This window comes from Bradyrhizobium sp. KZN70725, assembly GCF_055264925.1.
Window position 1 is genome coordinate 1 of the sequence record NZ_JBUYWT010000047.1, and the last position, 55,348, is coordinate 55,348.

59 protein-coding genes (1 of these 59 cut by a window edge) are annotated in these 55,348 nt (G+C 65.4%); 28 read left to right on the forward strand and 31 right to left on the reverse strand.

What is annotated here, in order from left to right; translation table 11 throughout:
- Positions 1-364 precede the first annotated feature (364 nt).
- Positions 365-1,024 carry a maleylacetoacetate isomerase gene (gene maiA / locus ACZBJS_RS31760; RefSeq protein ID WP_316398134.1) on the forward strand — a complete coding sequence of 220 codons (660 nt, stop codon included), beginning with the start codon at positions 365-367 and terminating at the stop codon, positions 1,022-1,024.
- A 355-nt stretch (positions 1,025-1,379) separates the two neighbouring features.
- Here the strand turns inward: maiA and ACZBJS_RS31765 are convergent, their stop codons facing one another.
- The 4 genes from ACZBJS_RS31765 to ACZBJS_RS31780 form a co-directional block, all read right to left on the reverse strand.
- Positions 1,380-2,468 carry a Cj0069 family protein gene (locus ACZBJS_RS31765; RefSeq protein WP_316398135.1) on the reverse strand — a complete coding sequence of 363 codons (1,089 nt, stop codon included), beginning with the start codon at positions 2,466-2,468 and terminating at the stop codon, positions 1,380-1,382.
- Between the two features lie 166 nt (positions 2,469-2,634).
- Positions 2,635-3,699, reverse strand: a complete 1,065-nt coding sequence (locus ACZBJS_RS31770) for a nickel/cobalt efflux transporter (protein WP_229191810.1) — start codon at positions 3,697-3,699, stop codon at positions 2,635-2,637.
- A gap of 5 nt (positions 3,700-3,704) precedes the next feature.
- Entirely contained in the window at positions 3,705-3,983 is a 279-nt protein-coding gene (locus ACZBJS_RS31775; RefSeq protein ID WP_016847064.1) for a metal/formaldehyde-sensitive transcriptional repressor, read from the reverse strand.
- A gap of 97 nt (positions 3,984-4,080) precedes the next feature.
- Positions 4,081-4,392, reverse strand: coding sequence for a hypothetical protein (locus tag ACZBJS_RS31780; RefSeq protein WP_028334652.1), 312 nt, complete (start codon positions 4,390-4,392; stop codon positions 4,081-4,083).
- A 385-nt stretch (positions 4,393-4,777) separates the two neighbouring features.
- Here ACZBJS_RS31780 and ACZBJS_RS31785 point away from each other — a divergent pair, with 385 nt between their 5' ends.
- From ACZBJS_RS31785 to ACZBJS_RS31815, 7 genes are all read left to right on the forward strand, one after another.
- Entirely contained in the window at positions 4,778-5,596 is an 819-nt protein-coding gene (locus ACZBJS_RS31785; RefSeq protein WP_168858821.1) for a chromate resistance protein ChrB domain-containing protein, read from the forward strand.
- Complete coding sequence (gene chrA / locus ACZBJS_RS31790) at positions 5,593-6,984, forward strand: chromate efflux transporter (RefSeq protein WP_463439726.1); 1,392 nt, start codon at positions 5,593-5,595, stop codon at positions 6,982-6,984. Before ACZBJS_RS31785 ends, chrA begins: the two co-directional genes overlap by 4 nt.
- A gap of 58 nt (positions 6,985-7,042) precedes the next feature.
- On the forward strand, positions 7,043-7,276 hold the full coding sequence (locus ACZBJS_RS31795; protein ID WP_316398137.1) for a hypothetical protein: 234 nt from the start codon (positions 7,043-7,045) through the stop codon (positions 7,274-7,276).
- 74 nt (positions 7,277-7,350) lie between these two features.
- Positions 7,351-7,656 carry a hypothetical protein gene (locus ACZBJS_RS31800; protein ID WP_057016094.1) on the forward strand — a complete coding sequence of 102 codons (306 nt, stop codon included), beginning with the start codon at positions 7,351-7,353 and terminating at the stop codon, positions 7,654-7,656.
- 44 nt (positions 7,657-7,700) lie between these two features.
- A complete protein-coding gene (locus tag ACZBJS_RS31805) occupies positions 7,701-8,645 on the forward strand; it encodes a DUF1259 domain-containing protein (protein WP_057016093.1) in 945 nt (314 codons plus the stop codon).
- Positions 8,646-8,725: 80 nt separating this feature from the next.
- Positions 8,726-10,114 carry an arsenate reductase/protein-tyrosine-phosphatase family protein gene (locus tag ACZBJS_RS31810; protein WP_463439733.1) on the forward strand — a complete coding sequence of 463 codons (1,389 nt, stop codon included), beginning with the start codon at positions 8,726-8,728 and terminating at the stop codon, positions 10,112-10,114.
- A 25-nt stretch (positions 10,115-10,139) separates the two neighbouring features.
- Positions 10,140-10,952, forward strand: a complete 813-nt coding sequence (locus ACZBJS_RS31815) for a hypothetical protein (protein ID WP_463439727.1) — start codon at positions 10,140-10,142, stop codon at positions 10,950-10,952.
- On the opposite strand, the gene ACZBJS_RS31820 is transcribed toward ACZBJS_RS31815, so the two are convergent.
- From ACZBJS_RS31820 to ACZBJS_RS31830, 3 genes are all read right to left on the reverse strand, one after another.
- Positions 10,953-11,201: a hypothetical protein gene (locus ACZBJS_RS31820; RefSeq protein WP_244558947.1), complete on the reverse strand. Its 249-nt coding sequence runs from the start codon at positions 11,199-11,201 to the stop codon at positions 10,953-10,955. It abuts the gene before it with no gap.
- Between the two features lie 163 nt (positions 11,202-11,364).
- Positions 11,365-12,054: a glutathione S-transferase family protein gene (locus tag ACZBJS_RS31825; protein ID WP_076832330.1), complete on the reverse strand. Its 690-nt coding sequence runs from the start codon at positions 12,052-12,054 to the stop codon at positions 11,365-11,367.
- 25 nt (positions 12,055-12,079) lie between these two features.
- On the reverse strand, positions 12,080-12,205 hold the full coding sequence (locus tag ACZBJS_RS31830; protein ID WP_256521239.1) for a DUF1127 domain-containing protein: 126 nt from the start codon (positions 12,203-12,205) through the stop codon (positions 12,080-12,082).
- Positions 12,206-12,448: 243 nt separating this feature from the next.
- Here ACZBJS_RS31830 and ACZBJS_RS31835 point away from each other — a divergent pair, with 243 nt between their 5' ends.
- From ACZBJS_RS31835 to ACZBJS_RS31845, 3 genes are all read left to right on the forward strand, one after another.
- Entirely contained in the window at positions 12,449-13,381 is a 933-nt protein-coding gene (locus ACZBJS_RS31835; RefSeq protein ID WP_057016090.1) for a transcriptional regulator GcvA, read from the forward strand.
- Between the two features lie 90 nt (positions 13,382-13,471).
- Complete coding sequence (locus ACZBJS_RS31840; RefSeq protein WP_316398140.1) at positions 13,472-14,446, forward strand: magnesium transporter CorA family protein; 975 nt, start codon at positions 13,472-13,474, stop codon at positions 14,444-14,446.
- Positions 14,447-14,568: 122 nt separating this feature from the next.
- The gene (locus ACZBJS_RS31845; protein WP_463439728.1) at positions 14,569-15,285 is read left to right on the forward strand and encodes a dihydrofolate reductase family protein; all 717 of its coding nucleotides are present in this window, start codon (positions 14,569-14,571) and stop codon (positions 15,283-15,285) included.
- A 6-nt stretch (positions 15,286-15,291) separates the two neighbouring features.
- Here ACZBJS_RS31845 and ACZBJS_RS31850 read toward each other — a convergent pair whose 3' ends face one another.
- On the reverse strand, positions 15,292-16,008 hold the full coding sequence (locus tag ACZBJS_RS31850) for a TetR/AcrR family transcriptional regulator (RefSeq protein WP_076832338.1): 717 nt from the start codon (positions 16,006-16,008) through the stop codon (positions 15,292-15,294).
- Between the two features lie 204 nt (positions 16,009-16,212).
- Between ACZBJS_RS31850 and ACZBJS_RS31855 the strand changes: the two genes are divergently transcribed.
- Both ACZBJS_RS31855 and ACZBJS_RS31860 read left to right on the forward strand, forming a co-directional pair.
- Entirely contained in the window at positions 16,213-17,484 is a 1,272-nt protein-coding gene (locus ACZBJS_RS31855; RefSeq protein ID WP_410469797.1) for an HlyD family secretion protein, read from the forward strand.
- Positions 17,484-19,082, forward strand: coding sequence for a DHA2 family efflux MFS transporter permease subunit (locus ACZBJS_RS31860; RefSeq protein ID WP_316398142.1), 1,599 nt, complete (start codon positions 17,484-17,486; stop codon positions 19,080-19,082). The genes ACZBJS_RS31855 and ACZBJS_RS31860 overlap by 1 nt, the downstream gene beginning before the upstream one ends.
- 54 nt (positions 19,083-19,136) lie before the next feature.
- Here the strand turns inward: ACZBJS_RS31860 and ACZBJS_RS31865 are convergent, their stop codons facing one another.
- From ACZBJS_RS31865 to coxB, 9 genes are all read right to left on the reverse strand, one after another.
- Positions 19,137-19,688, reverse strand: coding sequence for a GrpB family protein (locus ACZBJS_RS31865; RefSeq protein ID WP_316398143.1), 552 nt, complete (start codon positions 19,686-19,688; stop codon positions 19,137-19,139).
- 60 nt (positions 19,689-19,748) lie between these two features.
- Positions 19,749-20,519 carry an SURF1 family protein gene (locus ACZBJS_RS31870; protein ID WP_316398144.1) on the reverse strand — a complete coding sequence of 257 codons (771 nt, stop codon included), beginning with the start codon at positions 20,517-20,519 and terminating at the stop codon, positions 19,749-19,751.
- The gene (locus ACZBJS_RS31875; protein ID WP_026191934.1) at positions 20,516-20,902 is read right to left on the reverse strand and encodes a DUF983 domain-containing protein; all 387 of its coding nucleotides are present in this window, start codon (positions 20,900-20,902) and stop codon (positions 20,516-20,518) included. The genes ACZBJS_RS31870 and ACZBJS_RS31875 overlap by 4 nt, the downstream gene beginning before the upstream one ends.
- Positions 20,903-21,105: 203 nt before the next feature.
- Positions 21,106-22,002 (reverse strand): cytochrome c oxidase subunit 3, encoded by an 897-nt coding sequence (locus ACZBJS_RS31880; RefSeq protein ID WP_057016083.1) that lies wholly within the window; start codon positions 22,000-22,002, stop codon positions 21,106-21,108.
- Positions 22,003-22,057: 55 nt separating this feature from the next.
- The gene (locus ACZBJS_RS31885; protein ID WP_057016082.1) at positions 22,058-22,687 is read right to left on the reverse strand and encodes a cytochrome c oxidase assembly protein; all 630 of its coding nucleotides are present in this window, start codon (positions 22,685-22,687) and stop codon (positions 22,058-22,060) included.
- A gap of 5 nt (positions 22,688-22,692) precedes the next feature.
- The gene (locus ACZBJS_RS31890; protein ID WP_028334632.1) at positions 22,693-22,857 is read right to left on the reverse strand and encodes a hypothetical protein; all 165 of its coding nucleotides are present in this window, start codon (positions 22,855-22,857) and stop codon (positions 22,693-22,695) included.
- A 37-nt stretch (positions 22,858-22,894) separates the two neighbouring features.
- Positions 22,895-23,833: a heme o synthase gene (locus ACZBJS_RS31895; RefSeq protein ID WP_316398145.1), complete on the reverse strand. Its 939-nt coding sequence runs from the start codon at positions 23,831-23,833 to the stop codon at positions 22,895-22,897.
- Between the two features lie 64 nt (positions 23,834-23,897).
- Positions 23,898-25,514, reverse strand: a complete 1,617-nt coding sequence (gene ctaD, locus ACZBJS_RS31900; protein WP_057016079.1) for a cytochrome c oxidase subunit I — start codon at positions 25,512-25,514, stop codon at positions 23,898-23,900.
- An 81-nt stretch (positions 25,515-25,595) separates the two neighbouring features.
- Positions 25,596-26,435, reverse strand: coding sequence for a cytochrome c oxidase subunit II (gene coxB / locus ACZBJS_RS31905; RefSeq protein ID WP_026191935.1), 840 nt, complete (start codon positions 26,433-26,435; stop codon positions 25,596-25,598).
- A gap of 282 nt (positions 26,436-26,717) precedes the next feature.
- Between coxB and ACZBJS_RS31910 the strand changes: the two genes are divergently transcribed.
- Positions 26,718-27,056, forward strand: a complete 339-nt coding sequence (locus ACZBJS_RS31910; RefSeq protein ID WP_316398146.1) for a hypothetical protein — start codon at positions 26,718-26,720, stop codon at positions 27,054-27,056.
- Positions 27,032-27,580 (forward strand): invasion associated locus B family protein, encoded by a 549-nt coding sequence (locus ACZBJS_RS31915; RefSeq protein ID WP_076832351.1) that lies wholly within the window; start codon positions 27,032-27,034, stop codon positions 27,578-27,580. Before ACZBJS_RS31910 ends, ACZBJS_RS31915 begins: the two co-directional genes overlap by 25 nt.
- 118 nt (positions 27,581-27,698) lie before the next feature.
- Here the strand turns inward: ACZBJS_RS31915 and ACZBJS_RS31920 are convergent, their stop codons facing one another.
- Genes ACZBJS_RS31920 through ACZBJS_RS31930 form a run of 3 tightly spaced genes read right to left on the reverse strand, consistent with a single transcriptional unit; the run spans position 27,699 to position 29,240 of the window.
- Complete coding sequence (locus tag ACZBJS_RS31920; RefSeq protein ID WP_210262973.1) at positions 27,699-28,298, reverse strand: TlpA family protein disulfide reductase; 600 nt, start codon at positions 28,296-28,298, stop codon at positions 27,699-27,701.
- Between the two features lie 35 nt (positions 28,299-28,333).
- Positions 28,334-28,837, reverse strand: coding sequence for a DsrE family protein (locus tag ACZBJS_RS31925; protein WP_316398147.1), 504 nt, complete (start codon positions 28,835-28,837; stop codon positions 28,334-28,336).
- Between the two features lie 10 nt (positions 28,838-28,847).
- Positions 28,848-29,240, reverse strand: coding sequence for a DoxX family protein (locus ACZBJS_RS31930; RefSeq protein ID WP_057016074.1), 393 nt, complete (start codon positions 29,238-29,240; stop codon positions 28,848-28,850).
- Positions 29,241-29,372: 132 nt separating this feature from the next.
- Between ACZBJS_RS31930 and ACZBJS_RS31935 the strand changes: the two genes are divergently transcribed.
- The 5 genes from ACZBJS_RS31935 to ACZBJS_RS31955 all read left to right on the forward strand — a co-directional run bounded on the left by ACZBJS_RS31935 (position 29,373) and on the right by ACZBJS_RS31955 (position 33,315).
- A complete protein-coding gene (locus tag ACZBJS_RS31935) occupies positions 29,373-29,828 on the forward strand; it encodes a winged helix-turn-helix transcriptional regulator (protein WP_083715159.1) in 456 nt (151 codons plus the stop codon).
- A gap of 273 nt (positions 29,829-30,101) precedes the next feature.
- Positions 30,102-31,526, forward strand: a complete 1,425-nt coding sequence (tldD, locus tag ACZBJS_RS31940; RefSeq protein ID WP_028334625.1) for a metalloprotease TldD — start codon at positions 30,102-30,104, stop codon at positions 31,524-31,526.
- Entirely contained in the window at positions 31,526-32,296 is a 771-nt protein-coding gene (lepB, locus tag ACZBJS_RS31945; RefSeq protein WP_316398148.1) for a signal peptidase I, read from the forward strand. Before tldD ends, lepB begins: the two co-directional genes overlap by 1 nt.
- A 108-nt stretch (positions 32,297-32,404) precedes the next feature.
- On the forward strand, positions 32,405-32,752 hold the full coding sequence (locus tag ACZBJS_RS31950) for an MmcQ/YjbR family DNA-binding protein (RefSeq protein ID WP_316398149.1): 348 nt from the start codon (positions 32,405-32,407) through the stop codon (positions 32,750-32,752).
- Entirely contained in the window at positions 32,749-33,315 is a 567-nt protein-coding gene (locus ACZBJS_RS31955) for a nucleotidyltransferase family protein (protein ID WP_316398150.1), read from the forward strand. The genes ACZBJS_RS31950 and ACZBJS_RS31955 overlap by 4 nt, the downstream gene beginning before the upstream one ends.
- Before the next feature lie 103 nt (positions 33,316-33,418).
- Here ACZBJS_RS31955 and ACZBJS_RS31960 read toward each other — a convergent pair whose 3' ends face one another.
- From ACZBJS_RS31960 to ACZBJS_RS31970, 3 genes are all read right to left on the reverse strand, one after another.
- Positions 33,419-33,973 (reverse strand): PAN domain-containing protein, encoded by a 555-nt coding sequence (locus ACZBJS_RS31960; RefSeq protein ID WP_076832364.1) that lies wholly within the window; start codon positions 33,971-33,973, stop codon positions 33,419-33,421.
- 143 nt (positions 33,974-34,116) lie between these two features.
- On the reverse strand, positions 34,117-35,487 hold the full coding sequence (locus tag ACZBJS_RS31965; RefSeq protein WP_057016069.1) for a glutamate--cysteine ligase: 1,371 nt from the start codon (positions 35,485-35,487) through the stop codon (positions 34,117-34,119).
- Positions 35,488-35,580: 93 nt separating this feature from the next.
- The gene (locus ACZBJS_RS31970; protein ID WP_057016068.1) at positions 35,581-36,105 is read right to left on the reverse strand and encodes a MarR family winged helix-turn-helix transcriptional regulator; all 525 of its coding nucleotides are present in this window, start codon (positions 36,103-36,105) and stop codon (positions 35,581-35,583) included.
- A gap of 130 nt (positions 36,106-36,235) precedes the next feature.
- On the opposite strand from ACZBJS_RS31970, the gene gstA reads away from it, so the two are divergent.
- Together gstA and ACZBJS_RS31980 are read left to right on the forward strand one after the other, a co-directional pair.
- Positions 36,236-36,853 (forward strand): glutathione transferase GstA, encoded by a 618-nt coding sequence (gstA, locus tag ACZBJS_RS31975; protein WP_057016067.1) that lies wholly within the window; start codon positions 36,236-36,238, stop codon positions 36,851-36,853.
- Positions 36,854-37,011: 158 nt separating this feature from the next.
- The gene (locus ACZBJS_RS31980) at positions 37,012-37,398 is read left to right on the forward strand and encodes a hypothetical protein (RefSeq protein ID WP_245311319.1); all 387 of its coding nucleotides are present in this window, start codon (positions 37,012-37,014) and stop codon (positions 37,396-37,398) included.
- Positions 37,399-37,703: 305 nt separating this feature from the next.
- On the opposite strand, the gene ACZBJS_RS31985 is transcribed toward ACZBJS_RS31980, so the two are convergent.
- From ACZBJS_RS31985 to ACZBJS_RS32000, 4 genes are all read right to left on the reverse strand, one after another.
- On the reverse strand, positions 37,704-39,917 hold the full coding sequence (locus ACZBJS_RS31985; protein WP_316398151.1) for a 3-hydroxyacyl-CoA dehydrogenase NAD-binding domain-containing protein: 2,214 nt from the start codon (positions 39,915-39,917) through the stop codon (positions 37,704-37,706).
- Between the two features lie 19 nt (positions 39,918-39,936).
- Positions 39,937-41,145 (reverse strand): acetyl-CoA C-acetyltransferase, encoded by a 1,209-nt coding sequence (locus ACZBJS_RS31990; protein WP_463439729.1) that lies wholly within the window; start codon positions 41,143-41,145, stop codon positions 39,937-39,939.
- 137 nt (positions 41,146-41,282) lie between these two features.
- Positions 41,283-43,070: an acyl-CoA dehydrogenase C-terminal domain-containing protein gene (locus tag ACZBJS_RS31995; protein ID WP_316398152.1), complete on the reverse strand. Its 1,788-nt coding sequence runs from the start codon at positions 43,068-43,070 to the stop codon at positions 41,283-41,285.
- Positions 43,071-43,176: 106 nt separating this feature from the next.
- Positions 43,177-43,593, reverse strand: a complete 417-nt coding sequence (locus tag ACZBJS_RS32000; protein WP_076832836.1) for a nuclear transport factor 2 family protein — start codon at positions 43,591-43,593, stop codon at positions 43,177-43,179.
- A gap of 158 nt (positions 43,594-43,751) precedes the next feature.
- Here ACZBJS_RS32000 and ACZBJS_RS32005 point away from each other — a divergent pair, with 158 nt between their 5' ends.
- The 5 genes from ACZBJS_RS32005 to ACZBJS_RS32025 all read left to right on the forward strand — a co-directional run bounded on the left by ACZBJS_RS32005 (position 43,752) and on the right by ACZBJS_RS32025 (position 51,199).
- The gene (locus ACZBJS_RS32005; RefSeq protein ID WP_057016062.1) at positions 43,752-44,339 is read left to right on the forward strand and encodes a PadR family transcriptional regulator; all 588 of its coding nucleotides are present in this window, start codon (positions 43,752-43,754) and stop codon (positions 44,337-44,339) included.
- Between the two features lie 367 nt (positions 44,340-44,706).
- Positions 44,707-48,267: a hypothetical protein gene (locus ACZBJS_RS32010; protein WP_316398153.1), complete on the forward strand. Its 3,561-nt coding sequence runs from the start codon at positions 44,707-44,709 to the stop codon at positions 48,265-48,267.
- 115 nt (positions 48,268-48,382) lie between these two features.
- Positions 48,383-49,225, forward strand: a complete 843-nt coding sequence (locus ACZBJS_RS32015; RefSeq protein WP_410469798.1) for a COG3904 family protein — start codon at positions 48,383-48,385, stop codon at positions 49,223-49,225.
- Positions 49,226-49,490: 265 nt separating this feature from the next.
- A complete protein-coding gene (locus ACZBJS_RS32020) occupies positions 49,491-50,420 on the forward strand; it encodes a sulfite exporter TauE/SafE family protein (protein WP_076832838.1) in 930 nt (309 codons plus the stop codon).
- Positions 50,417-51,199, forward strand: coding sequence for a TIGR02186 family protein (locus ACZBJS_RS32025; protein ID WP_168858471.1), 783 nt, complete (start codon positions 50,417-50,419; stop codon positions 51,197-51,199). The genes ACZBJS_RS32020 and ACZBJS_RS32025 overlap by 4 nt, the downstream gene beginning before the upstream one ends.
- Position 51,200: 1 nt before the next feature.
- On the opposite strand, the gene ACZBJS_RS32030 is transcribed toward ACZBJS_RS32025, so the two are convergent.
- On the reverse strand, positions 51,201-52,511 hold the full coding sequence (locus tag ACZBJS_RS32030) for an aspartate aminotransferase family protein (protein ID WP_463439730.1): 1,311 nt from the start codon (positions 52,509-52,511) through the stop codon (positions 51,201-51,203).
- Positions 52,512-52,658: 147 nt separating this feature from the next.
- Here ACZBJS_RS32030 and ACZBJS_RS32035 point away from each other — a divergent pair, with 147 nt between their 5' ends.
- Complete coding sequence (locus ACZBJS_RS32035; RefSeq protein WP_168858469.1) at positions 52,659-53,150, forward strand: Lrp/AsnC family transcriptional regulator; 492 nt, start codon at positions 52,659-52,661, stop codon at positions 53,148-53,150.
- Between the two features lie 14 nt (positions 53,151-53,164).
- Here ACZBJS_RS32035 and ACZBJS_RS32040 read toward each other — a convergent pair whose 3' ends face one another.
- The 3 genes in view from ACZBJS_RS32040 to ACZBJS_RS32050 are tightly spaced (at most 57 nt apart) and all read right to left on the reverse strand, a layout consistent with a single transcriptional unit that may run on beyond the window.
- Complete coding sequence (locus ACZBJS_RS32040) at positions 53,165-54,496, reverse strand: NRAMP family divalent metal transporter (RefSeq protein WP_229192645.1); 1,332 nt, start codon at positions 54,494-54,496, stop codon at positions 53,165-53,167.
- 57 nt (positions 54,497-54,553) lie between these two features.
- The gene (locus ACZBJS_RS32045; RefSeq protein ID WP_229192646.1) at positions 54,554-55,318 is read right to left on the reverse strand and encodes an MBL fold metallo-hydrolase; all 765 of its coding nucleotides are present in this window, start codon (positions 55,316-55,318) and stop codon (positions 54,554-54,556) included.
- A protein-coding gene (locus tag ACZBJS_RS32050) for a DMT family transporter (RefSeq protein WP_316398157.1) crosses the window boundary here: on the reverse strand, positions 55,315-55,348 show its final stretch. It continues 893 nt past the right edge of the window; 34 of the gene's 927 nt are visible here — the last part of the coding sequence; the start codon falls outside the window, past its right edge — the gene reads right to left on this strand; it ends in the stop codon at positions 55,315-55,317. The genes ACZBJS_RS32045 and ACZBJS_RS32050 overlap by 4 nt, the downstream gene beginning before the upstream one ends.

The window sequence follows — 55,348 nt, forward strand, 5'->3', positions numbered from 1 at the left end:
CATCAGGCGACGGCCTTCGCGCCGATCCCGTACAGAAGCAAGTGCCCGGCGAGTGGATGACGCGAAAAGGGATTGACTAACCAAGGCCCGTTACAGAAGCCCGGATGCAGCGAAGCGTAATCCGGGATAGACTGCGACGGAACGACGGACCGGCCCCGGATTTCGCTTGCGCTTCATCCGGGCTACGGGTCTGGATAGACCTTTCTTCCCTTCTCCCCTTGTGGGAGAAGGTGTCGCGGACAAAGTCCGCGACGGATGAGGGGTCTCTATCCGCGGAGACAGACCCCTCACCCGTCCGCGATGCCTTGCATCGCGTCCACCCTCTCCCACAAGGGGAGAGGGGAAGAAATGCGGGGTGCACTCCATGCAGTTCTTCTCGTTCTGGCGCTCGCTGGCGAGCTTTCGGGTGCGGATTGCGCTCAGCCTCAAGGGCGTGGCCGCCGACGTCGTCTTCGTCGATCTCGATGCGGACGCGCATCGCACCGATGCCTATCGCAAGATCAATCCGCAGATGGCGCTGCCGGCGCTGGTGACCGACGACGGCACGGTGCTGTTCCAGTCGCTCGCGATCATCAACTGGCTCGACGAGACCTACCCGAGCCCGCCGCTGCTGCCGGCAGATGCGCTCGGCCGCGCCCGGGTGCGCGGGCTGGCGCTGATCGTCGCCTGCGAGGGCCATCCGCTGCTGACGCCGCGGGTGCGGCGCTATCTCGACCGCGAGCTCGATCTGCGCGACAGCCAGCAGAACGCGTGGCGGCGGCACTGGACGGTCGAGACGCTGGCGGCGCTCGAGGGGCACCTCGCCGGCCACAAGGCGACCGGCCGGTTCTGTCACGGCGATGCGCCCACCCTTGCCGACATCTGCCTGGTCGGCCATGTCACGGCGGCGATCAACCAGCAGATCAGCCTGTCGCCCTGGCCGACCGTGAAGCGCATCCACGAGACCGCCATGGCGCTGCCGGCGTTCGCCAAGGCGCATCCGTCCGCGCAACCGGATACACCGGAAGCGATGCGGGCGAAGTAGTTTGCGGACGCGCTGCAAAGGACAGGCAGAGGCGCAAACGTGTGCGCGGTTCTCTCGATCGTCGTCCCGGCGAAGGCCGGGACCCATACTCCGCGGCGGATGTTGTGGATGGGACTCGTCGTTGCAGCACTGCTCAACAATGACCATCGGTGGTTCTGGGTCCCTGCTTTCGCAGTGACGACACCGAATGTGTGGCGTCGTCTGTGACACACTTCCGCGTTCTCGCGACATGATTTGTCCGAGCTTTGTCTTTTGCTCCGCCCTCTCTTGAACGGAGGGCGCAGGGAAAGCCGGGTGCCGATCGCACCCATGGGCCCCGAGCAATGAGTAGAAAGAGGAAGCCTGCAGGGCGTGCTCACCTCACGCTCGCCATGTTCCGACCGATGCGATCCCTGACCGTCTGCGCGATCGCCGCCGGCGCTTCGTCGGGGATCGCGAAGCACGAGCTCGCGTTGATCTCGCAGAGCACGTAGGTGTCGGCGCCATCAGCATCGCGTGGACCGTAGAGGAAATCGGCATCCCAGATCACCGGCAGCGACGTCTCATCGATCGTCAGCGCGGCCATCATTTGCGGGATCCATTCGTCCTCCATCAACCTTCGCAGTGCCTGGAATTGCGGCGCATCGGGGCCGTGCATGATGCGCGGTCCGGGTTGGGCTTCCGGAGAATCCGGGCCTTGCGGGGGCGGCGGGATCAGGGCCTTGATCAATTGGTGCCCGAAGCCTGCGACCTTCGCTGCGCTGACATAGCAACGGATCATGCCCTCGGGCAGGCGCGGCTGGAAAGCCTGATCGATGATGCAGCCGCCCCAGCCGAAATAATGCTCGCAGCGCGCCATGAAGTCTGCCAGCGGCATCTCCTCCGGCTGGCTGCCGCGCAGCGCATGCAGCACGCGAATCGTCGCGTCGGTCTTTGGCACGGTTTCCACCTTCCAGACGCCCTGCCCGCCATTACCGCGGTTCTGTTTGAGCACGCGCGGACCACCCGCGCGCAAGCGCGAGGGAAATTCGGCGCGGAACGCATCGACCGTCGCGTATCGATGGGTGTCGGCGCCCCAGCCGAGGTGTCGCGTCCGGTACAGCACGTCCTTGACGCCCATCTTGAGGATGACGTCGGGATGCGCGCTGACCCATGGTCCCGCCGCCGCGACCTCGCGCAGCAGCGGATCGAGGGCGGCGCGCGTCTTGCCCTGATGGATCGGATCGACCCAGACCAGAACGCCGTCCATCGTCAGCAATTGGTCGCGAACGGCATCGGCGAATGTCTCGTCATAGACGACGGGAACGGCCGCGATGCCCGAAGCGGCGAGCGCTTCGAAGACGCGGACGAAACGGCTGTTTTGTGGGGTCGCCTCCCGGCGGGACGCGGCGTCGCCACGCGACAGGATGGCGATTTTGCAACGACGATTTTCGGAACGAAGACGTGTGTGTGGTTGGGTGTCCATGTGAAAGCTCCACGACGGTGAGTGTCGCGCAGAGCTTGGACCGAGGTCTCACGGGGAGTCTGCCTTGTCCCCTTGGGGCAAATCTAGACCACCGCGCGCAGGTTTCAAGATGGAAGTGGGGCGAAGCGGATCAGGCCACGATCCCGGATCACGCCGTGATCCCGGATCAGGCCGTGATCCCGTGCAACCCGAGCCAGCCCGTGTAGAGGCCGACGAGCACGATCAGCGCGGCCGACACGTAGGGGGCGCGATGGGCAAAGCGGCTGAAACCGGCCCAATGACGTTCGACATGACGCAGGCTGAGCGCGGCCGCAACACCGGCAGAGACCATGGTGAGCGCAAGCCCGATGCCGAAGCAAAGCACCAGCACGAAGCCGAGGCTGAACTGCTTGAGCTGGAGACAGAGCAGCAGCACGGTGATCGCCGCCGGACACGGAATCAGCCCGCCGGTCAGGCCGAACAGGATAATCTGCCATGTCGTGACGGTGCGTCCGGCAAAGCGCTTGCGGATGTCGGCGGCGTGCGCGCGCGCATGCGCGTCGTCCTCGTCGCCGAGATTCATGTGCGCATGGTCATGCTCCTCGAACAGGACTTCCACCATGTCCGCGCGCACCGAGACGCGCGCCTTGAAGGCATGCGGCTCCGGAATTTCGTCGATGCTTTCCAGATAGCCGTCCCTGTCGGCGAAGCGAAAGCGTTGCTCGCTGCCGTCGGGGCGGATCGTCACGACGTCAACGTCGCCGGCCGCCGGCAGCGCTCCGGCCTCGCTTCGCAACCGCCAGCGCGGCGGCACGCCGTCCTCGAAGACCTCGAGCGACAGCGATTGTCCGGCCAGGACCAGCTGGCGCGTTTCGTCGTGATGATGGTGATGATCGTGTTCGGCAGCCTGCTCGCGCCAGGTGCGCCAGGCCATCCAGGCCGCGATCGCGATGATGATCACCGCCGAGGCCAGTTGCAGCCAGGCTTCGCTGCGTTCTCCGGACCATTGCTGGCCGAAGTGAAGCCCGGCGAGCGCGACCAGCCAGACGATGGCGGTGTGCGAGATCGTCGCCGCCACGCCGAGCAGCGCCGCCTGCACCACCGTGCCGCGGATCGCGATGATGAAGGCCGCCATCATCGTCTTGGAGTGGCCGGGCTCGAGCCCGTGCAACGCGCCGAGCAGGATCGCACTGGGCACGAACAGCCATGCATGGGCACTGCTCTGCTGGAGCAGCTGAGACAGGTCGGTCATGGCGCTCACTTCAAATAGGTACGAACGACGTCGATCAGGTCCGCGGCGCCCTGCGCCTTCTCGGGATCCTTTTCCCGGGCAGGATCCACGACGTGGTGGCGGATGTGATCCTCGAGCAATTCCGCGGTTAGCCCGTTGATGGCGCCGCGGACCGAGGCCACCAGCATCAGCACGTCGGCACAACCAATCTCGGACTCCAGTGCGCGCTCGACGGCCTCCAGCTGGCCCTTGATGCGGCGAACCCGGCCGACGAGCTTGGACTTGTGCTTGATGGTATGCGACATGAAAGTAATATAGGGGGGTATCCTATATCGGTCAACCATGCTGGCGGCCAACCGGGGCGCGCATCGAGACATGGCGGCGGGATGTCAGCGGCGGGCGTCAGCCCATGCTGCCAGGCATGAAGCAGCGCGCCTTCGGATGACCATCTATGTAATAGGGCCACACGATGGGTCGGCCGGACAGGTTCGGCCCTGGCACGACGGCTTCGTTGGGTACGTCAACCCACTCGCCATCGATGCGCACCCGATAATGGCCGTTCCTGGTTTCCCAGTCGACGTCGTCGATGTGCTGCGCATCCGTGCCATCGCAGCAGGGACCCTTGCTGCTATGCAAGCCCTCATACCAACCGTTCAATTCGGGGTGCTGGTGATCGTGGGCGAGAGCGCCGCCGGTTGTTGTGATGAGCAGCATAACGAGGGCAACAGGCGTCGCATGCCAACAATGACTGTCCATCAATCGGCATTGCTCCAATGAATGCAGGCGGGAGCGCGACACGTTCGCGGTGTCGGCATCTACCTGAGTTGGTCCCTGCCACCGCGCAACTCGGCAGCGAATTGTATGTTCCTATTCGCAACTCGCCGGAGATGGAGAGGTGAGCCATCGGCGCGAGCCCACGGATGTTCGTTCCATGCTGCGCGATGAAGTTTTCGTGACTGTCGATCGGCGATTGCTGCGGGATTTGGCAAAGTCAGGTTGACAGCCCGGAGATCAGGGTTTTTGATGTGGCTACGGGGATGTGCGATCTCCCCGCGAGGCGACATGCCCAAGAATCGCGTCCTGTCACCAAGGGCGCACCATGTCGTCATACACATCGATCTCATCAGAAAAATTGTCCCGTCTCATCGGTACGGCGAAGGCGCCGACGCTCGTCGACGTTCGTCTCGATGAAGATTTCGCTGCCGATCCGCGCCTGATTCCGGGCGCGGTCCGCTATTCCCATCTCGACGTCCAGGACTGGGCTTCCCGTTTCACCGGGCAGTCCGTGGTCGTGGTCTGCCAGAAGGGACAGAAGCTTTCCGAAGGCACCGCCGCCTGGCTGCGCTGCAGCAACATCGCGGCCGAGATTCTCGAGGGCGGCCACCTCGGCTGGCGGGAAGCGGAGCTACCGACCGTTCCCGCCGACAAGATTCCGAAACGCGACGGGCGGGGCCGCACCGTCTGGGTGACGCGATCGCGGCCGAAGATCGACCGCATCGCCTGTCCATGGCTGATCCGCCGCTTCGTCGATCCCGCGGCCGTGTTCCTGTTCGTCACATCGGCGGAGGTCGAGGCGGTCGCCGAACGGTTCGACGCCACGCCGTTCGACATCGAGAACGTGTTCTGGAGCCATCGCGGCGAGCTCTGCACCTTCGACGTGATGGTCAAGGAATTCGGCCTCGCGACGCCGGCGCTGGAGCGGCTCGCGACGATGGTGCGGGCGGCCGATACCGCGCGGCTCGAGCTTTCGCCGGAGGCGCCCGGGCTGCTCGCCGCCTCGCTCGGCCTGTCGCGCATGTTCGACGACGACCTCGAGCAGTTGAGCGCCGGGCTGCTGCTCTACGACGCCTTCCACCGATGGTGCCGCGACGCGACCAAGGAGACGCACAACTGGCCGACCAGCAAGGTGAAGCCATGACCGACGTCGCAACGACAGCGAAAGCGCGCGGGCATGAACCCGCGCACGGCATCTCCTTCAACGAGGCGCTGCTGGTCTGGATACGCGTCGCCATCCTGAGCTTTGGCGGACCGGCCGGCCAGATCGCGGTGATGCATCGCATCCTGGTCGAGGAGAAGAACTGGATATCCGAGGGGCGTTTCCTGCACGCCCTCAATTACTGCATGCTGCTGCCGGGGCCGGAGGCGCAGCAGCTGGCGACCTATATCGGCTGGCTGCTGCATCGGACGCTCGGCGGCATCGTGGCCGGCGGGCTGTTCATCCTGCCCGGCATCTTCGCCATCATGGGCCTCAGCTATATCTACGCGGCGTATGGCAATGTCGGGTTTGTCGAAGCGCTGTTCTTCGGCCTGAAGGCCGCGGTGCTCGCCATCGTCATCCAGGCCGTGGTGCGGGTCGGCAAGCGCGCGCTGCGCAACCGGGTGATGATCGCGCTCGCGGCGATCGCCTTTGTCGCGATCTTCTTCTTCGCCGTGCCGTTTCCGCTGATCATCGGCGCCGCCGCGGTCACAGGGCTGGTCGGCGCACGTCTCGGCCGGAGCGAATTTGCGGCGATCGAGCATGGCGGCAAGAATTCCGCCGTGATCGACAGCATGCTCGGTGAAGCGGTGCCGGACCATGTCCGTCCCAACGCATCGCGCACTTTGCGGGTCGGCGCCATCTGGCTCGCGCTCTGGCTGGTGCCGGTGTTCGCCCTGCTGATTGCGCTCGGGCCCGGCGACGTGTTCACCCAGATCGCGATCTTCTTCAGCAAGATGGCGATGGTGACGTTCGGCGGCGCCTACGCCGTGCTCGCCTATGTCGCGCAACAGGCCGCCGACTATTATCATTGGGTCAGCCCGCGCGAGATGCTGGACGGACTCGGCATGGCCGAGACCACGCCCGGACCGCTGATCATGGTGGTGCAGTTCGTGGGCTTCATGGCCGCGTTCCGCGAAGCAAGCGGGCTGTCGCCGATGTTGGCCGCCACCCTCGGCGGGTTGCTCGCGACCTGGGCGACGTTCACGCCGTGCTTCCTGTGGATCTTCGTCGGGGCGCCCTACATCGAGGCGCTGCGCGGCAACAAGGCGCTGGCGGGCGCGCTTTCGGCGATCACCGCCGCCGTGGTCGGCGTGATCCTCAATCTGTCGATCTGGTTCGCGCTGCACACGCTGTTCCGGCAAACATTCCCGGTGCACGGGCTAGGCCTGTCGTTCGACGCGCCGGTGCCTGCCAGCCTCGACTGGCCAGCGATGGCGCTGTCGATCGCCGCCGCGATCGCGATCTTCCGCTTCAATGCGGGGATGCTCAGCGTCCTCGCCGCCTCCTGCATCACGGGCGTACTGCTGCGCCTTGTCGGCATCATCTGAGCGGAACGGCGCGCAGCTTGAGAACCTGGGGCAGCACAACACAACCAGGAGAACAACCATGCAGACACGACGACTCTCCCATTCGATTCTCGCCCTGACGATCGCGGGCGCGGTCATGCCGGCCCATGCCCTGACGCAGGACGAACTCGTCGCAAAACTTCGCGCCGCCGGCTACGCCGAGATCAGCGAGGTCAAGTCGACGGCCGAAGGCACGACGGCGAAGGCGATGAAGAACGGCAAGCCGGTGCGGCTCGTGATCGACAGCAGCGGCCAGGTCAAGGAGCGGGACTGAGTGCCCGCGCGCGCGAAAGCCGTCAACTAATCGATGGAGTGATAATCATGATGAGAGCAATTGTGGCCCTGTGCATGGCGGTGCTGGGGCCGGGCGCAACCCTGGCAGCGCCGGCCGCCCTCGATGAGCGGCAGGACGCGGCCGTTACAATGCAAGCGGCGATGGTCCACCCGCAAGCGAGCGAGACGCTGCGCGGCGTCGTCGATCGCGTCGATGAACGCAACGACACGCTGCTGATCCGGTTATCTCCGGACCGGACCGAACCGTTCAAGGTCCAGGACGGCCTGATCTTCAATGCCGTCCGCTTCGGCGATCCCGTCGAAATCGCGGTGCAGAACATCGCCGGGTTCCGCACCATTGTCGGGCTCTCGAAGCAATAGAGCCACGATCCGAAGCATCGAAAGAGGTTCAAGGGAGCAATCCAATGCGACATACGATTTCGGCGCTGATCGGCGTCGGTGCCTGCCTCTTCGCCACCGGCGGGAGCGCGCAAAAGATCGACTGGCAAGTGTTCACCGAGCCGTTCGTCTCGTCGGCACATGCGCAGGCGATCGATTGGCAGAAGGTCGACGACATGCTGGGCAGAAAGCCCGCGGTCACCGGTGACGTGCATCGCTACGGCTTTCCGCGGAGCGATCTGACGGTGACGCTCGACGGCATCACCATCAAGCCGGCGCTGGCGCTCGGCGGCTGGGTCGCCTTCAAACCCATGCACGACGACGTCATGGCGATGGGCGACCTGGTGCTGCTCGAATCCGAAATCAACCCCGTCATGCTGAAGATGATCGGCAACGGCCTGCAGATCACGGCCGTGCACAACCATTTGCTCGGCGCGAGCCCGGCCACCTTCTACATGCACGTCGCCGGTCACGGCGACCCGGTCAAGATCGCCGCCGCGATCCGGGATGGCCTCGCCGAAAGCAAGACGCCGCTCAAGGCCGCGGCGCCGGCCGCGCCGCCGCCGGCCATCGATCTCGATACTGCACAGCTCGATCAGATCATCGGCGTCAAGGGCCAGGCCAATGGCGGCGTCTATCAGTTCAACGTGCCCCGTCGCGATCCGATCACCGAACAGGGCATGGCGTTAAGCCCGGTTGGCCCGATGGGCGTCGCCATCGGCATCAACTTCCAACCGACCGGCGGCGGCAAGGCGGCGATCACCGGCGATTTCGTGCTGACAAATGACGAGGTCAACCCCGTCATCATGGCGTTGCGGACGCACGGCATCGACGTCACCGCGCTGCACAGCCACATGCTGGACGAACAGCCGCGCCTGTTCTTCATGCATTTCTGGGCCAATGACGACGCCGTCAAGCTCGCCAAGGGCCTGCGTGCCGCGCTCGATAAGACGGCCACGACAAAAAGTTGACCCTGGTCTCGGAGGGATCAACGATGCGAAGCCTCACGGTCATGTCCATGTGGCGCACGCTGCTCAGGAGTGCCCACGTGATGCTGCGCATTGCCGCCGCGGCGCTTGCGATCGCGCTGACATCGGCTCGGCCGGCGCCGGCGGACGATGGCAAGATCGTTGTCTTTGTCTGCCTGCACGGCGTGGTGAACAGCCAGATGGCGGCGGCCTATTTCAACAAGGCTGCCCAGGAGCGCGGATCGCGGATAAGGGCGGTCTCACGCGGCATCGACCTTTATCGGTCGGTGCCGGTCAAGGTGCAGGACGGCCTTGCACTCGATGGTCTGGAGGCGGCCAATACGCCGCAACAGCTGACCATCGACGACATGGCCGCGGCAGACCAGGTGGTGGCGTTCGATCAGATCCCCGCCGAGCGGCACGGACGGGCCGACGTGACCTACTGGTCCGGCATTCCCCTGGGTATCGATGATTATGAGTCGGCCCGGGATCAGATCGTCCGGCGCATCGACGCCCTCATTCCGACGCTGGCAGCGGCAACTGAACCGGCAGGAGACAAAACTCCCCTTCAGCTCGAAACGAAGATCCCGCTCGGCGATGTCCGCGGTCGGATCGATCACCTGGCGGTCGACCTGAAGCGGCAGCGACTGTTCGTGGCCGAGCTCGGCAATGACAGCGTCGGCGTCGTCGATCTGGCTGCGCGCAGTTTGCTTCGAACCATCACCGGATTGAGCGAACCCCAAGGCGTCGGCTATGAGCCGTCGACCGACACCCTCTACGTCGCCAACGCCCGCGACGGGTCGGTGCAGCTGTACGAAGCCAACGAGTACAGGGCGACCGGGCGAATCGAACTCGGCAGCGACGCCGACAATATCCGGGTCGACGCGGCGGCCAAGCGCGTCATCGTCGGCTATGGCGATGGTGGCCTGGCAGTCGTCGACCCATCCACCCGGACAAAGGTTCGGAGCCTACTCCTTAAGGCACATCCGGAAAGCTTCCAGCTTCAGCCCGATAGTGGGCGCATCTTTGTCAATCTGCCTGACGCGCGAGCCGTCGCGGTGGTGGACGTTGCTTCCGGGAAACAACTCACCAGCTGGCCGTTGGACAAGGGCGGTAATTTCGCGATGGCCATCGATCACGAACGAAGTCGCGTTCTCCTGGCGTATCGCAGCCCAGCCGAGCTTGCAGCCTTTTCGACCGACGGCAAGGCGATTGCGGCCACCGGCACTTGCGGCGATGCCGACGACCTCTTTGTAGATGCAAAGCGCGGACGCATCTATGTGAGCTGCGGCGGTGGATATGTCGACGTTTTTGAGATTGATGGAGCGGCCTATCGACTGATCGCGCGCTTGCCGACAGCGACGGGCGCGCGAACGTCGCTCTTTGTGCCGGAGATGGATCGTTTGTTTGTTGCGGTCCGCGCGGGACCCGCGGGACCGGCGGCAATCTGGGTGTTCAAGCCAATGCCTTGAGATCGACTTTGTGGGGAGACGGCGCATGTGCAAACGTAGCCGGGGCTTTCGCAGCTGCTCGATGGGCCTTGCGCCGAGCTTCATGGTCGCCTTGGGACTGAATGCGTGGTCTGCCCCCGCCTCGGCCTATCGCCCCTTCGATGGCACCGATGCCGCCGTTGCCAAGAAGGGGGAGATGGAGGTCGAGCTGCAGCCGGCGGGACGTTTGCGCGACGAGAGCGGAACAAGCCTGATCGCGCCGGCCTGGGTTCTCAACTACGGTCTGAGCGAGGATTGGGAAGCCGTCTTCGAAGGCCAGGGACAAACGTCGCTTTCTCCGCCCGGCCCAACCAGCCTGACCGCAGCCGGGGCGTTCCTCAAACACGTGGTCGTACCCGGTAGCCTGCAGGACAAGACCGGTCCGAGCATTGCGACCGAATTTGGCGTTCTTCTTCCTGACAGTACCGGCAATTCGGGCGTTGGCGTAAGCTTGGCCGGCATTGTCTCGCAGCGCTGGGATTGGGGCACCATTCACTTGAATGCCGAGACCGCCATCACCCGCGACCATCATGGCGACGTGTTCGTGGGTGCCATCGTCGAGGGGCCGATGACGTGGACGGTGCGCCCCGTCGCCGAGATATTCTACGAGAACGAGTTCGGCAAAGAGGAGACGTTCTCGGGGCTGGTCGGGCTGATCTATCGTGTGCGCGACGACCTCAGCTTCGACATCGCGGTTCGGCATGCGCTCACAGGTGGCCATCCGGTGAACGAGACACGTGCGGGTTTGACCTTCGGCTTTCCGCTTTCCTTCTTCGAAGGTCACGCCATGCGCCAGGCGCAGCCAATTCCGCCTCGATAGCTACTGGCGGTCCCGGCTCTCTGGATGGGCGCGCCAATCGCGGCCGACCGTTTGATGTTCGTCGGGGGTGGATGCCTGGCCGGTGTGGTCCTTCTCGCCGCCTTGAGCCTTCCAGTCGCGCCCGATCTTGACGTCCTCGGCGCGACTGCGATCCTGCTCGCGGGTTTGCTCCGACTGCTGAGGCGGCTGGGCCTGTTGGACAGGCGTGGACTGCGCTCTTGCATCGCTTCCGGCGAATGCGAAGGTCATTGCCACTACGGAGATGAACGCAACCGATGTAGAATTTTTCATGGTGTTGTCCCTTCCTCTTGCTCTGCACTAACGCTCCGTCATCGCCTTTGTTCGGAAACAACCGGGCTTTTGGCTGCACGTGGCGGTCGGAACCGGATGCTCTGCACGCGAACCGTGACGGTCAATATTTCGGCCGGTGCGAAGTGGCCCATTTGCGCGCGTGTTCGATCGGAACGCGCTCAACGGCCGCGCGAACTTTCTGCGTTGCGGGCAGATTGTCCATGCGTTCCCGCCAGCGGCAGAATGCCGGGAATTTCGGATACATCGACTGCCCTTCGGCGGTGAGGCTGAAGGCGAACGTGCTCGGCAGCAGATAGAAATCCGCAATCGAGAGCTCGCCCCCAAGCAAAAAATCCTTGCCGTGCGCAAGCTGGCGCTCGGCCACCGCAAGCCCGGTCTCGACCTTGGGTAGCGCGTGTGCCACGACCTTCTCGTCGGGGGCAATGCCGAGCTCCGGGAAAACCAGACGCTCATGCGTCACGTGATAGATCATGTAGGGGTAGTAATAGTTGTTAACAGCGCTGATCCACTGGTTCATGTGCGCCCGCGCCTTGATGTCTTTCGGCGTCAGCGACACGCCGCCAAAGGCTTCGTCGACATAAGCGACAATCGCACTCGTCTCGTAGACGGTGAGATCGCCGTGTTTCAGAATTGGGACACGGTTAAACGGGTGCAGCGCCAGGTGATCGGGCTTGCCCATGACCGGTTCAAGGTCGTGGAATTGGTAAGCTACGTCCTTGTGCGTCAGGATCAAGCGGACGATGTTGACAAAACTGCTGCGTGGGAAACCGTAGACGATCGGATCGGACATCCGTTTTCTCCTTTCTGATTTGGTCTCAGCGCCAGAACGGCTTGGAGGCCTCGCGCAGCGCCTGCTCGCGCGTCAGGCCGAGATCGCAAAGCAGATGCGGGTCGTCGGCGATCGCGCGAAGCGCGATGCGCTGAAACGGCCGGTCAAGCAAGCTCCACCATACGGGGCGCGGAGCGCCAGGCGACCTTCCTGAGCTGAATTGATGAAGTGGTGTGGCCGGGTCGGCGGCGGGCACCGGCGGGATCGACCGAGATGTATCGGTTAAAAGGACGGACACGACAGGCTCCAAATCGCTTGAAATGCTTCACTGGAGCTGTTCAATAATAGTGCGGGGCGGTTTCCCGCAAAGCATCGTTTCTCGTGCCTGCCCTAATTTTTCTCATGAAGTTGTGCGATGCGCCCACGCCTGCCGCCGCTCAATGCCCTGAAGGCCTTCGAGGCGGCCGCGCGCCATGAGAGTTTTACGCGCGCGGCCGAAGAGCTTTGCGTCACGCAGGGCGCGGTCAGCCATCAAGTGAAAGCGCTGGAAGCGGAGCTCGCGATAAAGCTGTTCAACCGCGAGCGCCAGCGCCTGATCATCACCGAGGCCGGGCGCGACTATCTCGCTGTCGTGCGCGACGCGCTCGACCGCATCGCCATCGGCACCGAGCGGCTATTGCAGCGGCAGAATACCGGTGTGCTGACCGTATCAACGTCACCGGACTTTGCCGCGAAATGGCTCGTGCACCGGCTCGGCCACTTTGTTGAGGCGCATAGCGGCATCGACCTGCGCGTCTCCGCCACGCTGCACCACGTCGACTTCGCGCGCGAGGAAGTGGATCTCGCGGTGCGCCATGGCGACGGCAACTGGCCGGGGCTTGACGCGGTGCGGCTGAGCCCGGAGCGGCTATTTGCCGTGTGCAGCCCAAAGCTATTGTCCAGCAAGCGACGCCTGAGCAACCCCGCTGACATCCTGAAATTTCCGCTGATCCATATGGACAGTCGCGCCGACTGGAAGAACTGGCTTGAGGAAGCGGGACTTGACGATGCTGCCGCCACGCATGGCCCGGTCCTCAATCGCGCCAGCATGGTGATTGATGCCGCCATCAATGGGCAAGGCATTGCGCTCGCGCGCACCACGCTGGCGGCGTGGGACCTCATCAACGGCCATCTGGCGCGGCCGTTTCCGCAGTCGCTGCCATTGTCGAAGACCTACTGGATCCTCTGTCCGAAGGCGACCGCAAACCTGCCGAAAATCGTGACGTTTCGCGATTGGTTGCTCTCGGAGGCCGCAAGCGACCTGCGCCGACTTAGAAAGCTCGGCGGAACCTCTCATCGACTGAAGTGAGTGCCGGCAGGCTTCCAAATACAGGGAACGGCCCTGCGGCCCTCAGGATTGTCGTGGGACGGACCACCCACCATGCATGGAGCCCGATCATTGCTGCAGCTGTACAGGTCGGCGACCCCCGATTGGCGGAGCATCGGCGCCGAAGTGCCGCCCGAGGTCATCTGGATCGATCTGCTCGATCCTACGGAAGACGAAAAGCAGTTCGTCGAGCGCGCGCTCGACATCCGCGTCCCGTCCGAGCGATCGTTGAGCGAGATCGAGGCGTCGAGCCGCCTGATCACCGATCATGACCGGCTCTATCTGAGCTCGCCGGCGGTGCGGCTCGACGACAACAATGAAGCCGAGATCACCAATATCGGCTTCGTGATCGGCCCAAAGGTGCTGGTCACGGTGCGGTTCGCGCAGCTGACCACGTTCGACGACGTCATGAAGCGGATCGGCACCGACAAGAGCCTGCAAAACGGCATGTGCGTGTTCACCGCGCTGCTCGAGGCCATGATCGATCGCGGCGCCGACGTGCTGGAGCAGCTCGGCGCCAAGACCGACAGGCTGTCGCGGGGCGTCTTCAAGGGCGGCCTGGTGCGGAGCAAGCGTCCGGTGCGCTCCAGCCGCAGGTTGCGCGAGGCGCTGGAGAACATCGGCGAGCTCGCCGATCGCCTGGCGAAGGCGCGCGACGTGCTGCTCGGCGTCGGCCGGGTCGCGAGCTTCGCCGACGACGTCGGCAATGAATGGATCACGTCGGCATCGAAGCGCCGGCTCGAGGCCGTCACCAAGGACGTCGCCTCGCTCGGCGACTACGAGACCCGGCTGTCGGACAAGATCCAGCTGCTGCTGGACGCCGTGCTCGGCTTCATCAACATCCAGCAGAACGACCTGTTCAAGATCCTGACCATCGTGTCGGTGGTCGGCGTTCCCCCGACCATCCTGGTCGGGGTCTGGGGTATGAATTTCAAGGAGATGCCGGAGCTGAGCTGGACCTTCGGCTATCCCTTGGCCTGGGCCGCGATCATCGCCAGCGGCATCCTGCCGGTGCTCTGGTTCAAGCGGCACGGCTGGTTCGATTAAAACAAGCGAAGTTGAAACGCCGCCGCGTTATCCGCGTTGAGAACCTGCCTGCGCGTCTATTAATCTGAAGCTGCCCCACCCGCCCCTGTGGCGCGGTCATCCCCCACCGAAGAGTTCAGCCTATGCGCCCCCACATCATCTGCCACATGGGCACGTCGATCGACGGCCGGCTTCATCCCAGCCGCTTCACCAAGGCCGCCGCCGGCATCCCGGCCGACGTGCTGCGCGGCCACTACGAACGGATCCATGACGGCTTCGATGCCGATGGATGGATCATCGGCCGCGTCACCATGAACGAGATGGCCAAGGGAGCCGAGCGGCATATCGCCAACCCACTGAGGCTGCCGCGCGAGGCGCATCTCGGCAACCGTAGCGGCCGCAAGCTTGCTGTCGGCATCGATCCGTCGGGCCGCGTGCATTTCGGCAAGGACAATGTCGGCGGCGATCACGCCGTCGCGGTGCTCGGCGAACAGGTATCCGATGCGCATCTCGCCGAACTGCGCGAGGACGGTGCGTCCTACATCTTTGCAGGCACCAAGGGCGACGATCTGCCGGGCGCGATGGCGCAGCTGGCGTCGCTGTTCGGCGCCAGGACGCTGCTGCTCGAAGGCGGCGGCGGGATCAACGGCGCCTTCCTCAAGCATGGGCTGATCGACGAATTCAGCACATTGATCTTTCCGGCGGTCGACGGCGTCGCCGGCTCGCAAAACATCGTCGACTATCACGGCCCCGACGGCGACCGCCCCGGCGCCGGACAATCGCTCCGGCTCACTCATTGCGAGACACTGGAAGGCGGCATGGTCTGGCTGCGTCACGCGGTGGAGCGCGCGCCGGATTAAGCGCGCCTATGGCTTGGGATTCTCCACCCAGCCGGTCCGGCATGCAGCAACGAAAAACGCGACGCCGCGCGCGACATGGGCGTCGATCTCGGGATCGAGCGCCTTCAGGTCGACCTCAAACAGCGCCCGGAGCAGCATCGGCACCGCGATGATGTCGAGGAACATCCGCGCCGTGGTCGGCAGGTGTTCGGGCGCGAAGGCCGGCAGCTTGCCGAGCTGGTCGGATTGCGTCAGGTCGCGCAGCAGGTGAATGCCGAGCTCGGTGCTGAGCGCGCGCGCCCTGCGGTTGACGTTGGCGGCGAGATCCGGGAAGCGGTGCGCTTCCGCGATGGCGAGCCGCATCAGGCCGATCCGGTCGGCATCGAAGCCCCAATGCAACAGGGTCGAGGCAACGCTGGTGAGGCGCTCCTCGATGGTCGCGCCGACCGGCGGATCGGCCTTGAACTCGGCGATGCGTGCCAGGATGTCCCGCGTCACCACTTCCGTGAACAGCGCCCGCTTGTCGCGGAAGCGCGCATAAATCGTCCGCTTGCCGGAGCGCGCGACTTCCGCGATCTCGTCGATGCTCGCGCCCTCGAACCCGCGCTGCAGGAAGACCTGGCGCGCGGCATCGAGAATCCGCGCATCAACCTCGCCGGCGAGTTCCTTCGGCGGCCGGCCGGCGCGCACCTCGACCGGCCTGGTTTTCGGTACGCGCGGCTTCTTCAGGGTGCTGGTGGTCATCGCATCGACCCGGGTTCGATGGGCCGGTCAGGCCGGCAATATCAGGCAATATAGCCTTATCACATCTGGTTGTAAATAGAACGATACAGTTCCGTTTCTATTGACGACGCACTGCGGCGGGACTATTTGCCGCATAGAACGGAACGGTTTCGTTCCTTTTGGCGAAGGCCTTGCAGACCTCGCCTGACAGCAGGAGCCGCCATCATGTTTGAAGACACTGTTTTGGAGCGCGACCAACCGGGGCATGAGGGTATCGAGGGGGCGTCCTCGGCTCCGGCCTCCCATGAGCCTGACCGGCCCTCGGTCACCGCACGAGCTCCGGCGCAGGAGCATCCCGCGGGCAAGCAGCCCGCCCCGCCGGCAACAATCCCGCTGGGGGTCATCGGCAAGGCAGCACGGCCCAGCTTTCTCCGCCGCCGTCCGGTCGTCTCCGCGATCGGCGCCGTGCTGCTCGCCGCAGCCATTGGCGGCGGCTATCTCTACATGGACTACAGCGCGCATTTCGAATCCACCGACGACGCCTTCATCGCCGCGCGTCAGTCGGCGCTGGCGCCGAAGGTCTCCGGCTACATCACAGCCGTCCCGGTCACCGACAACCAGCATGTCGCGGCCGGCGACGTGATCGCCCGGCTCGACGACCGCGACTATCGCGTCGCGCTGGCGCAGGCCGAGGCGCAGGTCGCTGCCGTGCGCGCCAGCATCGAGAATGTCGATGCGCAGCTCGACGTGCAGCAGGCGCAGATTGCTGCCAACCAGGCGCAGGTCGACCAGGCGCAGGCGGCGCTGGTGTTCGCCCAGCAGCAGGCGACGCGCTACCAGCATCTGGAGCAATCCGGCTACGGCACCGTGCAGAATTCCGAGCAGTTCACCTCGCAGCTGCATCAGCAGCAGGCTGCGCTGTTGAGCGCGCAGGCGACGCTCAACCTCGCGCAGCGCCAGGTCGAGTCGCTGAAGGCGCAGCGCAAGAGCGCGGTCGCCAACCTCGCCCAGGCCGAGGCGCAACGCGACCAGGCCAAGCTCAATCTGTCCTATACGACGGTCACCGCCGCCCAGACGGGCCGCGTCGTCAGCCTGTCGGCCGCGGTCGGCCAGTTCGCGCAGGCCGGCACCAACCTCACGATGTTCGTGCCCGACCAGACCTGGGTCACCGCGAACTTCAAGGAGATCCAGCTCGACAAGATGCGGCCGGGCGAGAAGGTGACGATGAAGATCGACGCCTATCCCGGACGCACCATCCAGGGCCATGTCGAGAGCGTGCAGCCGGGCTCCGGCACCGCATTCTCGCTGCTGCCGGCGCAGAACGCCACCGGCAACTACGTCAAGATCGTGCAGCGCGTGCCGGTGAAGATCGTGATGGACAACCCGCCGGCCGACGTCGCGCTCGGCCCGGGCATGTCCGTGGTGCCGACGGTGCGGATCAATCCCGCGCCGTCCCTGTTCGAGCGCCTTGAGAAGTCGAGCCTCGGGAGGCTGTGATGAGTGTCGCCGCCATCGATGCCAAAGGCATTCCGGCTCCGAGCGTCACCGTCAATCCCTGGCTGATCGCCATCGTGGTCGCGCTCGCGAGCTTCATGGAGGTGCTCGACACCACCATCGCCAACGTCGCGCTGCCCTATATCGCCGGCGGCATGGGCGTGAGCGAGGACGAGGCCTCCTGGGTGGTCACCACCTATCTGGTGTCCAACGCCATCATCCTGACCGCCTCCGGCTTTCTCGCCCGCACGCTCGGGCGCAAGACCTTCTTCCTGATCTGCCTCGGCATCTTCACGGTCAGCTCGATCCTGTGCGGTTTTGCACCCAATCTGAACGCGCTGCTGCTGTTCCGTATCCTGCAGGGTCTCGGCGGCGGCGGCATGGTGCCGGTTGCGCAATCGATTCTCGCCGACGCCTTCCCGCCGGCCAAGCGCGGGCAGGCGTTCGCGGTGTTCGGCATTGCCGTCGTGGTGGCGCCGGTGGTCGGGCCGACGCTCGGCGGCTGGCTGTCCGACAACCTCTCCTGGCACTGGTGCTTCCTGATCAACGCGCCGGTCGGCGTGTTCGCGATCGCGCTGATCGCGACCGTGCTGCAGGAGCCCGCGACCGCGAAAGCCAAGGGAGCGCAGCCCCAGGACAACAGGTTCGACTTCATCGGCTTCGGGCTGGTCGCGACCTTCCTCGGCGCGCTCGAGGTGGTGCTCGACCGCGGCCTCGAGGACGACTGGTTCGCCTCGCCCTTCATCATCGCCTTTGCAGCGATCTGCGCCGCGGCGTTCGTGCTGATGATCCCGTGGGAGATGACCCGGCGCAATCCGATGATCGACCTGCGCATGGTCGCAACCCGGCAGTTCGGCGCCTGCTTCCTGGTGATGCTGGCAACCGGCGCCATCCTGCTCGCCACCACGCAATTCTTGCCGCAACTGGTGCAGCAGGATTTCGGCTACACCGCGACCTGGGCCGGCCTCGTGCTCTCGCCCGGCGGCGTCGTCACCATGATGATGATGTTCGCGGTCGGCCGGCTCGCCGCCAGGGTGCAGCCGAAATACCTGATCGTTGCCGGCGCGCTGGTGATCGCCACCTCGATGTACAGCATGACCAACGTCTACGGCGATCTCGGCTTCTGGTTCATGGCGCGCTCGCGCATGCTGATCGGCGTCGGCCTGCCGCTGATCTTCGTGCCGATCATGGCGGCGTCCTATGACGGCATTCCCGCTGGGAAGACCGACCAGGCCTCCGCGCTGATCAACGCGGCGCGCAACACCGGCGGCTCGATCGGCGTCTCGATCGTGTCCAACGTGCTGACGCATCGCCAGCAATTCCACCAGAGCCGGCTGGTCGAGCAGGTGACGCCGTCGAGCCCGCAATACCAGGACACGCTGCACCAGGTCACCGACTTCTTCGTCGCCCAGGGCAGTTCGCTGGCGCAGGCGCACAGTCAGGCGATCCAGTGGATCGGACAGCAGGTGCAGACCCAGGCCTCGTTCCTGTCCTACATGGATGCGTTCTGGGTCCTGATGCTTATCTCGCTGTCGGCGATCCCGCTGGCGCTGACCTTGCGCAAGGTCAAGCTCGGCGGCTCCGCCCCCATGGGTCATTGATCCCGGCGCGGGCATGGATGCGTTACGGCAGAATGCAAGCGTGGCGCGGCCGCGCTATCGACCGGACAGGTTCGCGCGCCACGCGCGGGCCTTCGCGGTCGTCTCCTCGACGAAACGCGTTTTGCCGTTGCGATAGGCCGCGATGTCCTCTCTCGAGGAGGCAGCAAGGGCCTGCTTGATCTCGGCGTAGGCACGGGACACCTCGGGGTGCGCGCGAAGATAGTCGCGAAACACCAGCAGCGTTTCCCAGCGCGGATTGGATGGCTCCATCACATGCAGATGATGGGTCCACGGCCCCGGAGGACCCTTGCGGAAGAACAACTCGCCAGGCAGCCACGCCGCGTATTCCGGTATGTAGGTGCAACCGAGCGCCTCGATCGGCTCGATGCAGCGCTCCCGTGCCTCCGCGAGGCTGGGGACACCGACCATCAGGTCGATGATCGGCTTCGACGCCAAGCCCGGAACCGCGGTGCTGCCGACATGCTCGATGGCCAGGGCCTGCGAGCCGAGCGCGTGCGCGATCCTCGCGCGCTCCGTCTCGAACATGGCTGGCCAGTTGGGGTCATAGTCCAGGACAACGATTGGCCCGGCGCCGTATTTCTCCATGGCACACCCTGATTGCTTGCCGCGAAGTCCCCTTCGCGAGTCAATCAAACCATGATGGGGCTAGGTTCGACCAGAGGCACGCTGCCGGTGGCCGCGCCACCACAGGCCGAAGGCGATCGTGACCGCAGCGGCCAGCGAGAACCACGTGATGGCGTACTGCATGTGGTCGTCCTTGAGCCGCACCTTGAGCGGTCCGGGCTTCGGCGTGCCGCTGTCGGGCACCGGCGCCTCGAGGTCGATATAGATCGGTGCGACCTGGCCCCAGCCGAGCGCCTGCGCCATCGCGCGATGGTCGCGCACGAACCACAGCCGCTTCGAGATATCTTCCTTCGGCGTCAGCCGGCCCGGTGGCTCGGGAAAGCGGATATAGCCCGTGAGCTCAACCGGCGCGCCGGTGACGAGGCGGCCGACGACGCGGTCCTCGAAGGCACGATCCTGCATCGTGTTCTGGACAAAGCCGGTGTTGATCACGACGGTCTCGCCGCTGGCGAGCTTCGCCGGCAGCAACGCCCAGGTGCCGGGACCCGAAATGTCGTCGCGCACGGCGGAGCCGGAGCTGAACACCATCGCGTCAGGCTGCTTCGCATAGGTCGCGGTCAGGGTCACGCGGCGGAATTCATCCTTGGCGGAGGTCAGCGTCGGCCATGCCGACGGCGGCGGCAGCGCCTCGGTCGGCGCGGCCAGCCGCGCCTCGAGCGCTGCGATCAGCGCGTGCTTCTCGACCCGGCGCTGCAATTGCCAGAAACCGAGGGCGATAAACACCGCGATCAGGATCAACGTGAAAATGCCGAAGCCGGCCGCGCTCGGCCGGCGCGTCGTCACATCATTCATTTCGGGTCGCGCTCGATCAATTGGCCTTCGGCGGCCTTGTGGTGGAATTGCAGCGCGATCAGAAGTGCCTTCATCGATCGTAGCGGCAGGATCGTGGTAACCAGGATCAATGGCAGCCACAGCGCGGCATGCACCCAGAACGGCGGCTGGTACTTCACCTCGACGATCAGCGCCGCCGCGACCACGATGGCGCCGGCCAGCATGATCACGAAGATCGCCGGCCCGTCGCCGGAATCGATGAAGGCGAAGTCGAGGCCGCAGGCCTGGCAGCGCGGCGCCAGCGTCAGGAAGCCGGAATAGAGCTTGCCCTTGCCGCAGCGCGGGCAGCGGCAGGCGATGCCGCGCAATGCGCTCTCAGTGACGGTCGGCGGGGTATCGGTCATTTGGCTCCTTCCCCTCTCCCCTTGTGGGAGAGGGTGGCGAAATCGAGCGGAGCGAGATGTAGCCGGGTGAGGGGTCTGTCTCCGCGGATGGAGACCCCTCATCCGGCGCGGATTACATCCGCACCACCTTCTCCCACAAGGGGAGAAGGGAAACAAAAAGGGGCGGCCATTCGGCCGCCCCCTCTTAGCACGTCGGCCGGCAATTAGTGTGCGCCGTGGGCCATCGTCTCGGCGCCATGGCCCCAGACGTAGATGCAGATGAACAGGAACAGCCAGACCACGTCGACGAAGTGCCAGTACCAGGCGGCAAACTCGAAGCCGAGGTGCTGCTTCGGCGTGAAGTGGCCGGCATAGGCGCGGATCAGGCAGACCAGCAGGAAGATGGTGCCGACCAGCACGTGGAAACCGTGGAACCCGGTCGCCATGAAGAAGGTCGCGCCATAGACGTTGCCGCCGAACGAGAACGTCGCATGGGCGTACTCATAGGCCTGCACGCAGGTGAAGAGAGCGCCGAGGATCACGGTGAGGATCAGGCCCTGCTTGAGGCCCTGGCGGTCGTTCTCGAGCAGCGCATGGTGCGCCCAAGTGACCGTGGTGCCGGAGGTCAGGAGCAGCAGCGTGTTGAGCAGCGGCAGATGCCAGGGATCGAAGGTCTCGATGCCGTGCGGCGGCCAGGTACCGGGAACGGAGCAGGCGCCCATCGCCGTGCCGGCGCCGCAGCCGAACACCGCATCGCGGGTGGCATGCACCGCGTCAGCCGGGAACAGCGCCGCATTGAAGAAGGCCCAGAACCAGGCAACGAAGAACATCACCTCGGAGGCGATGAACAGGATCATGCCGTAGCGGTGGCTGATCTGCACCACGCGGGTGTGGTCGCCCTTGTACTGGGCTTCCTTGATCACGTCGCCCCACCAGCTCGCCATCGTGTAGAGCACGCCGATGGTGCCGACGCCGAACACGATCGGGGCGGCGGAGAACATGTGGTGCATCCAGCCGATCGCGCCGAACGCCATGATGAAGGCCGAGATCGAGCCGACCACCGGCCACGGGCTCGGGTCGACGAGATGATAGTCGTGATGCTTGACTTGCGCCTCAGCCATTGCCGTCTCTCCATTCGCGTGCCGCAAGGCACGTCTTAAATCTTAAATTCCAAAACTAGCCGCCCTTGCGCTGTTCCGCCTCGCCCGCCGCCACGGGCTTCGGCGCGGCGTCGCGCACGGGGAAGAAGGTGTAGGACAGGGTGATCGTCTTCAGCGTGTCGTTCTCGCTGTCCTTGGCCAGCGCCGGATCGACATAGAACACCACGGCCATCTCGCGCTTTTCGCCCGGCGCCATGGTCTGTTCGGTGAAGCAGAAGCAGTTGATCTTCTGGAAATAGGCGCCGACCGTCAGCGGCGCGACATTGTAGGACGCCTGGCCGGTGGTGGTGCGCGCCGACTGGTTGGTGACGGTGTAGTAGACCGTGACCACCTGGCCGATCTTGACGTCGATCGTGTTCTGCTCCGGCTCGAACTTCCAGGGCAGGCCCGGCGCGACGTTGGAATCGAAGCTGACCGAAATGGTCCGCGCGAGCGGCGCATCCGAAGGCACCGAGGTCGCGACCTGGGTGGTGCCGTTGAAGCCGGTGGTGCGGCAGAACCAGTTGTAGAACGGCACGGCGGCGTAGGACGCGCCGACCATCAGCACCACGACGAAGCCGCAGATCGAGGCAACCACGGCGTCGCGCGTCAGCGTGCGGCGCGTGACCTTGGCGCCCTCACCCTGCTGCGGTCCCTGGTTGGCCATCTCACTCACAGCGGCCGCACCAGCACGGCCGGCCCCTTGACGAGGGTGACGGCGAAGAACAGCACGACCAGGATGCCGAGCGCGAGCGCGATGGCGATCGAGCGCTGGCGGCGGCTCTTGAGCTGCGCCTCGGTGAGGACGATGCCTTCTGGTTCGCGTTTCTCGTCCATTGATATCCCATGCGCCCCCATCTCGCCCCCCGGCTCCCTATCCGATGAAGACAGGCGCAATCGCGCGGACCACGACCTCGGCGAGGAGGACGGCAAACAGCGCGAACAGATAGAGGATCGAGAAGGCAAACAGCCGGCGCGTGGCGCGGTTGGCAGCCGTACCCTCGCGGCGGCGATAGACTTCGATGGCCAGCCACAGCATGCCGGCGCCGAGCACCAGCGAGGTGACGCCGTAGATCGCGTCGAAATAGCCGAGCGGCCACGGCGCCATCGCGATCGCGACCAGCACGATGGTGTAGAGCAGAATCTGCAGCCGGGTCGCGTCGGGACCGGCGACGACCGGCAGCATCGGGATGCCGGCGCGGGCATAGTCGTCGCTGCGGAACAGCGCCAGCGCCCAGAAGTGCGGCGGAGTCCAGAAGAAGATGATCAGGAACAAGAGGATCGGCTCGACCGAGAGCGATCCGGTCGCGGCGGCCCAAGCCACCACCGGCGGCAAGGCACCGGCGGCGCCGCCGATCACGATGTTCTGCGCGGTCCAGCGCTTCAGCCACATCGTGTAGACCACGGCATAGAAGAAGATGGTGAAGGCAAGCAGCGCACCCGCCACCCAGTTGACCAGAATGCCGAGTGTCATCACCGAGAAGAAGGCGAGCGTGATGCCGAACGCGGCCGCCTCGGTCTGCGTGATGCGGCCGCGCGGAATCGGCCGGTTGGCGGTGCGCGTCATCAGCGCGTCGACGTCGCCCTCATAGGCCATGTTGAGCGCGCCGGAGGCGCCGGCGCCAACCGCGATGCACAGGATCGAGGTGAATACCAGCACCGGATGCACGTGCACCGGCGCGATCATCAGCCCGACCAGCGCGGTGAAGATCACCAGCGACATCACGCGCGGCTTCAACAGCGCGATGTAGTCGCCCACTTCGGCCTCGGAGATCCGGGGCAGCTCGATGGCGTTGTGATCGACAACCGACAAGATCAGGTCTCGCTTCTCTCAAAAGGCGCGGCGCACCCTTAAAGTGCGCCGCGTTGTCGTGGACTTACTGCACGCGGGGCAGCACTTCGAACTGGTGGAATGGCGGCGGCGAGGTCAGCGTCCACTCCAGCGTGGTCGCACCGGCGCCCCACGGATTGTTCGCGGCCTGCTCCTTGCGGACGAAGGCATCGATCACGCCGTAGATGAAGATCAGGACGCCGATGCCGGAGATGTACGAGCCCCAGGAGGAGATCAGGTTCCAGCCGGCGAACGCATCCGGATAGTCGACATAACGGCGCGGCATGCCCGACAGGCCGAGGAAGTGCTGCGGGAAGAACACCAGGTTGACGCCGACGAAGGTAAACCAGAAGTGCGCCTTGGCGATCCGCTCCGAGTACATGTAGCCGAACATCTTCGGGAACCAGTAGTACCAGCCGGCGAAGATGCCGAACACGGCGCCGAGCGACAGCACGTAGTGGAAGTGCGCCACCACGTAGTAGGTGTCCTGCAGCACGCGGTCGACGCCGGCATTGGCCAGCACGACGCCGGTGACGCCGCCGACGGTGAACAGGAAGATGAAGCCGATCGCCCAGATCATCGGCGCCTTGAACTCGATCGAGCCGCCCCACATCGTGGCGATCCACGAGAAGATCTTCACGCCGGTCGGCACCGCGATCACCATCGTGGCGGCGACGAAATAGGCCTGCGTCGCCGAGGACATGCCGACGGTGTACATGTGGTGCGCCCACACCACGAAGCCGATGCCGCCGATCGCCACCATGGCGTAGGCCATGCCGAGATAGCCGAACACGGGCTTGCGCGAGAAGGTGGAGACGATCTGGCTGATCATGCCGAAGGCGGGCAGGATCAGGATGTACACTTCGGGGTGACCGAAGAACCAGAACAGATGCTGGAACAGCACCGGGTCGCCGCCGCCGTCAGCCGCAAAGAAGGTGGTGCCGAAATTGCGGTCGGTCAGCAGCATGGTGATCGCACCGGCGAGCACCGGCAGCGACAGCAGCAGCAGGAACACGGTGACCAGGATCGACCACACGAACAGCGGCATCTTGTGCAGGGTCATGCCCGGCGCGCGCATGTTGAAGATCGTGGTGATGAAGTTGATGGCGCCGAGGATCGACGAGGCACCCGCGAGATGGAGCGAGAGAATCGCGAAATCGACCGCCGGTCCCGGATGGCCCGAGGTCGACAGTGGCGCATACATGGTCCAGCCCGCGCCGACGCCGTTGGCGCCCGGCTCACCCTCGACGAAGGTGGACATCACCAGCAGCGCGAACGAGGCCGGCAGCAGCCAGAACGAGATGTTGTTCATGCGCGGGAACGCCATGTCCGGCGCGCCGATCATCAGCGGCACCATCCAGTTGCCGAAGCCGCCGATCATCGCCGGCATGACCATGAAGAAGATCATGATCAGGCCGTGCGAGGTCACGAACACGTTATAGGTGTGCGTCTCGTGGAATATCTGGACGCCCGGATACATCAACTCGGCACGGATCGCGATCGACATCGCCGCGCCGATGATGCCCGCGATCACCGCAAAGATCAGGTACATCGTACCGATGTCCTTGTGGTTCGTGGAGTAGAGATAACGCCGCCATCCGGTCGGATGGTGGGCGTGATCGTCATGGGCGTGATCGTCGTGTGTCGCTGCGCCTGTCGCCATGTTCAAAATCCTGCCTTGCAGTCCCTCTTGGACCTTGCGGTCCCGTCGCCCTTATTCCATCCGCGCCGTAAGCCGTGAGGCTTACTGCGCCGCCTGACCAGCCGAGGCGTAGGAATTCGCCGGGTTGGTCGCAAACTTCTTCTTCGCGCCTTCGACCCAGGTCGCGAATTCCTGGTCGCTCACGACCCTGACCGCGATCGGCATGAAGGCATGGTCCTTGCCGCACAGTTCCGAGCACTGGCCGTAGAACACGCCGGTCTTGGTGGCCTTGAACCAGCTCTCGTTGAGGCGGCCGGGGATCGAGTCGATCTTCACGCCGAAGGCCGGCACCGCGAAGGAGTGGATCACGTCGGCGCCGGTGGTCTGGATCCGCACTACCTTGTTGACCGGGACCACCATCTCGTTGTCGACGCCGAGCAGGCGCGGCTGCTTGTCCTTGTCGAGCAGCGAGTCGAACTCGAACTTGCCGTTATCCGGATAGGCGTAGGACCAGTACCACTGCTTGCCGGTGACCTTCACCGTGAGATCCGGCTTCGGCACGTCGAGCTCCAGGAACAGCAGGCGGAACGACGGCACCGCGATGCCGACCAGGATCAGCACCGGGATCAGCGTCCAGGCCACCTCGATCAGCGTGTTGTGGGTGGTCCTGGAGGGGACCGGGTTGGCCCTGGCGTTGAACTTCACCACCACGATGATGAGCAACGCGAGCACGAACAGCGTGATCAGGGTGATCAGTACCAGCAGGAAATTGTGAAACCAGATGATGTTTTCCATCACCGGGGTCACGCCTTCCTGCAGCGTGTGCTCCCACGGCGCCGGCTGCCCCATTTCGGCGAAGGCCGATCCCGCGGCGACAGACGCCACACCCGCCACCGCCAACCCCAGCAATTGCCTGCCCAACCGGCCAATCGACATCTTCATGCCGCTCGCGCTCCCTTGCATTATTCCCCAAAGCACCCCCGGCATGTGGCCGAAAATGCAGCACGATCCGCCCTGACAAACGGCCTTCCGGACATACCCGTCTCTGAGTCAAGGTGGGTACGGGAGCCAGATCGCTAGAACGCGTCGAAATCCAGCCTCTCAAACCATAATTCTCCGGCGCTCGCAATGCAGTAGTGGGGCCGAAAGCCATGCGCCTGCGATGAAGCTGCCGCTTGCGATTTTTCCCGCAAAATCAAGCGAAAGCACTTGGACCAATTGTCCATGCCGCTTGACAGGGGGATTACCGGATGTACCCACAGACAGGGCAGCGCACAGGAACCTGATTCGCTGCGGGCTGCCCCAATCCGGCGCGAGAATGGCTTCACGATCGCCTTCAAGGCGCCGTCATTGCGGTATCAGTCGACGCCTGAGCATGATCCGGAAAAGTGGAAACCGGTTTTCCGAAAGATCATGCTCAAACAAGAAGATGAGATCATGATTCGCTTCCGGGAAGCGCATCGTGGCGCGCGTGCTACCGGCGGCCGGACGGCCGGACCGACCGAACATCTACCGAACATCTATAAGGATCGACCCGGATGGGCGCTTCGAACATTCGTTTGACGATGGCCAGCCGGCTCGGCGGCCTCGCGATTCTGGCCCTCTGCCTCGGCCTTTCTCTTGGCCTTTCTCTTGGCCTGACCCAGCCGGCGAACGCGCAAGGCGCGGTGCGCTCGGTCCACGGCGACTGGCAGATCCGCTGCGACACTCCGCCCGGCGCCCAGGCCGAGCAATGCGCGCTGATCCAGAGCGTGGTAGCGGAAGACCGCTCCAATGCCGGCCTGACCGTGATCGTGCTGAAGACCGCCGACCAGAAGAGCCGCCTGATGCGCGTGGTCGCGCCGCTCGGCGTGCTGCTGCCCTCCGGCCTCGGCCTCAAGCTCGACAATCAGGACGTCGGCCGCGCCGGTTTCGTCAGATGCCTGCCCAATGGCTGCGTCGCCGAGGTCGTGATGGACGACAAGCTGCTCGGCCAGCTCAAGAACGCCAAGACCGCGACCTTCATCATCTTCGAGACGCCCGAGGAAGGGATTGGCTTTCCGCTCAGCCTGAATGGCCTGGCGGAGGGGTATGACAAATTGCCCTAGCGGCGCCGAGCGGCACAGGAAAGCGTAGCCCGGATGGAGCGCAGCGCAATCCGGGGCCGCCATCATCGCGGATTGACCAGTCCCGGATTGCGCTGCGCTTCATCCGGGCTACGCCATCTCAACGGACGCCGGCGTAATAGTCGAACAACGCGATCGCCTCCGTGGACAGCCAGTCCGCCTCACCCGTCATGTAGCCTTCGACCTGCCCGGTGATGCCGATCAAAAATGAGATCGGCATGCCGTAGAGCGCGAACGGCGTATCGACCTCGGCGGCGTCGACGCGCGAGACGAGACCACCGGGATCGAAGCCGATCGCGAGGTGGCGCAGCTTGAGCTGCTTGACGTAGGGCGCGACCGGCGCGCGGTTGCGATCGGTGCTGATAGCGACGACCACGAGATCGCGACGGCCGCTGGCGGCAAGGCGGTCCAGCATCGGCAGCTCGGTCCGGCACGCCGCGCACCAGGTGGCCCAGAAGTTCACCAGCACCATCTTGCCTTTGAACGCCGTGAGATCGAGCGCGCCGCCGGCGAGCGCCGGGATCGCGACCGGCGGCACCGGGCGGGCGCCTTCGACCTGCGTGAACTGATGCCGGATGGTGCCGAATTGCGGCGGTCCCGACGCTGCGCGCGCAGCTCCGGTGGGCATTGCGAGCGAGGCGCCGGCGCCAATCATGCCGGCAACGACCGCGCGGCGCGTCGGTGCGTGAGCTGACGTCATGACAAGTTCTCCGCTTGGCTTGATGGCCACATCGCTCAGGACCGGATGTAGGACCAGCCGGCTTCCTGCAATTCGATGATGCGCCCGGGCCCGTTCGGCACCAGGTCGACATGATCGAGCAGCACCAGCGGATGTCCCTCGGCGCGCTCCATGCCGAGCTTGGTGGCTTCGCAGACAACCAAGCGGATGTCGGGCGTGAGCCCCCGCACCACCCGCAGCAGATCCTTCACCGGCGAGGTATCGGCGCGCAGCATGTGGACGCCAGCATTGTAGGCGACGACCTCGATCTCGAACGGCTCGTTGCGCTCCCGATAATATTTCGGGACGTTGAGCGCGGTCGAGATCAGCGCCCGCATCGTGGTCGGGTCGTCGCTGTTGATCGGCAGCACAACGTGGTGCACGCGCGGCTCGGGCTTCTTCGGCTCGGGCTTCGAGACCGCCGCGACCGAACCGGTGAGCAGCATTGTCGCGGCGAACGGCACCGCGAAGGCCAGCACCAGCCCGGTCACGACCGTCAGCGTGCGGCGAGAGATGCGCATCGCGCTCGCCTCACGGCGCGCTCGCGAGCAGGGCGAACTGGCTACGCTTGGCGTAGGCGACGATCACACTCAATGTCAGCAGCACGAGGGCGGGCACCGGCGAGCCGCCGATCACGAACAGATGCGTGATGGTGGCGCCGACCATGATGCAGCTCAGCAGCACGCCGCCGAACGCCGCGACCGGGGGCAGCAGGATCAGGACCGCGCCGAGCAGCTCCAGCGATCCGGTGAAATAGCGGAACCACTGACCGAGCCCAATATGCTCGAATTCCTCGACCAGCATAGGCACACCGTAGAGCTTGGCGGCGCCAGCGGCGGCAAAGGCCAAAGCGAGCAGTCCCCTGACGACCCAGAGGCTGACGGATTTCCAGCGCGACGGCGCCGCGGCAACTGCAACTGACATTGATGACTCCCGAGTTGTTCGTAAGGCCGGACCGCGGCCACCCGACCGATCGGCGGCTGGCCCGCGGCTTTCGGTGGTCTAAATTCGGGAGTAAGATGAAAAGAACAAGTAGGATGCTTTTTGTGAGGTAGTATGAAAAAACTGACTATTGAGCCCGCCGAGCCTCCGGTGGCGTCCGAGCCGTGCAACGGCGACCTGTCCGCGCAATTTCATCGCGCGCTGTCGGTGCTGGCCGGGAAATGGAAGGGCGACATCCTCTGGCAATTGGTCGAGCGCAAGCGGCGATTCGGCGAGCTGCGCCAGTCGATCCCCGGCGTAACCCAGCACATGCTGACCACGCAGCTGCGCGATCTCGAGGCCAACGGTCTCGTCAAGCGCACGGTCTATCCCGAGGTGCCGCCTCGGGTTGAGTACGAGATGACGCCGTCCGCCAAGGCGCTCAAGCCGGTGTTCGACGAGCTGTACCGGTGGGCGCAGGAGCATGGCTTTCCGACCTCGGCACAAGGCACCGCGCAGCCGAAGCCGCAATCGGCCGATGCAGCCGAGCGCGAAAGCCAGCCGCGGAAGGCGGATCGGCGCTCAAGGTGATGACGACAAGGTGACGAGCCCGACGGGGCACTGTGATCGACCGCATAGCCGCAGGCACTCCCGGTTTGCCACCCCAACCACTATCTTTGATGATCGCCGTCCGGGCCTGAACCGGGACCGGTACAGGTTTCCGGGTTGTAAGATGAGTTTTCCGCTCGTCTCTGCTTCAATCCCCCGAAATCCTTGGCTTCCGGGTTCCCCACTGGCAATCAGTTGCGCTTCAGGCAAGGATGACGAGGAATCGCCAAGCAATCGCATTGCGTCGGAGTGACCATGACCAATCCCGCCACGACCTCCCTGCTCGACCGCGCCAATCTAGACCGCGATGCTGTCCGCCGCGAGGTGTCCCGCGGCCTTGAAGGCGCCGACGACGGCGAGCTGTTCCTGGAGTTCGGGCAGACCGAGGCGCTGGTGTTCGACAACGGAAGGCTGAAGCAGGCGACCTATGACACCTCGCAGGGCTTCGGCCTGCGCGCGGTCAAGGACGACGCGGTCGGCTATGCGCATTCCTCCGACGTCTCGATCCCGGCGCTGATCCGCGCCGCGGATGCGGTCGCGGCCGTGCGCGGCGGCTATGCCGGCACTTTCGCCGCGGCGCCCGCCCACACCAACATCAAGCTCTATGGCGACGAGAACCCGCTGGACGGCCCGGCGTTCGAGGCCAAGGTCAAGCTGCTCGGCGAGATCGACGCCTATGTCAGGGACAAGGACCCGCGGGTGCGTCAGGTCTCGGCCAGCCTCACCGCGACCTGGCAGGTGGTCGAGATCCTGCGGCCCGACGGCGAGAGCTATCGCGACATCCGCCCGCTGGTGCGCGTCAACATCTCCGTCGTCGCCGGCCAGGGCGACCGCCAGGAGAGCGGCAGCAAGGGCTATGGCGGCCGCGAGGGCTATGCCCGCTTCATCGAGACCAAGGCCTGGCGCGACGCCGCCGACGGCGCGCTGCGCGAGGCGCTGGTCAATCTCGAATCGGTGCCGGCGCCCGCCGGCGAGATGGACGTGGTGCTCGGCGCCGGCTGGCCCGGCGTGATGCTGCATGAGGCCGTCGGCCACGGGCTCGAGGGCGACTTCAACCGCAAGCAGACCTCCGCCTTTGCCGGCCTGATGGGCCAGCAGGTCGCCGCCAAGGGCGTCACCGTGGTCGACGATGGCACCATGGCCTCGCGCCGCGGCTCGCTCTCGATCGACGACGAGGGCACGCCGACCAACCGCACCGTGCTGATCGAGGACGGCATTCTGGTCGGCTACATGCAGGACCGCCAGAACGCCCGGCTGATGGGCATGAAGCCGACCGGCAACGGTCGTCGGCAGAGCTATGCCCATGTGCCGATGCCGCGCATGACCAACACCTACATGCTGTCGGGCGACCGCGACCCGGCCGAGATCATCGCCTCGGTGAAGAACGGCATGTACGCCGCCAATTTCGGCGGCGGCCAGGTCGACATCACCTCGGGCAAATACGTGTTCCAGTGCACCGAGGCCTACAAGATCGAGAACGGCAAGCTCGGCGCGCCGCTGAAGGGCGCCATGCTGATCGGCAACGGACCGACCGATCTCCACAGGATCACCATGATCGGCAACGATCTTGCGCTGGATACGGGAATCGGCACCTGCGGCAAGAACGGCCAGGGCGTGCCGGTCGGCGTTGGCCAACCGACGCTCAGGATGGAACGGATTACGGTCGGAGGAACGGGCTAGTGAGCAGCGGAAACGAAGTCGTGACGGCCAAGCCGACCAGCTGGCGCGGGCAGGCCGTGCAACTGGCCGCGATCGTGGCCGTCGTGTTCCTCGCCAAGGGCGCGATCGCCGAGCCGTTCTACGTGCCGTCGGGATCGATGGAGCCGACGCTGCTGATCGGCGACGCGCTGGTCGCCTCGAAATATCCCTATGGCTACGGCGCGGCCTCGCTGCCGATCCAGATCACGCTGCCTGAAACCGGCCGCGTGTTCGGCGAGACGCCGAAGCGCGGCGACGTCGTCGTGTTCCGCTGGCCGGGCGACCGCTCGCAGGCCTGGGTCAAGCGCGTGGTCGGGCTGCCCGGCGACCGCATCCAGATGCGGCAGGGTCAGCTCTTCATCAACGATCATGCGGCGACGCTGAAGCCCGACGGCACCGGCTTCGCCGAAGACGATCGCGGCGGCGGCGAGGAGGCGTATCGCTATATCGAGGCGCTGCCGAACGGCGTCAACCACGCGATCTTCAAGATTCGCGACAACGGCCGGCTCGACAACACCCAAGAGGTGACGGTGCCGCCGGGCAAACTGTTCGTGCTCGGCGACAACCGGGACAATTCCGCCGATAGCCGCGTGCCGGTGCGCGACGGCGGCGTCGGCCTCTTGCCGATCGACAATCTGATCGGCCGCGCCGACGCCGTGGTCGGCTCCTGGGACCTCGGCATCCGCAGCCAGCCGGTCTGGACCTGGCTCTCAGGCTTCCGCCTCGCGCGCTTCTTCACCTCGGTGCAGTAGACGCGTAGCCCGGATGGAGCGCTGCGCAATCCGGGATCTCCCACTCGGCAAGATGTCCCGGATTTCGCTTCGCTCCATCCGGGCTACATTCCTTGCGGGATGATAGTCGTGACCTTCGACGACATCAGGCACATCGCGCTGGCGTGGCCGGAGGTCGAGGACGGCTCTTCCTACGGCACGCCGGCGCTGAAGGTGCGCAACAAGATGCTGGTGCGGCTCAAGGAGGACGGCGACAGCCTGGTGATGCCGGGCGTCCCGCCGGATGAGCGCGACATGCTGGTCGAGCATCAGCCCAAAGTGTTTTACTTCACCGATCACTACCGCGATTATCCGACCGTGCTGATCCGCCTGTCCAAGGCCAAACGCGCCACCGTCGAGCCGTTGCTGCGCCGGCACTGGCGCGCGCTGGCATCGAAGAAGGCGGTCCGGGACTACGACGCGACCGCCTCGTCGTGACGCAGGACGAATTCCTCGCAGCCACGCTGCGCAATCCGGCCAATCAAGCCATCACCGACGAGTTGTACCGCCTCGGCTTGCCCGATGCGTGGCTGGTCGCCGGCTGCCTGGTGCAGACCGTGTGGAACGTGCTGACCAGCCGGCCGCTCGATCATGGCATCAGCGACCACGACATCTTCTATTTCGATCCCGATACCTCATGGGAGGCCGAGGACGCGGTGATCCGCGAACTCAAGGCACGACTTGGCCATCTCGGTGTCGCGATCGAGGTGCGCAACCAGGCCCGCGTCCATCTCTGGTATCCCGACAAGCACGGCCTGCCCTACCCGGCGCTGTCGCGTTCGACCGACGGCGTCGATCGCTTCCTCACCGAAAACACGCAGATCGGCATCCGCCGCACCACGCGCGGCTATGACGTCTATGCGCCGAACGGTTTCGACGATGTCGCCGGCATGATCGTGCGGCCGAACCGGACCGCGAACTTTTCGCCGGCGAACTATGCGACGAAGGCGGCGCGCTGGAAGGCGCTCTGGCCCGAGATCACGGTGCTGGGGGCGGAGTAGCCCGTCGTCGCGTAGCCCGGATGAAGCGCAGCGAAATCCGGGGCAGGCCCATCCACGGTGAGCGCGGTCCCGGATTACGCTTCGCTCCATCCGGGCTACGGATTCACCGCACCACGCCCGACGTGAACCCCGCCTTGCGGCGCGGCGGCTTGATCTCTTTCTTCAGGAAGCAATGCGCGTCGCGGCCGGCATAGCCGGGCCGGGCGTAAGTCCATGCGCGGCACTTGTTGTCGGCGGTGCAGGCGGCCTGACAGGCCTCGTCGCCGTCGCTGCTCTTCAGTTCGAAATTCTTGTAGTCGCCGCCGAGCCGGTCGATCGAGGTTTCGATGGCGCCGTTGCGCGGTTCGACCACACCCGCGCCGCGCACCCCGGAGACGCAGCAGACGTTCTGCACCCGTGGCGGCACGGTGCTCTTCAGCCAGCACACCGCCCCATTATTGGCGTCGGTCGGATAGTTGAAGCTCCAGGCGCGGCAACGGCGGTCACGCTCGCAGGTCAGCGCGCAATCGGCCGGATCGCCCGTCGTCACCGGCGCGTTGAGATAGTCGCCGCCGGGGCGGTCGAAATTGGTCTGCGCCAATGCCGGGCGCGCGACGACCGCGGCCGCAAGGACCGCAAACATCACCACACACGCCCTAAAGTGGCGGCCTATCCCCATGAGATTGCTTTCAAATTCGCGCAGCCCCGCGCGTTTAGCGGGGCGTCATTTGAACGCCATGAACCTGTACGGCGGATGAACGGCGGGTGCGACACCACCGCCGTTCGCGCGCGCCTCACGCCCGGATCGGATCCAAGCGGGGATTAGAAGGCGTATTCCTGATAGGCCGGTTCCACCGAGCCGTTCCAGGGACCGTTGAACTTCTCCAGCATCTCCTCCGCCGGCGAACGGCCGGCCTCGATGATACGCTCGAGCGGTTCGAGGAAGCGGCTCTCGTCGCGTCCGAGATGATCGATCCGGCCGCGCCGCCGCAATCCGGCATGCGACAGGATCAGGCACTCCTTGGCGATCTCGAACAGATAGCGGTCCTTGATCCGCGACTTGAAGCCGAAACGCGGCACGTCGTCACGCAGGGCCTGCCGCTCCGGCGCGGTCCAGTGGCGGACGATGTCCCAGGCGGCATCGAGGCTGTCATTGTCGTAGAGCAGCCCGACCCAGAACGCCGGCAGCGCCGGCAGCCGGCCCCACGGTACGCCGTCGGCGCCGCGCATTTCGAGGTAACGCTTCAACCGCACCTCGGGGAAGATCGTCGAGAGATGATTGGCCCAGTCCGACAAGGTCGGGCGCTCGCCCGGGAAGGCGGCATTCTTGCCGGCGAAGAAATCCCGGAACGAGGAGCCGGAGACGTCGATATATTCCTCGCCGCGCTTGACGAAATACATCGGAACGTCGAGCGCGTAATCGACATAGCGCTCGAAGCCCATGCCGTCCTCGAACGCGAACGGCACCATGCCGCTGCGCGCATTGTCGGTGTCACGCCAGATCTCGGAACGGAACGACAGGAAGCCGTTGGGCTTGCCTTCGGTGAACGGCGAATTGGCGAACAAGGCGGTCGCGATCGGCTGCAGCGCCAGCGACACCCGCAGCTTCTTCACCATGTCGGCTTCGGAGGAGAAGTCGAGATTGGTCTGTACCGTGCAGGTCCGGAACATCATGTCGAGGCCGTATTTGCCGACCTTCGGCATGTAGTTTCGCATGATCTTGTAACGCCCCTTGGGCATCACGGGGATCTGCGCGCGCGACCAGGACGGCGTCATGCCGAGGCCGAGGAAGCCGATGCCGAGCGGGGTTGCGATCTCCCGCACCTGTGCCAGATGCGCCATCAATTCCGACTGGGTCTGATGCACGGTTTCGACCGGCGCGCCCGACAATTCGAACTGCCCGCCCGGCTCGAGCGAGATCGCGCCGCCGCCGGTGACGTCATAGAGGCCGATGATGTTGCCGCGCTCCATGATCGGCTCCCAGCCGAGCAAGAGCTTCATGCCCTCGAGCAGCGCGCCGATGCCCTTGGCGCCTTCATAGGGCACGGGCTGATGGCCCTCGAGCGTGAACGGAGTCTTCTCGTGCTCGGTGCCGATCCGGAATTCGGACTCAGGCTTCACTCCGGCTTCAAGCCACGCCACGAGTTCGTCGCGCGACTGCAGCGGCGTCATGTCGATCTGGTCACGCGCCATAGATAATCCAACTCAAGGGCGCTTCGATCGAAGGCGCGCGGTGGCAGGGACATCCGCGCGCCACTACGGCTGCGGATGATGGAATCAGCAATATCATCGGGCAGGCACACCGTCTCGCGCGGGCGCAGCCTTGCTATCAGCCTTGGTCTCGTTCTTGACGTCGCCCTTGGCGTCGCCGCAGGCGCAGCCGAGCCGGTCGAGCAGACCGCACAGCCTGGTCGCGTCGGCGTCGGACAATTTGGAGCCGACATGCTTGTCGATCGCGGCGGAATAGGCGTTCCACATCTTCTTCTGCAGCTCGCGTCCAGCGTCGGTGATCTCGACGAACTGGCCGCGCTTGTCGATCTTGCATTCGCGCCGGGCGGCGAGCCCCTCGTCGACCAGCTTGTCGATCAGCCGCGAGGTCGAATATTGCGGGATCAGCATCTGGCGCTCGAGCTCGACCGGGCGCAGCTCGCCCGACGGTGCGCGCGACAGCTCGAGCAAGGCGTCATACCAGGCGAGCGGCGGAAAACCGGCCTTCTTCAAATCCTGCTCGACGCAGTCCAGCACCCGGCTCGGCACCCGCATCAGACGGATCCAGGCGGCCGTCGCCTCGCTCGATAGCTTGCGTTTCATGGTCTAGCTCATAGGGTCCCGGCACCGACTGTACCGCACTGAATGCATCTGCATCAATCTTGACTATTTCATGCAGGCGCATGTAGGCAATCCCTCTCCGGACGCCAAGAACAAGGGAAGGAATACCCCTATGAAGCTTTATTACACCCCCGGTGCCTGCTCCCTCTCCCCCCATATCGCCCTGCTCGAGGCCGGGCTGCCCTACGACCTGGTCAAGGTCGATCTCCGCGCCAAGAAGCTCGAAAACGGCGACGATTTCCTCCAGGTGAACCCCAAGGGCCAGGTGCCGGCGCTGGCGCTGGATACCGGCGAGATGGTCACCGAGGGGCCGATCATCATCCAGATGATCGCCGACAAGGCCGCCGATAAGAAGCTGGCGCCGGCGCGGGACTCCAACGAGCGCTACAAGCTGCTCGAATGGCTGAACTACACCACGACCGAGCTGCACAAGAATCTCGGCCCGATGTTCTCGCCCGTGCTCGCCGACGACGCCAAGGCCTTCTTCAAGGACCGCGCCATGGGCAAGTTCAAATATGTCGAGAGCCAGCTCGCCGGACGCGACTATTTGATGGGCAACCAGTTCACGGTCGCCGACGGCTACCTCTTCACCATGATCATGTGGGCGCAGGATCGGCTCGGCTTCGACTTCTCCGGCCTGCCGAACGTGACCGCCTACAAGGCCCGCGTCGCGGCGCGCCCGAAGGTGCAGGAGGCGCTGAAGAAGGAAGGCCTGCTCAAGGCGGCCTGAGCTCGCTCACAGCGACCGCGATAGAGCCGGGTCGGCCGATCCGGCTCTTTTTTGTTGTGGGTTCGCCGATCCTCTCTCTCGACACCGGAGGCGGAACGTCTCAATTTAACCTGCATTAAAGCGATTAATACTAAGTCGGTGTAGTTCCGGCTGAGGGCGTGGCCGTCCTTGTTCGAGCGATCCAACTGACCGACTATGACCTGCGGCGCGCCCTCCGCTCCAACTGGTCTAAAAATGTGACGATCGCCTTTACCCTTTTATTGACCAGCACCCTGGTTGGGCTGGCAACCAGTTTGTACTTTCGGGTTTGGACATTGATGCTGGAGTCGCCGCTGGTCGCGGTGCTCGCGGCGATCGTGCTCCAATCCGACGGCTTTTCCTTTGCCACCGGCGCGCCGGTCGTCGTCGCCTGTCTTGCCTTCAACCAGTTCGCCTATCTCGCCGGCGCCTGGCTCTCGCCGGAGACTGACGGCTCAATGGCGGAAGAAATTGACGGCCTGCCAGACCGTCGCGGCGAGCACAATATCCGCGGCCAGAACGAGTAGCGCGAGGCCGGCCCATGACGGGCCTTTGCCCCGCAGACGCAGCGGCTTCCACCGCCGCGACGGCGGCAACGAAGGCAACGGATCCTTCGCCACGACCTCCGCGGCATTTTCCCCGAGCGCAGAACTCATCGCACGACACCCTCACGCTGATCGTCGCCCCGGCGATCGACGAGCAAGAGTGATGCCAGCAGCGTGGTGCCAGTGGGGAACGAGCGTGGCGGGACTTTGACGCGCATGACCGTCGCACAACAGGATCAAGTCGGATCGATGACCGGCTTGATCCTGCGCGAGTTCGCTTCAGAAGTTTACGCCGCCTGCTTCTTCGGCGGGAAGCGGCCGTAGAAGGTTTCGCCCTTGGCGGCCATCTCCTCGAGCAGCTTCGGCGGCGTGAAGCGCGAGCCGTACTTCTTCTCGAAGCTGTGGCAGAGTGCGACGAAGTTCCTGGTGCCCATGAAGTCGATGTAGGACAGCGCACCGCCGGTGAAGGGCGCGAAGCCGAAGCCGAGGATCGAGCCGACATCGGCCTCGCGCACGTCGGTGATGACGTGATCCTCGACGGTGCGCGCGGCCTCCACCGCCTGCACCACCAGGAAGCGCTGCTTCAATTCCTCGACGCTGAGCGTGTCGGGATCGAGCTGCTTCGGCTGCAGATTGGCGAGCCCCGGCCACAGGCTCTTCTGGCCCTTGCCCTTCTCGGGATAGTCGTAGAAGCCCTTGCCGTTCTTGCGGCCGAAGCGGCCCTGCTTCTCGACCATCTCGACCATCAGCTTCTTCTGCGCCTGGTCGATCGCGTTGGGGCCGAGATCGGCCTCGGTCGCCTTGGTGATCTTCAGGCCGAGATCGAGCGCGACCTCGTCCTGCAGCGACAGCGGCCCGACCGGCATGCCGGCCATCTTGGCGGTGTTCTCGATCATCGCCGGCGGCACGCCCTCGAGCAGCATCTCGTTGCCCTCGGAGATGTAACGCATCACGCAACGGTTGGCGAAGAAACCCCTCGAGTCGTTCACCACGATGGGCGTCTTGCCGATCGCGCGCACATAGTCGAGTGCGGTCGCCAGCGCGACGTCGCCGGTGTTCTTGCCGAGGATGATCTCGACCAGCATCATCTTCTCGACCGGCGAGAAGAAGTGGATGCCGATGAACTTGCCCTGGTCCTTGAACTCCTCGGCCAGCGAATTGATCGGCAGCGTCGAGGTGTTGGAGGCGAAGATCGCGCCCGGCTTCAACAGCGGCTGGGCCTTGGCATAGGTATCCGCCTTGACCTTGCGATCCTCGAACACCGCCTCGATGACGAGGTCGCAGTCCGAGATCACGTTGTAGTCTGATGTGGCCGAGATCCGCGCCAGGATGGCATCGGCCGCGTCCTGCTTCATCCGTCCCTTGGCGATCAGGCCGTCGACCACGGTCTTGGCGTGGCCCTTGCCCTTGTCGGCGCTTTCCTGGTCGCGATCGACCAGCACGACGTCGATGCCGGCCTGCGCCGAGACATAGCCGACACTGGCGCCCATGAAGCCGGCGCCGATCACGGCGAGCTTCTTGACCTTGGTCGGCGGCACGCCCGCCGGGCGGCGGGCGCCCTTGTTCAGTTCCTGCATCGACAGGAACAGCGACCGGATCATCGCCGCCGCTTCCTTCGAGCGCAGCACCTTGGTGAAGTAGCGCGACTCGACCCGCAGCGCGGCGTCGATCGGAAGCTGCAGGCCCTCATAGACGCAGCTCATGATGGCGCGCGCGGCCGGATAATTGTCGTAGGTCTCGCGGCGATAGATCGCGTTGCCGGCCGGGAACATCTGCATGCCCATCTTGGAGAAGACGGGGCCGCCGGGCAGCTTGAAGCCCTTCTCGTCCCACGGCGCGACCGCCTTGCCGCCGCCCTTGATCCAGTCCTTCGCGGCCTTGATCAGGTCGGCTGCCGGCACCACCGCGTGAATCAGGTTGAGTGCCTTGGCGCGGGTGAGATTGACCGCCTCACCCTTGAGCAGCAATTGCATCGCGTCCGCCGGCTGCACAAGACGCGGCACGCGCTGGGTGCCGCCGGCGCCGGGGAACAGGCCGACCTTGATCTCGGGCAGGCCGAGCCGGGTCTTCGGGTTCTCGGCCGCGACGCGGTAGTGGCAGGCCAGCGTGATCTCGAAGCCGCCGCCGAGCGCAAGGCCGTTGATCGCGGCGACCCACGGCTTGCCCGAGGTCTCGATCGCGCGGAACGACTGCGACATCTGGCGGCTCTGCTCGAACAGCATCTGGTTCGCGGCTTCCTCGCCCTTCTCCTTGAAAAGCTGCGCGTAAGAGTGGTTCATGCCCTCGAGCATCGAGAGGTCGGCGCCGGCGCAGAACGCCTCCTTCGCCGAGGTGATCACGACACCCTTGATCGCAGGATCGCTGGTCGTCTGCTTGATGATCTCGCCGATCTCCTGGGTCGAGATCTCGTCGAACACGTTCATCGAACGATCAGGGATGTCCCAGGTGACGAGCGCAATGCCGTCGGCGTCGACGTCGAACTTGAAATTCTTGTAAGCCATGTTGCTCGCTCCCCTCGCCTCAGACGCGCTCGATAATGGTGGCGGTGCCCATGCCGCCGCCGATGCACAGCGTCACGAGCGCGGTTTCCTTGTTGGTGCGCTCGAGCTCGTCGAGCACGGTGCCGAGGATCATCGCGCCGGTCGCCCCTAACGGATGGCCGAGCGCGATCGCGCCGCCATTGACGTTGATCTTGGCGTTGTCGATGTCGAACGCCTGGATGTAGCGCAGCACCACCGAGGCGAAGGCCTCGTTGAGCTCGAACAGGTCGATGTCCGACTTCTTCATGCCGGAGCGCTCGAACAGCTTTTCGGTGACGTCGACCGGGCCGGTCAGCATCATCGCGGGCTCCGAGCCGATATTGGCGAATGCGCGGATCTTCGCCCGCGGCTTCAACTCGTGCTTGGCGCCCGCCTCCTTGCTGCCGAGCAGCACGGCGCCGGCGCCGTCGACGATGCCGGAGGAATTACCGGCGTGATGCACGTAATTGACCTTCTCGACCTCGGGATGCGACTGGATCGCCACCGCGTCGAAGCCGGCCATCGCCGCCATCGCCGCGAAGGACGGCTGCAGCTGCGCCAGCGACTGCATCGTCGTGGTCGGGCGCATGTGCTCGTCCTTGGCGAGGATGGTCAGGCCGTTGACGTCCTTGACCGGCACCACCGACTTGCCGAAGCGGCCCTCGTCCCAGGCCTTGGCCGCGCGCTGCTGGCTCTGCACCGCGTAAGCGTCGACGTCGTCACGCGAGAAACCGTATTTGGTCGCGATCAGATCGGCCGAGATGCCCTGCGGCATGAAATAGGCCGGCACCGCCATCGAGGGATCCATCGGCCAGGCGCCGCCGGAGGCGCCGATGCCGACGCGGCTCATCGATTCCGCGCCGCCACCGATCACGAGCTCATGCTGGCCGCTCATGATCTGGGCTGCGGCGAAGTTCACGGCATCGAGGCCGGAGGCGCAGAAGCGGCTGATCTGCACGCCCGGCACCTTCTCGCCGAGGCCGGCGTTCAGCGCCGCGAAACGGGCGATGTCCGAGCCGGCCTCGCCGACCGGGTCGACCACGCCGAGCACGACGTCGTCGACGGAATCCTCGGGAAGACTGTTGCGCTCCTTGAGCGACTTCAGCGGCACCGTGGCGAGCGCCAGCGCGGTGACCTCGTGCAGTGCGCCGTCGGCCTTGCCGCGGCCGCGCGGGGTACGAACGTGATCGTAGATGTATGCCTCAGGCATGACGCCTCCTTGATATGAGGATCATAATATATACGGAAGGACACGCCGCCGCAGCAGTGCGGCGGCAATTTTTCAAGGCTTTCTTGTTTGACGCGTTTTCTTCACGCGAACCGGTCTCCACTTCGCTGGAAAACGCTTCAGAACGCTTCCGCGGCCAATTCCATCGTGGTGGCGCTGCCGCTCTGGATCCGGGCCAGATGCACGGCGGTCTCCGGCAGCAACTTCTCCATGAAGAAGCGGCCGGTCACGAGCTTGGTGTTGAGGTACGGCGTGGTGCTGGCGGCGGCCTTGTCCTGCGCCACCTTGGCCATCTTCGCCCACATGTAGCCGAGCGCGACGAGGCCGAACAATTTCATGTAGTCGGTCGCCGCGGCGCCGGCATTGTCGGGCTTGGCCAGCGCGTTCTGCATCAGCCAGCCGGTGGCCTGCTGCAGATGGCCGAGCGCGGTGGAGAGCGGGGTGATGAACGGCTTCATAGCCTCGTCGGCACCATGCTCCTTGGCGAAAGCGCCGACCTCGCCGAAGAACGCCATTGCGGCACGGCCGCCGTCGCGCGGCAGCTTGCGGCCGACCAGGTCGAGCGCCTGGATGCCGTTGGCGCCTTCATAGATCATCGCGATGCGCGCATCGCGCACGAACTGCTCCATGCCGTGCTCGGCGATGTAGCCGTGGCCGCCGAACATCTGCTGCGCCGAGACCGTGTTGGCGAACCCGGTGTCGGTTAGGACGCCCTTCAGCACCGGCGTCATCAGGCCCATGTGATCGTCGGCAGCCTGGCGATCCCCAGCGTCGTTGGAGCGGTGCGCGACGTCGCTCTTCAGCGCGGTCCACACCACCATGGCGCGCGCTGCCTCGTTGAAGGCGCGGATGGTGAGCAGCGTGCGGCGCACGTCGGGATGCACGATGATCGGATCGGCCGGCTTCTCGGGTTCCTTCACGCCGGTCAGCGAGCGGCCCTGCAGGCGCTCGCGGGCATAGGCGACCGCGTTCTGATAGGCGACCTCGGACTGCGCGAGGCCCTGCACGGCGACGCCGAGGCGAGCCTCGTTCATCATCACGAACATGCCCTGCATGCCCTTGTTCTCTTCGCCGATCAGCCAGCCGGTGGCGTTGTCGTAGTTCATCACACAGGTGGAATTGCCGTGGATGCCCATCTTGTGCTCGATCGAACCGCAGCTGACGCCGTTGCGAGCCCCGAGCGAGCCGTCGGCATTGACCAGCACCTTCGGCACCACGAACAGCGAGACGCCCTTGATGCCGGCCGGCGCGCCTTCGATGCGCGCCAGCACCAGATGGATGATGTTCTCAGTGAGGTCGTGCTCGCCGGCGGAGATGAATATCTTGGTGCCCGTGATCTTGAAGCTGCCGTCGGCCTGGCGCACCGCCTTGGTGCGGAGCAGGCCGAGATCGGTGCCGCACTGCGGCTCGGTCAGGTTCATGGTGCCGGTCCACTGGCCGGCGACCATCTTCGGCACATAGGTCTGCTTCTGCTCGGGGGTGCCGTGCACCAGGAGCGCCGCGGTCGCGCCCATGGTCAGCCCGCCATACATCGAGAACGCCATGTTGGCGGAGATCTGGAATTCGTTGACCGCCTGCGAGAGCGTCACCGGCAGGCCCTGGCCGCCGAATTCCGTCGGCGCCGAGAGGCCGAGCCAGCCGCCTTCGGCGACCTGCTTGAAGGCTTCCTTGAAGCCCTTCGGCGTGGCGACGCTGCCGTCGTCATTGCGCTTGCAGCCTTCGAGATCGCCTGTGCGATTGAGCGGCTGCAGCACCTCTTCGCTGAGCTTGGCGGCCTCGCCGAGGATCGCCTCGCGTACATCGGCCGAGGCATCGGTGAAGCCGGGAAGATTGCCGTAGCGGTCGATCTGGAAAACGTCGTTGAGCAGGAAGCTGACGTCTTCGACGGGGGCTTTGTAGGTTGGCATGCTGGTCTCCCGGCTGGCACGTGGCCGCATATGCGACGACGCTGCGCAGCGTGTCCTTGGGTTGTTGGAGCGGACCTTATCCGGTTCCGGAGGTCCGCGGCAGATGCTATCGCGACTGTGATTGCGACGTTGCGCCGCTTTGCTTCATCAACTCCTCGCCCATCATCCGATGCAGCAGGTTGATCGCCTTGAGCGGACGCACCATCACCTTGAAATGCGTGATCCGGCCGTCACCATCGAATGTGATGATGTCGACGCCGTTGAGCTTGATGCCGTCGATCTCGTTCTCGAATTCGAGCACCGCGCCGGCGTCATTGCGCCACTCGCCGAGATACTTGAAGGTCGGGCCGCCGAGCACCTTGGCGGCGCTGGTGAGATATTTGAAGGTGATGTCGCGGCCGCGCTGCGGCGTGTGCACGACCGGGCTTTCGAACACCGCGTCGGGATGCAGCAGGTCCCACAGGGCGGCGGTGTCGTGGGACTTCATGTAGGCGTACCACTTGTCGAGGCCCGGCTTGCTCATTCGGACGTCTCCTGCGGCGGGGTTAAGAAGCCTGGACATCGGCGCACGCGACAGCGGCACGCCGATCACCATATGCATATTGACGCATATGCACACTAACGCATAAAGTCAAGCGAACTTCAGAATGACCTTTTGGGGAACTGAGATGGAGGTGGGCGTTGGCACTCGGTGACGCAATCCTTGCCTGCCTCACGGAACGTCCGATGACGGGCTATGAGCTCGCCAAGACGTTCGATGCGTCGATCGGCTTCTTCTGGAAGGCCGACCATCAGCAGATCTACCGGGAGCTCTCGCGGCTGCGCGACAAGGGGCACGTCCAGGGCCGCGAGGTGGTGCAGTCCGGCAAGCCCAACAAGCTGGTCTATACCCTGACCGCCGAAGGCCGCGCGGCACTGAAGCACTGGGCAGCGCGCCCGAGCGTGCCGCCCTCGATCAAGGACGACCTTCTGGTCCGGCTCTATGCGCTCGACTGCGTCGACATCGAGCCGCTGCGCAACGACCTGATGGCGCGGCTGGAGCATCATCGCGATCGCTATGAGCGCTACGAGCGCCTGCTCAACAAGCGCTTTCCCGACGGCACCGCGCCGCCGGCCGATGTCGGCAAGATGCTCAGCCTGCGCCTCGGCATGCGCCATGAGCGCATGGTGGTGGAATGGTGCGAGGAGGCGCTCGACGCGCTCTCGGCGATGTCCGGCCGCAGCAACGTGCTGCCGCTCGACGACGGCAAGCGCGAAAGCAACGGCTAGAAACAAATCTCCAACCTCCCCTTGAAAAGGGGAGGTCGCTTTGCTCGCAGAGCAAAGCGGGTGGGGATCATCGCTCTCCACACGCAGCAGTGTGTGCGGCAAACCCCCATCCCGACCTTCCCCTTTCAGGGGGAAGGAGAAGAGGAGCAGCACCGCAGGGCATTGTCCTGATCCGGCGCAACAGGTTCCCGGATTCCCTAACTTTAGCGCCCGTCGGCCGCATTCCTTAACCCGTTATTTACCGTGACGGGAAAAAGTCAGCAGCTGAGGCAGACGCCCGGCGCAGAATTCGATTGTCTCTTGACGAGAATGCGCGGGGAGGCTGCGGGCGCAGGGTGTAGCGCCGGAGTCGGGACCGGACGGAATCATGAATTCGCGCGTATCGTGGAGTGTTGACGGCATCGATCCCTCCGTCCGCGACAGGGCCGAGGCGGCTGCGCGCCGCGCCGGGATGTCGCTGAACGACTGGCTCAACTCCACCGTCGGTGAACCGAGCCCGCCGGATTGGCGCATGGAGCAACGGCAGCCGATGCCGAGCCGGGAAAGCCGCGAGGTCGCCGATATCCACCAGCGGCTCGACGCCATCACCCGCCAGATCGAACAGATTGCAAAGCCTCTGACGCGCGCCGAAGCGGTGCGCGCCGAAGTGCCGCGCGGCCAGCCCGCCGTCGCGCGGCAGCTGAACGACGCGATTTCGCGCCTCGATGCCCGGCTGTCGCAAATTTCGCGGCCGCAACCGGCGCGCGAGCCGCAGCCACAGCCGATGCGTGAGTCGCAGATGCAGCGCGAGCCGCAGATGCATGACCGGCAACTGGAGGAGAGGCTGCGCCAGGCGGAGGCGGTCGAGCGCGCCGCAGCCCAGGTCTATCGCCCCTCGCCGCCACTGAGCCCGGCCTCGTTCGATTTCGCGATCGCGGAGATCGCCGCGCGCCAGAACGAGCTCGACGTATCAGCGCAACGCCAGATGCCGCCGCGCGGCGCGCCGCCGATGCCGCAATCGGCGCCGCCGATGGCCGCCTATGCGCCACCGCCGCCTGCCGGGCCCGACTTCTCCTCGCTCGAGCGTCAGCTGCTCAAGATCACGAGCCAGATCGAGGCGCTGCAGCGGCCCGACCATATTGAACAGTCGATCGCGGCCTTCCGCGGCGAGCTTGCGGAAATCCGCCAGGCGATCACCGAGGCGATGCCGCGCCGGGCGATCGAGTCGATCGAGAACGAGATCCGCTCGCTGCATCACCGGATCGACGAGCTCCGCCAGGAGGGCCGCAACGGCCAGGGCCAGGCGATCGCCGGCATCGAACGCGCGCTGTCGGAGATCCGCGAGTCGCTGCGCACGCTCACGCCCGCCGAGCAGCTCACCGGCTACGACGAGGCAATCCGCAATCTCGGCGCCAAGCTCGACATGATCCTGCGCGCCAACGACGATCCGTCGACGGTGCATCAGCTCGAGAGCGCGATCGCCGCGCTGCGCGCCATCGTCTCCAACGTCGCCTCCAACGACGCGCTGCTGCAGCTCTCCGGGGACGTGCATGCGCTGGCCGCGAAGGTCGACCAGCTGTCGCAGATGTCGCGCGCCGAGACCCATGGCGATGCCTTCGCCGGGATCGAGCAGCGCATTGCCGCATTGGCCGCGACGCTGGAGACCCGCGAGCGGCCGGCCGGCTACGACAACACCGATGCCATCGAAGGCGCCCTGCGCTCGCTGTCGGAGCGGATCGACCGTCTGCAGGTCGGCAACGACAGTTCGTCGGCATTCACCCATCTCGAGCAGCGCGTCTCGTATCTGCTCGAGCGCCTGGAGTCCGCCGACCAGCGCTCCGGCAATCTCGGCCGGGTCGAGGAAGCGCTGCATGACATCATGCGGCACCTCGAGGCGCAGCACGCCCACATCGCCTCGCTCGCCGACGCCGCCCGCAACGTCAACACCTCCTCGCCGCAGCCGATGATGGACAGCGGCATCGTCGACATGGTGAAGCGCGAGCTGTCCGACATCCGCTTCAGCCAGTCGGAGACCGACCGCCGCACCCAGGATTCGCTGGAGACCGTTCACAACACGCTCGGCCATGTCGTCGATCGTCTCGCGATGATCGAGAACGATCTGCGTACGGTGCGCACCGCGCCGCCTGCTCCCGCGCCGGCCGAACCGCGGATGGAAGCTCCGCGGATGGAAATGCCGCGCGCGGCGATGTCGCAGCCGGTCGCGCAGCCCAAAGCTGAAGCGTACAAGCCTGAATCGTACAGGCCCGAATTGCCCAATCCTGCGCTGGCGCAGGAGCACTTCATGTCCGCGCCGCGCGAATTCCATGCCGCGCAGCCGGTCGAGAGCGCGCCGCCGCCGCCGCCGCTGCCGCCGCGTGCGATCAGCGAGATCCTCGAGCCGCATGCGGCGTCCGCACGCGCCGCGATCGCGCCGGACCTGCCACCGGATCATCCGCTCGAACCGGGCACACGCCCCTCCGGCCGCGTCGCTTCGCCGTCGGAGCGGATCGCGGATTCCGAGCGCGCGATCTCTGATCTTCCCGCCGGCAAGAAGGAGCCGGTCTCGACATCGAGCTTCATCGCCGCCGCACGCCGCGCCGCGCAGGCCGCTGCCGCGCAACCCGTCAACGAGAAGGCGGCGCGCGCCGCGAGCAAGGCTGCAGCCAAGGCCAAGGAGAAGGCCGACAAGGCCGCGAAGGCGGCTGCCGCCAAGGCCGGCACGGCCGCGGCCGGCGCGACGGCGACTGGCGCGCCGGAGGCGCAGCCTTCGACCATCACCTCCAAGATCCGTTCGCTGCTGGTCGGCGCGAGCGTGGTCGTGATCCTGCTCTCGACCGCCAAGATGGCGATGAACCTGCTCGACACCAGCTCCGCGCCGCAGGTGCCGACGATCGAGCACAGCGAGCCGGCCACGCCGCCCATGCAGCCGCCTGCCGAGAATTCCTTCGCGCCCGCCCCGGCTGCGCCGTCCGGCGGACCCGGACCGTCAGTGCCCGGGCCGTCGATGACCTCGCCGACCCCGCTCGGCCGCCAGTCCAACAATACTCCGGCGCCGAACACGCTCGACAGCGCGCAGGTGACGATCCCACCGGCAATCGCGCCCGCACCCGCCGCCGCGCCTGAGCCGACCGCGGCGCCAACAGCCGCCGCCAACGACGTCACCGGCACGATTCCGACCGCGCCGCCGCTCGGCGGCAAGCTCGCCATGGTCCAGATCCCGGCGGGCGAGAAGCTGCCCGATGCGATCGGTGGTCCGGCGCTGCGCAGCGCCGCGATCAAGGGCGATGCGGCCGCGGCCTATGAAGTCGGCGTCCGCTTTGCCGAGGGCAAGGGCGTGACCACCAATGTCGACGAAGCCGCCAAATGGTATGCCCGCGCAGCGCAGGCCGGCGTGGTGCCCGCGATGTTCCGGCTCGGCACCTTCTACGAGAAGGGCCTCAGCGTGAAGCGCGACTTCGATGTGGCACGACGCTACTACGTGCAGGCCGCCGAGCGCGGCAACGCCAAGGCGATGCACAATCTCGCCGTGCTCGACGCCGATGGCGGCGGCAAGGGCGCCGACTACAAGAGCGCCGCGCAATGGTTCCGCAAGGCGGCCGATCGCGGCGTTGCCGACAGCCAGGTCAATCTCGGCATCCTCTATGCCCGCGGCATCGGTGTCGAACAGAACCTCGCCGAGTCCTTCAAGTGGTTCAGCCTCGCGGCCGCGCAGGGCGACGCCGATGCCGGCCACAAGCGCGACGATATTGCCAAGCGGCTCGACCCGCAGTCGCTGGCCGCAGCGAAGCTGGCGATCCAGACCTTCACCGCCGAGCCGCAGCCGAGCGATGCGGTCAACGTGCCGGCGCCCGCCGGCGGCTGGGACGGCGCGGCCGCGCAGCCCGCCGCGGCGAAGCCGGTCAAGCAGCCCTCGAAGCGGACCGCGGCGCTCGCCGCTCCAGCTCACTAGGTTCGAGACGGCTGCGGCGCCCCGACGGCGCCGCTGTCCTATACCTCCGGCCTTCGGCCGTGTAGACAGGCGCGCAGTTCCGCGCCGTCGGGGCGCGCGTTCCGGAGGGTCAGGCTTGTCTGTCGACGATCGCCAGGATGATGGAACGGGCCACCGTTCGTCGCCGACCGGTCCCCGCGTTGCGCCGCCGCGGCAGGCGCCGTCTCCATTCGCCCCGCGCCCTTCGGCCTCGCCTCCGCCGACGCCGCAAGGGAACGTGGCATCGCCGCCCCGCGCGTTCCGGTTCTCGCTCTGGTCCATCATCATCTTCGTGCTGCTGCTGTCGAGCGTCGCCATCCAGGCTTACCGGGACCTGTCGACGCCGGGCGCCTGGGACTTCTGGCGCGAGACCTACATCGCGGCCAGCATGACGTCCGCGGTGATTCCCGACGTTGACATCGACGGATCAGGCCGCGGCCGGCGGGCCCTTGCGATCAGCGGCAAGATCGGCTCGGCCAGCGCGAGCTGGTTCCGCGACCGGCTCAGCGAGGCGCGTCTCGCACCAGGCGACGTCGTGCTGCTGTCGTCGCCGGGCGGCGCGCTGAACCAGGCCGCCATCATGGGCGAGGTCATCCGCACGCGAGGGCTGGTCACCGCGGTCGCCACCGCCGGCGCCTCGGGCAAGCTCCGCCCCGCGTCCTGCGCCAGCGCTTGCGTCCTGGTCTATGCCGGCGGCCAGACCCGCTATGGCATCGCGGGCTCGCGGCTCGGCGTGCATCGCTTCACGACGAGCACGCCGGTCAGCGATCCCCTCGCCGAGGCACAACGCATCCAGGGCATGGTGCTGGGCTACATGACCAAGATGGGCGTCTCCTCCGCGATCGTCGAGGCGATGTCGCAAACCTCCGATATCCGCTGGCTGAACCCGAAGGAAGCGCTCGCGCTGAACCTGATCACCAAGCCGGTCGATCGGCCGTGAGGCGACACAGGCGTCATTAATCTGAATTATCAACCACGTCCGCAGACGGCGGCCAGGTGCGGCGAAAAATGCCCTCGGGAGCGGATTCTTTAGTCCCTCCCCCCGCCGATTTCAGTTATGCAAGAACGCGGCAATCGACCCGCGTTCGCCTGCGTCTTGCGCGCCGACCGGATTCGTTCAGCCGGAGAATGCCCGACCAGAACGACATCACGCCGTGATGCGGCCTTGTGCCGAGTTCGCGGCGAACCGACAAGAAGCGACGCGCGTGCAGCTCTATCTCCCGATCGCCGACATTCCGGTCAATGTCTTCCTCATCCTGGCGATGGGTGCGGCGGTTGGATTCGTCTCCGGCATGTTCGGCATCGGCGGCGGCTTCCTGATGACGCCGCTGCTGATCTTCGTCGGCATCGCGCCCGCGGTCGCGGTTGCCTCCGTCGCCAGCCATATCGCGGCCTCCTCGTTCTCCGGCGCCATTTCCTATTGGCGCAGACGCGCGATCGATCCGCTGCTGGCGGCGGTGCTGCTGGTCGGAGGCACGCTCGGCACCACGTTCGGGGTGTGGACCTTCACCTTCCTGCGCTCGCTCGGCCAGCTCGACCTGATGATCGCGCTGTCCTACGTCATCCTGCTGACGACGGTCGGTGGGCTGATGTTCTGGGAAGGTTTGCGCGCGATGCTGCGCGTCCGCCGCGGCGGTCCGATCGCGCTGCGCAAGCCCGGCAGCCATGGCTGGATCCACGGCCTGCCCCTGAAGCTGCGCTTCAAGCGCTCCAAGATCTATCTCTCCGTCATCCCGGTGGTCGTGGTCGGACTCGCGATCGGCTTCATCGGCGCCGTGATGGGAATCGGCGGCGGCTTCATCCTGGTGCCGCTGATGATCTATGTGCTGCGGGTGCCGACCTCGACCGTGATCGGCACCTCGATGGTGCTCACCCTCGTCACCATGGTGTTCGCAACCATGCTGCACGCGGTGACCAACCATCTGGTCGACGCCGTGCTGGCGCTGATCCTGATGGTCGGCGGCGTCACCGGCGCGCAGTTCGGCGCCCGCGCCGGGCAGAAGATCCGCGGCGAGCATCTGCGCCTGCTGCTCGGCCTGCTGGTGCTCGCGGTCGGCATCCGCTTTGCGGTGGAGCTGGTGATCCGGCCGCAGGACCTCTACAGCATCCGCGAAACCGGCGGAGCCCCGCCATGAGGCTGCGCGCGGCGCTCGCGATCATCGGTCTCGCCGCCGCCAGCCTGGCGGCCGCGCCCGCTCATGCCGAGCGGCTGATCGTGTCGGTCTCCAACCACCGCGTCACAGTGACGCCGAACTATTCCGGCGGCGAGCTCGTGCTGTTCGGCTCGGTCGAGAAGGACGACAAGACGCCGGCCAATCGCAACAATTACGATCTCGTCGTCACGGTGTCCGGCCCGCGCGCCGACATGGTGACGCGGCGCAAGGAGCGCAAATTCGGCATCTGGATCAACACCGACTCGCGCCAATTCCTGCAGGTGCCGGGCTATCTCGCGCTGTTCTCGAATCGCCCGTTCGACCAGATCGCCTCGCCCGAGGTGCAGCGGCGGCAGCAGCTCGGGCTCAACAACGTGCTGCTGATGCAGCGGGTCGGGCCCGACTATGCCGACGTGGTGCCAAACGACCCGTTCCGCAGCGCCTTCGTGCGGCTGCGCTCCGAGCACGGGCTGTACCGTGAGGCGACCTCGGCGGTGACCTTCCTGACCCCGACCCTGTTCCGCACCGGCATTCCGCTGCCGGCGGAGGTGCCGATCGGCACCTATAATGTCGAGATCAAGCTGTTTTCCGACGGCGCGCTGGTGACCAAGGCCGAGACCGCGTTCGAGATCGTCAAGGTCGGCTTCGAGCAATTCGTCGCCACCACCGCGCGGCATAACGGCCTTGTCTACGGCCTGATCACCGCGTTCATGGCGCTGATGACCGGCTGGATGGCCTCGATCGTGTTCCGCAAGGATTGATCTAGCCAGCCCTGCTTTGCAATGCGCTTTCGAACGCGTCGCTGAGGATCGAGAGGCCAAGATCGATCTCGTCGTCGCTGATCGTCAGCGGCGGTGCAATGCGGAATACGCTGCCGATGCCGGGCAACTGAACGATGTTGGTGCTCAGTCCAAGCTGCATGCAGCGCTGAGAGACACGCGTTCCGAGCGCTTCGTCAGGCTCCTTGCTGTAACGGTCGCGCACGATCTCGATGCCCTGCATCAGCCCCCTGCCGCGCACGTCACCGATGCATTCGAACCGGTTCTGAAGTGCGAGGAGCCCGTCCCTCAGCCGCGCGCCCGCTATCCTGGCGCGCTCGACCAATCTGTCGCGAAGGATGATCTCGATGACCTTCAGCCCGACCGCGGCCGGCATCGGGTCCGACACATGCGTCGTGTAGAACAGGAAACCGCGTTCGTGACACCGCTCTTCGATCTCGGCGGTGGTGATGACCGCAGCCAGAGGCAGCCCGGCACCGAGCGTCTTCGACAAGGTCAGGATATCAGGCACGACGCCGTCGCGCTCGAAAGCGAACATGGCGCCGGTTCTGCCGAGGCCGGTCTGCGCCTCGTCGATGATCAGCAGCATGCCGCGTGCCCGGCACAGCTCCTTCAACTCAGCAAGATAGCCTTCAGGCAGATCGATCAGCCCGCCGGAGCTGAGGATCGGCTCGGCGATCATGCAGGCAAGCGAGCCGGTCGATTGGCGATCGATCAGATCGAAGGCGTAGGCCAGCTCGGCCCGCCAGTCGGCCGCGTTGCCGAAGCGCGGGCGATAGGGGTTCGGCGTCGGGATCGCGAGCGAGCCGACCGGCGCCGGACCATAGCCCTTGCGGCCGGCCGAATAGGTCGTTCCGGCCGCGCCAGACGTCATTCCGTGCCAGGACTGTGCGAACGCGACGGTCTCGAAGCCGCCGGTGGCGAGCTTGGCCATCTTGATCGCAGCTTCATTCGACTCGCCGCCGGTGCTCAGCAGCATGACGCGATCAAGCCCCGGCGGCAGCAGGCCCGCGAGCTGCTCGGCCAGCGCGACGACCGGGCGCGTCAGCATGCCGCTGAAGAGATGGTCGAGCCGTTCGGCATGCTCGCTGATGGTCTGGACGATCTCCGGGTGACCGTGACCGAGCACGGCGCTCATCTGCCCGGACGTGAAATCCAGGATGGCCCGGCCGTCGGCGTCATAGACGAAGGACCCGGAGGCGCGCTCGATGATCAAGGGAGCGAACGTCCCGCCATAGCGAATGAGGTGCCGCCGCGCGCGATCCCAAAAGGATTTGTCGTCATTTCCGGCCATGCCCGCTCCTTGCTGCTCGGTTGCAGCGATCAAAGAACCCTCGCACCACATCTTATGCGCGCGCGAGGGCAATGACATTGCGATTTGAGATGCATTTCAGCCCTTCTTCTGCAAACAATTGCGCAAAAGATGGAGAATGCGAAAGAAATGGGAACCGCGATCGTGATTGACGAGATCGACCGAAAAATCCTCGACGTGCTGCAGGTCGAGGGGCGCATCACGAATCTCGAGCTGGCCGAGCGGATCGGCCTCTCGTCCGCCCCCTGCATGCGACGCGTTCGCACGCTCGAAGAGGCCGGCGTCATCAATTCCTATGTGGCGCTGGTGGACCCGACGCGGGTTGGACTCGGATTCGACGTGATCGTCGAGGTCCGTCTCAAGCAACAGAACAGGGAATCCTTCACGCGCTTCGAGCGGAAGGTAATCGACCTTCCGGAGGTCGTCGAATGTTGCATGATTGCCGGCGATTGGGATTACTCGCTACGGATCGTGTCCTCGGACCTCGCGCGCTATCAATCCTTCATCCTCGACCGCCTTATGCATCCGGATAGCGACGTCGCGAGCTACCGCACGACGATCATCCTGCGAAAGGTCAAATCGACGACCAAGATCGATAGCTCGCTGTTCGGCGAGGGTTGAGGAGTTCGAACAAGCTACAGCAGGAAGCCGATCCCCATCGCGATCACGCTGAGCGCCATCGCGCCGGTCGAGAGCCAGCCGAGCCAGTACAGCCATCCGCGGACCACAAAGCGGTCCATGACGTCCCGGCGGCGGGCCATGAACATCAGCAGCACCATCACGGGCACCGCGAGCACGCCGTTGACGACCGCACTCCAGTACAACGCCGCGATCGGATCGATCGGCGTGAAGTTGAGCGCGATGCCGATGCCGCCCGACAGCGCCAGCACCGAATAGAACGCGATCGCCTCCTTCGGCCTGCGCGTCAGCCCGACCCGCCATCGCCGGCCCTCGCCGACCGCATAAGCCGTCGCACCCGCGAGCACCGGAATCGCCAGAAGGCCGGTGCCGACGATGCCGAGCGCGAAGATCACCTCGGCAAACGGCCCGGCGATCGGGCGCAGCGCCTCGGCGGCCTGCGCCGAGGTCTGGATGTCGGTCTTGCCGGTGGCGTGCAGCGATGCGGCGGCGGTGACGATGATCGACAATGCGATCAGGTTCGAAAACGCCATGCCGGTGATGGTATCGGCGCGGATGCGCGAGAATTCGTGCTGGGCGCCGTAATGCCGTTCGATCAGCGGATGCTTGGTGGCGTCGACCCGCTGCTCCTCCGCCTCCTGCGAGGCCTGCCAGAAGAACAGATAGGGCGAGATCGTGGTGCCGAGGATCGCAACGATGGTCGTGAAATAGTCGGCGCTCCAGCTGATGCGCGGCAGCAGCACGCCGGCCAGGGCCTCCATCCACGACACCTTGGCAAAGGCGAGCGCCGCGACATAGGCGAACAGGCTGAGCGTCAGCCATTTCAGGATCGTGACGTAGCGCCGGTAGTTCATGAAGATCTGCGCGGCCACCGAGGTCACGCCGAACAGCACCACATAGAGAATGGCCGGACCGCCGATCAGAAGCTTTGTGGCATCGGCCATGGCCGAGAGGTCGGCCGCGATGTTGATGGTGTTGGCAATCGACAGCAGCGCCACCACGACGGCGAGCAGCCAGCCCGGATAATGCCGGCATACATTGCCCGCGATGCCATGCCCGGTGACGCGGCCGACCCGCGCCGAGATCTCCTGGATCGCGCTCATCAGCGGAAACGTCAGCAGCATGGTCCAGCCAATGCCGTAGCCGAGTTGCGCGCCGGCCTGGCTGTAGGTGCCGATCCCCGAAGGGTCGTCGTCGGAAGCGCCGGTGATCAGCCCGGGTCCGAGCGTCTTCAGGACACGGCTGAAACCGAATGGCTGGCGCCGAGGCTTCGCCGCCGGCGCATCGTCATGTTTGTCGTGTGGTGGGATCGTCCCTTGCCGCGTCATGTCCGGTTCCAGCCGTCTGACAACGAGCCGGATACCGGCAAGGTTCCTGAGGCGAACCTACGGCTCGATGACCGTGGCGACGCCGGGCTCGAGGATGCGCAGACGGCGGCCGAAGCCGAGCGTATCGAAGCTCGCGCGCAGGTCGTTCGCGCTTTGCCGGAAATGCGCCCAGCCGTCGGTATGAACCGGCACGATCACCGCGTCCGCAAAGGCGTGCGCGGTTTCGATCGCGTCATTGGTGTCCATGGTGAGATGGAAGGGGCCGCGGGTTTGCGCCGCGCCTGCGAACGGCAGCACCACGCCGCAGTCGAAGCGCCGCGCGACCTCGGCGACGCCGTCGAACCAGGTGGTGTCGCCGCTGACATAGACCGGACGGCCGGGCTTCGCCGGCTCGACCACGAAACCGATGACGTCGCCGGACAATGGCTCGATCCCCGCCGGCCCGTGCCGCGCCGGCGTCGCAGTGATGGTGAGCGTCCTACCGCCTTTCGTCAGTGTGGTCCTTGCCCAGGGCGCAAAGCCCTCGGCGTTGCCGCCAAGCCGCCTGGCGCCGGCCTCCGTCGTCAGCACGCGCTTCACGCCTTTAAGGAAATCCCGGCCGGAATGGTCGAGATTATCGGAATGCTGGTCGTGGCTCAGCAGCACCGCATCGATCGCGCCGACATCGCGCGCGCCGAGCGCGGGGCCCGTCAGCTTCTCCAGTTTCACATGCGGCAATTGATACTCGCCGGGCGCATCGAAGGTCGGATCGGTGAGCAGGCGGAACCCGTCGATCTCGATCAGGGCGGTGGGACCTCCGATCAGCGTGATGGTGATGCTCACGTCCTACTCCTGTTGGCCGCCGCTGCCGCC

Coding starts and splice junctions, on each gene's coding strand:
- ACZBJS_RS31770 (WP_229191810.1), bottom strand. CDS start 3,699: ATGACCGACCTGTCTCAGCTGCTCCAGCAGAGCAGTGCCCATGCATGG.
- ACZBJS_RS31885 (WP_057016082.1), bottom strand. CDS start 22,687: ATGGCCAACCAGGGACCGCAGCAGGGTGAGGGCGCCAAGGTCACGCGC.
- ACZBJS_RS31995 (WP_316398152.1), bottom strand. CDS start 43,070: ATGCCAACCTACAAAGCCCCCGTCGAAGACGTCAGCTTCCTGCTCAAC.
- ACZBJS_RS31795 (WP_316398137.1), top strand. CDS start 7,043: ATGCAGACACGACGACTCTCCCATTCGATTCTCGCCCTGACGATCGCG.
- ACZBJS_RS31875 (WP_026191934.1), bottom strand. CDS start 20,902: ATGACCGATACCCCGCCGACCGTCACTGAGAGCGCATTGCGCGGCATC.
- ACZBJS_RS31820 (WP_244558947.1), bottom strand. CDS start 11,201: ATGACCTTCGCATTCGCCGGAAGCGATGCAAGAGCGCAGTCCACGCCT.
- ACZBJS_RS32035 (WP_168858469.1), top strand. CDS start 52,659: ATGGGAACCGCGATCGTGATTGACGAGATCGACCGAAAAATCCTCGAC.
- ACZBJS_RS31970 (WP_057016068.1), bottom strand. CDS start 36,105: ATGAAACGCAAGCTATCGAGCGAGGCGACGGCCGCCTGGATCCGTCTG.
- tldD (WP_028334625.1), top strand. CDS start 30,102: ATGACCAATCCCGCCACGACCTCCCTGCTCGACCGCGCCAATCTAGAC.
- ACZBJS_RS32040 (WP_229192645.1), bottom strand. CDS start 54,496: ATGACGCGGCAAGGGACGATCCCACCACACGACAAACATGACGATGCG.
- ACZBJS_RS31805 (WP_057016093.1), top strand. CDS start 7,701: ATGCGACATACGATTTCGGCGCTGATCGGCGTCGGTGCCTGCCTCTTC.
- ACZBJS_RS31985 (WP_316398151.1), bottom strand. CDS start 39,917: ATGGCTTACAAGAATTTCAAGTTCGACGTCGACGCCGACGGCATTGCG.
- ACZBJS_RS31785 (WP_168858821.1), top strand. CDS start 4,778: ATGTCGTCATACACATCGATCTCATCAGAAAAATTGTCCCGTCTCATC.
- ACZBJS_RS31925 (WP_316398147.1), bottom strand. CDS start 28,837: ATGCGCATCTCTCGCCGCACGCTGACGGTCGTGACCGGGCTGGTGCTG.
- ACZBJS_RS31845 (WP_463439728.1), top strand. CDS start 14,569: ATGCGCCCCCACATCATCTGCCACATGGGCACGTCGATCGACGGCCGG.
- ACZBJS_RS31915 (WP_076832351.1), top strand. CDS start 27,032: ATGGGCGCTTCGAACATTCGTTTGACGATGGCCAGCCGGCTCGGCGGC.
- ACZBJS_RS31800 (WP_057016094.1), top strand. CDS start 7,351: ATGGCGGTGCTGGGGCCGGGCGCAACCCTGGCAGCGCCGGCCGCCCTC.
- ACZBJS_RS32030 (WP_463439730.1), bottom strand. CDS start 52,511: ATGGCCGGAAATGACGACAAATCCTTTTGGGATCGCGCGCGGCGGCAC.
- ACZBJS_RS31965 (WP_057016069.1), bottom strand. CDS start 35,487: ATGGCGCGTGACCAGATCGACATGACGCCGCTGCAGTCGCGCGACGAA.
- ACZBJS_RS31825 (WP_076832330.1), bottom strand. CDS start 12,054: ATGTCCGATCCGATCGTCTACGGTTTCCCACGCAGCAGTTTTGTCAAC.
- ACZBJS_RS31815 (WP_463439727.1), top strand. CDS start 10,140: ATGTGCAAACGTAGCCGGGGCTTTCGCAGCTGCTCGATGGGCCTTGCG.
- ACZBJS_RS31890 (WP_028334632.1), bottom strand. CDS start 22,857: ATGGACGAGAAACGCGAACCAGAAGGCATCGTCCTCACCGAGGCGCAG.
- ACZBJS_RS31960 (WP_076832364.1), bottom strand. CDS start 33,973: ATGGGGATAGGCCGCCACTTTAGGGCGTGTGTGGTGATGTTTGCGGTC.
- maiA (WP_316398134.1), top strand. CDS start 365: ATGCAGTTCTTCTCGTTCTGGCGCTCGCTGGCGAGCTTTCGGGTGCGG.
- ACZBJS_RS31935 (WP_083715159.1), top strand. CDS start 29,373: ATGAAAAAACTGACTATTGAGCCCGCCGAGCCTCCGGTGGCGTCCGAG.
- ACZBJS_RS31880 (WP_057016083.1), bottom strand. CDS start 22,002: ATGGCTGAGGCGCAAGTCAAGCATCACGACTATCATCTCGTCGACCCG.
- ACZBJS_RS31850 (WP_076832338.1), bottom strand. CDS start 16,008: ATGACCACCAGCACCCTGAAGAAGCCGCGCGTACCGAAAACCAGGCCG.
- ACZBJS_RS31930 (WP_057016074.1), bottom strand. CDS start 29,240: ATGTCAGTTGCAGTTGCCGCGGCGCCGTCGCGCTGGAAATCCGTCAGC.
- coxB (WP_026191935.1), bottom strand. CDS start 26,435: ATGAAGATGTCGATTGGCCGGTTGGGCAGGCAATTGCTGGGGTTGGCG.
- ACZBJS_RS32000 (WP_076832836.1), bottom strand. CDS start 43,593: ATGAGCAAGCCGGGCCTCGACAAGTGGTACGCCTACATGAAGTCCCAC.
- ACZBJS_RS31835 (WP_057016090.1), top strand. CDS start 12,449: ATGCGCCCACGCCTGCCGCCGCTCAATGCCCTGAAGGCCTTCGAGGCG.
- ACZBJS_RS32010 (WP_316398153.1), top strand. CDS start 44,707: ATGAATTCGCGCGTATCGTGGAGTGTTGACGGCATCGATCCCTCCGTC.
- ctaD (WP_057016079.1), bottom strand. CDS start 25,514: ATGGCGACAGGCGCAGCGACACACGACGATCACGCCCATGACGATCAC.
- ACZBJS_RS31810 (WP_463439733.1), top strand. CDS start 8,726: ATGCTGCGCATTGCCGCCGCGGCGCTTGCGATCGCGCTGACATCGGCT.
- ACZBJS_RS31870 (WP_316398144.1), bottom strand. CDS start 20,519: ATGAATGATGTGACGACGCGCCGGCCGAGCGCGGCCGGCTTCGGCATT.
- ACZBJS_RS31765 (WP_316398135.1), bottom strand. CDS start 2,468: ATGGACACCCAACCACACACACGTCTTCGTTCCGAAAATCGTCGTTGC.
- ACZBJS_RS31920 (WP_210262973.1), bottom strand. CDS start 28,298: ATGACGTCAGCTCACGCACCGACGCGCCGCGCGGTCGTTGCCGGCATG.
- chrA (WP_463439726.1), top strand. CDS start 5,593: ATGACCGACGTCGCAACGACAGCGAAAGCGCGCGGGCATGAACCCGCG.
- ACZBJS_RS31865 (WP_316398143.1), bottom strand. CDS start 19,688: ATGGAGAAATACGGCGCCGGGCCAATCGTTGTCCTGGACTATGACCCC.
- ACZBJS_RS31780 (WP_028334652.1), bottom strand. CDS start 4,392: ATGCTGCTCATCACAACAACCGGCGGCGCTCTCGCCCACGATCACCAG.
- gstA (WP_057016067.1), top strand. CDS start 36,236: ATGAAGCTTTATTACACCCCCGGTGCCTGCTCCCTCTCCCCCCATATC.
- ACZBJS_RS32025 (WP_168858471.1), top strand. CDS start 50,417: ATGAGGCTGCGCGCGGCGCTCGCGATCATCGGTCTCGCCGCCGCCAGC.
- ACZBJS_RS31775 (WP_016847064.1), bottom strand. CDS start 3,983: ATGTCGCATACCATCAAGCACAAGTCCAAGCTCGTCGGCCGGGTTCGC.
- ACZBJS_RS31990 (WP_463439729.1), bottom strand. CDS start 41,145: ATGCCTGAGGCATACATCTACGATCACGTTCGTACCCCGCGCGGCCGC.
- ACZBJS_RS31910 (WP_316398146.1), top strand. CDS start 26,718: ATGCCGCTTGACAGGGGGATTACCGGATGTACCCACAGACAGGGCAGC.
- ACZBJS_RS31860 (WP_316398142.1), top strand. CDS start 17,484: ATGAGTGTCGCCGCCATCGATGCCAAAGGCATTCCGGCTCCGAGCGTC.
- ACZBJS_RS31855 (WP_410469797.1), top strand. CDS start 16,213: ATGTTTGAAGACACTGTTTTGGAGCGCGACCAACCGGGGCATGAGGGT.